Annotated in this window: 54 protein-coding genes, 1 tRNA gene and 1 pseudogene (1 of these 56 cut by a window edge); 22 read left to right on the top strand and 34 right to left on the bottom strand. The window is 70.9% G+C overall.

The genetic code is table 11. From position 1 onward, the window contains the following. Positions 1–191 precede the first annotated feature (191 nt). On the top strand, positions 192–803 hold the full coding sequence (gene ccmA, locus ACO2RJ_RS14655) for a heme ABC exporter ATP-binding protein CcmA (protein WP_423268734.1): 612 nt from the start codon (positions 192–194) through the stop codon (positions 801–803). Here ccmA and ACO2RJ_RS14650 read toward each other — a convergent pair whose 3' ends face one another. After that, entirely contained in the window at positions 804–1,316 is a 513-nt protein-coding gene (locus ACO2RJ_RS14650; RefSeq protein ID WP_423268733.1) for a PepSY domain-containing protein, read from the bottom strand. Between the two features lie 119 nt (positions 1,317–1,435). On the opposite strand from ACO2RJ_RS14650, the gene ccmB reads away from it, so the two are divergent. The 4 genes from ccmB to ACO2RJ_RS14630 all read left to right on the top strand — a co-directional run bounded on the left by ccmB (position 1,436) and on the right by ACO2RJ_RS14630 (position 3,791). Next, positions 1,436–2,089 carry a heme exporter protein CcmB gene (ccmB, locus tag ACO2RJ_RS14645; RefSeq protein ID WP_423268732.1) on the top strand — a complete coding sequence of 218 codons (654 nt, stop codon included), beginning with the start codon at positions 1,436–1,438 and terminating at the stop codon, positions 2,087–2,089. 174 nt (positions 2,090–2,263) lie between these two features. Next, entirely contained in the window at positions 2,264–3,031 is a 768-nt protein-coding gene (locus ACO2RJ_RS14640; protein WP_423268731.1) for a heme ABC transporter permease, read from the top strand. Continuing rightward, the gene (gene ccmD, locus ACO2RJ_RS14635) at positions 3,028–3,189 is read left to right on the top strand and encodes a heme exporter protein CcmD (RefSeq protein ID WP_423268730.1); all 162 of its coding nucleotides are present in this window, start codon (positions 3,028–3,030) and stop codon (positions 3,187–3,189) included. Before ACO2RJ_RS14640 ends, ccmD begins: the two co-directional genes overlap by 4 nt. Then, positions 3,186–3,791 carry a DsbE family thiol:disulfide interchange protein gene (locus tag ACO2RJ_RS14630; RefSeq protein ID WP_423268729.1) on the top strand — a complete coding sequence of 202 codons (606 nt, stop codon included), beginning with the start codon at positions 3,186–3,188 and terminating at the stop codon, positions 3,789–3,791. Before ccmD ends, ACO2RJ_RS14630 begins: the two co-directional genes overlap by 4 nt. An 11-nt stretch (positions 3,792–3,802) precedes the next feature. Here the strand turns inward: ACO2RJ_RS14630 and ribB are convergent, their stop codons facing one another. The 4 genes from ribB to ACO2RJ_RS14610 form a co-directional block, all read right to left on the bottom strand. Continuing rightward, entirely contained in the window at positions 3,803–4,918 is a 1,116-nt protein-coding gene (gene ribB / locus ACO2RJ_RS14625; protein ID WP_423268728.1) for a 3,4-dihydroxy-2-butanone-4-phosphate synthase, read from the bottom strand. Positions 4,919–4,991: 73 nt separating this feature from the next. Beyond that, positions 4,992–7,454 (bottom strand): response regulator, encoded by a 2,463-nt coding sequence (locus tag ACO2RJ_RS14620; RefSeq protein WP_423268727.1) that lies wholly within the window; start codon positions 7,452–7,454, stop codon positions 4,992–4,994. Positions 7,455–7,577: 123 nt separating this feature from the next. Continuing rightward, positions 7,578–9,983 carry a mechanosensitive ion channel domain-containing protein gene (locus ACO2RJ_RS14615; protein ID WP_423268726.1) on the bottom strand — a complete coding sequence of 802 codons (2,406 nt, stop codon included), beginning with the start codon at positions 9,981–9,983 and terminating at the stop codon, positions 7,578–7,580. Between the two features lie 100 nt (positions 9,984–10,083). After that, the gene (locus ACO2RJ_RS14610; protein WP_423268725.1) at positions 10,084–10,299 is read right to left on the bottom strand and encodes a DUF2945 domain-containing protein; all 216 of its coding nucleotides are present in this window, start codon (positions 10,297–10,299) and stop codon (positions 10,084–10,086) included. A gap of 131 nt (positions 10,300–10,430) precedes the next feature. Between ACO2RJ_RS14610 and argE the strand changes: the two genes are divergently transcribed. Together argE and ACO2RJ_RS14600 are read left to right on the top strand one after the other, a co-directional pair. Continuing rightward, complete coding sequence (gene argE, locus ACO2RJ_RS14605) at positions 10,431–11,588, top strand: acetylornithine deacetylase (protein ID WP_423268724.1); 1,158 nt, start codon at positions 10,431–10,433, stop codon at positions 11,586–11,588. Positions 11,589–11,668: 80 nt separating this feature from the next. Then, positions 11,669–12,097 carry a lysozyme inhibitor LprI family protein gene (locus ACO2RJ_RS14600; protein ID WP_423268723.1) on the top strand — a complete coding sequence of 143 codons (429 nt, stop codon included), beginning with the start codon at positions 11,669–11,671 and terminating at the stop codon, positions 12,095–12,097. A 143-nt stretch (positions 12,098–12,240) separates the two neighbouring features. Here ACO2RJ_RS14600 and ACO2RJ_RS14595 read toward each other — a convergent pair whose 3' ends face one another. After that, positions 12,241–13,221, bottom strand: a complete 981-nt coding sequence (locus tag ACO2RJ_RS14595) for a diacylglycerol/lipid kinase family protein (RefSeq protein WP_423268722.1) — start codon at positions 13,219–13,221, stop codon at positions 12,241–12,243. Between the two features lie 51 nt (positions 13,222–13,272). After that, complete coding sequence (locus ACO2RJ_RS14590; protein ID WP_423268721.1) at positions 13,273–14,019, bottom strand: RluA family pseudouridine synthase; 747 nt, start codon at positions 14,017–14,019, stop codon at positions 13,273–13,275. A gap of 46 nt (positions 14,020–14,065) precedes the next feature. On the opposite strand from ACO2RJ_RS14590, the gene ACO2RJ_RS14585 reads away from it, so the two are divergent. From ACO2RJ_RS14585 to ispG, 5 genes are all read left to right on the top strand, one after another. Then, positions 14,066–14,362, top strand: a complete 297-nt coding sequence (locus ACO2RJ_RS14585) for an antibiotic biosynthesis monooxygenase (RefSeq protein ID WP_423268720.1) — start codon at positions 14,066–14,068, stop codon at positions 14,360–14,362. Position 14,363: 1 nt separating this feature from the next. Further along, positions 14,364–15,305, top strand: coding sequence for a glucokinase (gene glk / locus ACO2RJ_RS14580; protein ID WP_423268719.1), 942 nt, complete (start codon positions 14,364–14,366; stop codon positions 15,303–15,305). A gap of 459 nt (positions 15,306–15,764) precedes the next feature. Beyond that, positions 15,765–16,019: a hypothetical protein gene (locus ACO2RJ_RS14575; RefSeq protein WP_423268718.1), complete on the top strand. Its 255-nt coding sequence runs from the start codon at positions 15,765–15,767 to the stop codon at positions 16,017–16,019. Between the two features lie 145 nt (positions 16,020–16,164). Then, positions 16,165–16,686, top strand: coding sequence for a transcriptional repressor (locus tag ACO2RJ_RS14570; protein WP_423268717.1), 522 nt, complete (start codon positions 16,165–16,167; stop codon positions 16,684–16,686). An 8-nt stretch (positions 16,687–16,694) separates the two neighbouring features. Next, positions 16,695–17,966, top strand: a complete 1,272-nt coding sequence (ispG, locus tag ACO2RJ_RS14565; protein WP_423268716.1) for a flavodoxin-dependent (E)-4-hydroxy-3-methylbut-2-enyl-diphosphate synthase — start codon at positions 16,695–16,697, stop codon at positions 17,964–17,966. Between the two features lie 66 nt (positions 17,967–18,032). Here the strand turns inward: ispG and ACO2RJ_RS14560 are convergent, their stop codons facing one another. The 3 genes from ACO2RJ_RS14560 to mtgA all read right to left on the bottom strand — a co-directional run bounded on the left by ACO2RJ_RS14560 (position 18,033) and on the right by mtgA (position 21,394). Continuing rightward, positions 18,033–19,730, bottom strand: a complete 1,698-nt coding sequence (locus ACO2RJ_RS14560) for an EAL domain-containing protein (protein WP_423268715.1) — start codon at positions 19,728–19,730, stop codon at positions 18,033–18,035. 629 nt (positions 19,731–20,359) lie between these two features. Continuing rightward, positions 20,360–20,545, bottom strand: coding sequence for a 50S ribosomal protein L32 (rpmF, locus tag ACO2RJ_RS14555; protein ID WP_423268714.1), 186 nt, complete (start codon positions 20,543–20,545; stop codon positions 20,360–20,362). A gap of 135 nt (positions 20,546–20,680) precedes the next feature. After that, on the bottom strand, positions 20,681–21,394 hold the full coding sequence (mtgA, locus tag ACO2RJ_RS14550; RefSeq protein ID WP_423268713.1) for a monofunctional biosynthetic peptidoglycan transglycosylase: 714 nt from the start codon (positions 21,392–21,394) through the stop codon (positions 20,681–20,683). A 159-nt stretch (positions 21,395–21,553) separates the two neighbouring features. On the opposite strand from mtgA, the gene ACO2RJ_RS14545 reads away from it, so the two are divergent. After that, complete coding sequence (locus tag ACO2RJ_RS14545; protein ID WP_423268712.1) at positions 21,554–22,486, top strand: polyprenyl synthetase family protein; 933 nt, start codon at positions 21,554–21,556, stop codon at positions 22,484–22,486. A gap of 29 nt (positions 22,487–22,515) precedes the next feature. Here the strand turns inward: ACO2RJ_RS14545 and phaR are convergent, their stop codons facing one another. Beyond that, complete coding sequence (phaR, locus tag ACO2RJ_RS14540) at positions 22,516–23,106, bottom strand: polyhydroxyalkanoate synthesis repressor PhaR (RefSeq protein ID WP_423268711.1); 591 nt, start codon at positions 23,104–23,106, stop codon at positions 22,516–22,518. 598 nt (positions 23,107–23,704) lie between these two features. Between phaR and ACO2RJ_RS14535 the strand changes: the two genes are divergently transcribed. From ACO2RJ_RS14535 to ACO2RJ_RS14520, 4 genes and pseudogenes are all read left to right on the top strand, one after another. Then, positions 23,705–24,880, top strand: a complete 1,176-nt coding sequence (locus tag ACO2RJ_RS14535) for an acetyl-CoA C-acetyltransferase (protein WP_423268710.1) — start codon at positions 23,705–23,707, stop codon at positions 24,878–24,880. 99 nt (positions 24,881–24,979) lie between these two features. Further along, entirely contained in the window at positions 24,980–25,702 is a 723-nt protein-coding gene (phbB, locus tag ACO2RJ_RS14530; protein ID WP_423268709.1) for an acetoacetyl-CoA reductase, read from the top strand. 49 nt (positions 25,703–25,751) lie between these two features. Continuing rightward, a pseudogene (locus tag ACO2RJ_RS14525) lies at positions 25,752–26,305 on the top strand (chlorite dismutase family protein). Between the two features lie 34 nt (positions 26,306–26,339). After that, positions 26,340–27,230: a DMT family transporter gene (locus ACO2RJ_RS14520; RefSeq protein ID WP_423268708.1), complete on the top strand. Its 891-nt coding sequence runs from the start codon at positions 26,340–26,342 to the stop codon at positions 27,228–27,230. On the opposite strand, the gene ACO2RJ_RS14515 is transcribed toward ACO2RJ_RS14520, so the two are convergent. Together ACO2RJ_RS14515 and gloB are read right to left on the bottom strand one after the other, a co-directional pair. Continuing rightward, on the bottom strand, positions 27,219–27,677 hold the full coding sequence (locus ACO2RJ_RS14515; protein ID WP_423268707.1) for a cupin domain-containing protein: 459 nt from the start codon (positions 27,675–27,677) through the stop codon (positions 27,219–27,221). The genes ACO2RJ_RS14520 and ACO2RJ_RS14515 overlap by 12 nt on opposite strands. Then, on the bottom strand, positions 27,674–28,441 hold the full coding sequence (gene gloB, locus ACO2RJ_RS14510; RefSeq protein WP_423268706.1) for a hydroxyacylglutathione hydrolase: 768 nt from the start codon (positions 28,439–28,441) through the stop codon (positions 27,674–27,676). The genes ACO2RJ_RS14515 and gloB overlap by 4 nt, the downstream gene beginning before the upstream one ends. A 117-nt stretch (positions 28,442–28,558) precedes the next feature. On the opposite strand from gloB, the gene ACO2RJ_RS14505 reads away from it, so the two are divergent. Further along, entirely contained in the window at positions 28,559–29,323 is a 765-nt protein-coding gene (locus ACO2RJ_RS14505) for a methyltransferase domain-containing protein (RefSeq protein ID WP_423268705.1), read from the top strand. On the opposite strand, the gene metW is transcribed toward ACO2RJ_RS14505, so the two are convergent. Further along, the gene (gene metW / locus ACO2RJ_RS14500; RefSeq protein ID WP_423268704.1) at positions 29,310–29,963 is read right to left on the bottom strand and encodes a methionine biosynthesis protein MetW; all 654 of its coding nucleotides are present in this window, start codon (positions 29,961–29,963) and stop codon (positions 29,310–29,312) included. The two genes, ACO2RJ_RS14505 and metW, sit on opposite strands and share 14 nt — an antisense overlap. A 143-nt stretch (positions 29,964–30,106) precedes the next feature. On the opposite strand from metW, the gene ACO2RJ_RS14495 reads away from it, so the two are divergent. Beyond that, entirely contained in the window at positions 30,107–31,231 is a 1,125-nt protein-coding gene (locus ACO2RJ_RS14495; RefSeq protein ID WP_423268703.1) for a calcium:proton antiporter, read from the top strand. A gap of 4 nt (positions 31,232–31,235) precedes the next feature. Here ACO2RJ_RS14495 and ACO2RJ_RS14490 read toward each other — a convergent pair whose 3' ends face one another. The 6 genes from ACO2RJ_RS14490 to dnaK form a co-directional block, all read right to left on the bottom strand. Further along, complete coding sequence (locus ACO2RJ_RS14490; protein WP_423268702.1) at positions 31,236–31,847, bottom strand: pyridoxamine 5'-phosphate oxidase family protein; 612 nt, start codon at positions 31,845–31,847, stop codon at positions 31,236–31,238. Positions 31,848–31,916: 69 nt separating this feature from the next. Beyond that, the gene (locus ACO2RJ_RS14485; protein WP_423268701.1) at positions 31,917–32,549 is read right to left on the bottom strand and encodes a response regulator transcription factor; all 633 of its coding nucleotides are present in this window, start codon (positions 32,547–32,549) and stop codon (positions 31,917–31,919) included. 277 nt (positions 32,550–32,826) lie between these two features. Beyond that, complete coding sequence (locus ACO2RJ_RS14480) at positions 32,827–33,408, bottom strand: NADPH-dependent FMN reductase (protein ID WP_423268700.1); 582 nt, start codon at positions 33,406–33,408, stop codon at positions 32,827–32,829. 34 nt (positions 33,409–33,442) lie between these two features. Then, the gene (locus ACO2RJ_RS14475) at positions 33,443–34,066 is read right to left on the bottom strand and encodes a class I SAM-dependent methyltransferase (RefSeq protein WP_423268699.1); all 624 of its coding nucleotides are present in this window, start codon (positions 34,064–34,066) and stop codon (positions 33,443–33,445) included. A gap of 103 nt (positions 34,067–34,169) precedes the next feature. Continuing rightward, entirely contained in the window at positions 34,170–35,309 is a 1,140-nt protein-coding gene (gene dnaJ / locus ACO2RJ_RS14470; protein ID WP_423268698.1) for a molecular chaperone DnaJ, read from the bottom strand. Between the two features lie 125 nt (positions 35,310–35,434). Continuing rightward, positions 35,435–37,354, bottom strand: a complete 1,920-nt coding sequence (gene dnaK / locus ACO2RJ_RS14465) for a molecular chaperone DnaK (protein ID WP_423268697.1) — start codon at positions 37,352–37,354, stop codon at positions 35,435–35,437. 325 nt (positions 37,355–37,679) lie between these two features. Here dnaK and ACO2RJ_RS14460 point away from each other — a divergent pair, with 325 nt between their 5' ends. Together ACO2RJ_RS14460 and ACO2RJ_RS14455 are read left to right on the top strand one after the other, a co-directional pair. Beyond that, positions 37,680–38,279, top strand: coding sequence for an alpha-ketoglutarate-dependent dioxygenase AlkB (locus tag ACO2RJ_RS14460; RefSeq protein WP_423268696.1), 600 nt, complete (start codon positions 37,680–37,682; stop codon positions 38,277–38,279). A gap of 133 nt (positions 38,280–38,412) precedes the next feature. Next, positions 38,413–39,732, top strand: a complete 1,320-nt coding sequence (locus tag ACO2RJ_RS14455; protein WP_423268695.1) for a hypothetical protein — start codon at positions 38,413–38,415, stop codon at positions 39,730–39,732. Between the two features lie 69 nt (positions 39,733–39,801). On the opposite strand, the gene ACO2RJ_RS14450 is transcribed toward ACO2RJ_RS14455, so the two are convergent. From ACO2RJ_RS14450 to ACO2RJ_RS14385, 14 genes are all read right to left on the bottom strand, one after another. Continuing rightward, a complete protein-coding gene (locus ACO2RJ_RS14450; protein ID WP_423268694.1) occupies positions 39,802–41,670 on the bottom strand; it encodes a heavy metal translocating P-type ATPase in 1,869 nt (622 codons plus the stop codon). 519 nt (positions 41,671–42,189) lie between these two features. After that, entirely contained in the window at positions 42,190–42,408 is a 219-nt protein-coding gene (locus ACO2RJ_RS14445) for a hypothetical protein (protein ID WP_423268693.1), read from the bottom strand. Between the two features lie 119 nt (positions 42,409–42,527). Further along, positions 42,528–42,677: a hypothetical protein gene (locus ACO2RJ_RS14440; protein WP_423268692.1), complete on the bottom strand. Its 150-nt coding sequence runs from the start codon at positions 42,675–42,677 to the stop codon at positions 42,528–42,530. Positions 42,678–42,778: 101 nt separating this feature from the next. Then, a tRNA-Phe gene (locus ACO2RJ_RS14435) sits at positions 42,779–42,854 on the bottom strand. Between the two features lie 118 nt (positions 42,855–42,972). Further along, positions 42,973–44,196: an SLC13 family permease gene (locus ACO2RJ_RS14430; RefSeq protein ID WP_423268991.1), complete on the bottom strand. Its 1,224-nt coding sequence runs from the start codon at positions 44,194–44,196 to the stop codon at positions 42,973–42,975. A 25-nt stretch (positions 44,197–44,221) separates the two neighbouring features. Further along, the gene (gene yacG / locus ACO2RJ_RS14425; RefSeq protein ID WP_423268691.1) at positions 44,222–44,434 is read right to left on the bottom strand and encodes a DNA gyrase inhibitor YacG; all 213 of its coding nucleotides are present in this window, start codon (positions 44,432–44,434) and stop codon (positions 44,222–44,224) included. 4 nt (positions 44,435–44,438) lie between these two features. After that, entirely contained in the window at positions 44,439–45,065 is a 627-nt protein-coding gene (locus tag ACO2RJ_RS14420; RefSeq protein ID WP_423268690.1) for a Maf family nucleotide pyrophosphatase, read from the bottom strand. 56 nt (positions 45,066–45,121) lie between these two features. Next, positions 45,122–45,340: a translation initiation factor IF-1 gene (gene infA / locus ACO2RJ_RS14415; protein WP_128777136.1), complete on the bottom strand. Its 219-nt coding sequence runs from the start codon at positions 45,338–45,340 to the stop codon at positions 45,122–45,124. Positions 45,341–45,510: 170 nt separating this feature from the next. Further along, on the bottom strand, positions 45,511–45,927 hold the full coding sequence (locus tag ACO2RJ_RS14410; protein ID WP_423268990.1) for a low molecular weight phosphatase family protein: 417 nt from the start codon (positions 45,925–45,927) through the stop codon (positions 45,511–45,513). A gap of 58 nt (positions 45,928–45,985) precedes the next feature. After that, positions 45,986–46,480 (bottom strand): UPF0262 family protein, encoded by a 495-nt coding sequence (locus ACO2RJ_RS14405; RefSeq protein WP_423268689.1) that lies wholly within the window; start codon positions 46,478–46,480, stop codon positions 45,986–45,988. 15 nt (positions 46,481–46,495) lie between these two features. After that, on the bottom strand, positions 46,496–47,794 hold the full coding sequence (hisD, locus tag ACO2RJ_RS14400) for a histidinol dehydrogenase (RefSeq protein ID WP_423268688.1): 1,299 nt from the start codon (positions 47,792–47,794) through the stop codon (positions 46,496–46,498). A 4-nt stretch (positions 47,795–47,798) separates the two neighbouring features. Then, a complete protein-coding gene (locus ACO2RJ_RS14395; RefSeq protein WP_423268687.1) occupies positions 47,799–48,251 on the bottom strand; it encodes a DUF2948 family protein in 453 nt (150 codons plus the stop codon). Between the two features lie 251 nt (positions 48,252–48,502). Beyond that, positions 48,503–49,795 carry a UDP-N-acetylglucosamine 1-carboxyvinyltransferase gene (murA, locus tag ACO2RJ_RS14390; protein ID WP_423268686.1) on the bottom strand — a complete coding sequence of 431 codons (1,293 nt, stop codon included), beginning with the start codon at positions 49,793–49,795 and terminating at the stop codon, positions 48,503–48,505. Between the two features lie 116 nt (positions 49,796–49,911). Continuing rightward, on the bottom strand, positions 49,912–50,088 hold the full coding sequence (locus tag ACO2RJ_RS14385) for a hypothetical protein (RefSeq protein ID WP_423268685.1): 177 nt from the start codon (positions 50,086–50,088) through the stop codon (positions 49,912–49,914). 159 nt (positions 50,089–50,247) lie between these two features. Between ACO2RJ_RS14385 and ACO2RJ_RS14380 the strand changes: the two genes are divergently transcribed. Continuing rightward, positions 50,248–53,988: the 5' portion of an alpha-2-macroglobulin family protein gene (locus ACO2RJ_RS14380; protein WP_423268684.1), read on the top strand. The gene runs 1,476 nt beyond the window's last position; 3,741 of the gene's 5,217 nt are visible here — the first part of the coding sequence; its start codon is at positions 50,248–50,250; the stop codon falls past the right edge of the window.

The raw sequence follows: 53,988 nt of genomic DNA, 5'->3' as shown, positions 1-53,988 counted from the left end.
CGGGATCGTCACGCCGCTGTCGAAGCCTCTCGCGCGTGCGCTGCACAAGATGGACGCAGGCTCCTTATAGGGGAAGAGTTGTCAGCGTTGAAGCCGCTTGAGGGCAGGTCCGGCATGGCGAATTCGGGCGGCCTTCGACCCGTTCCAGAGCGCGGCCGCCCGCCGCGTCCGTCCGACGGGCGCGCCCCGTCGTGAAGCTCGTCGCGGACGCGCTGAGGGTCGCGCGCGGCGGGCGGCCGGTGCTGGACGGCGTCAGCCTGGCCGTCGACGCGGAAGGCGCGCTCGCCGTCACGGGGCCGAACGGAGCGGGCAAGTCGACCTTGCTGCGCACGCTCGCCGGGCTGCTGAAGCCGGAGGCCGGTTCGGTGCGGATCGAGGGCGACGCGGCCGGGCTGCGCGCGCCCGAGCGGATGCATCTCCTCGGCCATCTCGACGCGGTGAAGGCCGGCCTGTCCGTCGCCCGCAACCTGCGCTTCGCACGGGACCTGCTCGGCGGCGAGGGCGATCTGGGGCTCGCCCTAGACCGCGTCGGGCTCGCGGCGATCGCCGATCTGCCCGGGGCCGTGCTGTCCGCCGGCCAGCGGCGGCGGCTCGCTCTCGCGCGCCTGCTGGCGGCGCCGCGGCCGATCTGGCTGCTCGACGAGCCGACCGCGGCGCTCGACGCCGCGGGTCAGCGACTGCTCGCAGACCTCATCGCCGAGCATCGGGCGAAGGGCGGCCTGGTGATCGCCGCGACCCACGCCGAGCTCGGTTTTCCAGGCGGCGCGACGCTTGATCTCGCGCCGCGCCGACCCGGCGTCTGATCAGTCCACGACGGCCTTGCCCATGGCGTCGACGTCGACGTCCTGAACGCCGTTGTCGGTGGCGACGTCAATCTCATAGGCGACGGCGTCGCCCGAGCGCTCGACCTCGGCGCCGATCGCCTTGCCCTTGGCGGCCGTCTCGGCGGCGGCGATGGCGTCCTTCAGCTGAACCTGGGCCTTCTGGAAGTCGGCCGGCTTCAGCATGGTGAAGTATTTTTCGAAGGTCTGCTCCTCCTCGCCCGTCACCTGGCCGGAGTTGGGATCGACGTAATACTCGGTGAGCTTGTCGCCGCCGCCGCTCAGGACCTTGATCTCCCAGCGCCCGCCATTGTCGTCCTCGAACTCGGCGTCCGTGGCCTTGCCCTGCCCCTTCTGCTCGGCGGCGTCGATCGCCTGGACGATCGAAACCTTCGCGTTCTTCGCCATTTCGGTCTCGTCGGCGGCCGAGGCGGGCGCGGAGGCGAAGCCGGCGAAGGCGAGGACGGCGGCCGGAACGATAAAGCGGTTGGTCATGACATGCGTCTCCAAATGCGTGCCGAACCGTCGGGTCCGGGCCTGATCAACTCGCGAGCAGGTGCTATGGTTCAGACCCGCGTCACGCCGGACGCCCCCGGCCGAGACCCTTCCCGCCCATGCCTTCGCCCCTGGTCGCCCTGATCTCGCGCGATCTCGCGCTCGCCCGCGGAGGCGGGGCGGGTCTCGGAGTCGTGTTCTTCCTCCTGGTCGTGACGCTGACGCCGTTCGCGATCGGTCCGGACCTCAAGCTGCTGGGACGCATCGGCCCGGCGATCCTGTGGCTCGGGGCGCTGCTCGCGACCCTGCTCGGCCTCGACCGGCTGCTTCAGGCCGATCACGAAGACGGCAGCCTGGACCTGGCGCAGCTCGCGCCGGCGCCGCTCGAGGCGCTGGTCGCGGGCAAGATCCTGGCGCACTGGCTCACGACCGGACTGCCGCTGGTGATCGCGGCGCCGCTGTTCGGCGTGATGCTGGACGTCGCGCCGGCGACGCTCGCCAGAGTCGCGCTCGCGCTGCTGGTTGGCACGCCGGCGCTCGCCTGCCTCGGCGCCGTCGGCGCGGCGCTCACCGTCGGGCTGAGACGAGGGGGGCTGCTCGTGCCCGTGCTCATTCTGCCGCTCGCCATACCCGTGCTGATCTTCGGCGTCGCGGCGAGCGATCCGACGCAAAGCGGGTTCGGGCCGCTGAGCGCGCTCGCCGGACTGGCGCTCGGCTACGCCGTGCTCGGCCCGGTCGCAGCGGCCGGGGCCCTCAAAGTTCTGCGCGAATGAGAAGGCCGGTCGAAAGGCCGGTTTCGCTCCGCGGCGATACGCTTTAGTGAGTGCGGCCCGACGCGTGGCGTCATCCAGGATCGCCTCGCAATGGGCGCCTTTCTCGGATGACGATCGCGAGATCGCGGCTGCGCCGCCATCCGGGATGACGGCAGGGAAACGAAGCGAACCGCCATGGGCCTGATCTCCGCCGTCTCCTCGCTCGCCAACCCGACGCGCTTTTCCGCCTTCGCGCGCCGCGCGCTGCCCTGGCTCGCAGGCGCGACGGCGCTGACGCTCGGCGCGGGCCTCTATCTCGGCCTGTTCGTCGCGCCGCCGGACTACCAGCAGGGCGAGACCGTGCGGATCATGTTCCTGCACGTGCCCTCCGCCTGGCTCGGCATGTTCGGCTACGTGCTGATGGCGATCGCGAGCCTCGGCGTGCTGATCTGGCGCCACCCGCTCGCGGACGTGGCCGCGAAGGCCGCAGCCCCGCTCGGCGCCGCCTTCACCTTCCTCGCGCTCGCCACCGGCTCGCTCTGGGGCAAGCCGATGTGGGGGACGTGGTGGGTGTGGGACGCGCGGCTGACATCGTTCCTCATCCTGTTCCTGATGTATCTCGGCCTGATGGCGCTGAGGTCGGCGATGGAGGAGCCGTCGCGCGCGGCGAAGGCCTGCGCGATCCTGACCCTCGTCGGCTCGGTCAACATCCCGATCATCAAGTTCTCGGTCGACTGGTGGAACACGCTGCACCAGCCGGCCTCGGTGATCCGCGCCGGCAAGCCGACGATGGATGCCTCCATCCTGATCCCGCTGCTGGTCTGCGCGATCGGCTTCACGCTGCTGTTCGTGACGCTGCATCTCGCGGCGATGCGCACCGAGCTCGTGCGCCGGCGGGTCCGGACGCTGAGGCTGACCGCCGCGTCCTCCGCCGGCGCCTTCGCGGCGGAGCCCGCGGAATGAGCGGTCCGCACGCCGGCTTCATCCTCGCGGCCTACGCGATCGGCTTCGCCGTCGTCGCCGGGGTGATCCTGTGGACGATCCTCGACCACCGCATCCAGTCCAAGGCGCTGGCCGAGCTCGAGGCGCGGCGTCCGCGTCGCCGGGGCGACGCGCGATGAGCGCGCGCGACGAGGCCGGCAAGCCCCGCTTCGGCCTGAGGCGGCGCCTCCTGCTGCTGCCCGTTCTGCTGTTCGTCGCGCTCGCGGCGCTGCTCTACGGCCGGCTGTTCAGCGGCGACCCTGCGGCGCTGCCCTCGGCGCTGATCGGACGTCCCGCCCCCGACGTCGCGCTGCCGCCGCTGGAGCGCCTGACGGGCGACGCCGGCGCGGTGCCCGGCTTCTCCCGCGCCGATCTCGCGGCGGGCGAGGTCACGGTGGTCAACGTGTTCGCGTCGTGGTGCGCGCCCTGCCGGATCGAGCACCCGCTGCTCATGACCCTGAAGGACAAGGGCGTCCGGCTGTTCGGGATCAACTACAAGGACGACCCTGAAAACGCCCGCCGCTTCCTCGGCGGCCTCGGCAACCCGTTCGCAAAGGTCGGCGTCGATCCGAGCGGCCGCGCCGCGATCGACTGGGGCGTCTACGGCGTGCCCGAGACCTTCGTCGTCGACGGCCAGGGCCGCATCGCCTTCAAATTCGTGGGCCCGCTCACGGACGAGGCGATGACCAAGACGCTGCTGCCGGAGATCGAGAAGGCGAAGGGACCGCAGCCCGGCGCCTGAGGCGCTACTTCCTACTCGTCCACGATCTCGGTCTTCTCGATCGCGATGCCGAAGCCGGCGAGGCCGACGAACTGGCGCTCGTGGCCGGCGAGGAGCGAGATCTTGCGGGCGCCGAGGTCGCGCAGGATCTGCGCGCCGACGCCGATCTCGCGCCAGCGCGCGCGGCGCTGGCGGGCGGATCTGTGCTTCTCCGCCGCCGGATCGGCCGCGTCGGCGATCGACTCGGCGGAGTCGCGCATGACCGCAGGGTCGCGGATCAGCACGAACACGCCCCGTCCGGTCTCGTTGAAGCGGGCGAGGGCGTTGTCGAGCCAGCCCTTGGAGGTCGCGGCGCCGCGCAGCAGGTCGGTCAGCAGGTGCTCGCGGTGGATGCGGCAGGGCGCGGCCGTTTCGCCGCCGATGTCGCCGACGGTGATCGCGAGGTGCTGGGTCTGCTCGAACGGCGTCTCGTAGATCGTGATCGCGGCGTCGAGGCCGCCGATGCGGCGCTCGAAGCGGTCGACGCGGCGCACGAAGGTCTCGCGCCGCGAGCGGTGGTCGATCAGGTCCTCGATCGAGACGATCTTAAGGCCGTGCTCGCGGGCGAAGGCGATCAGCTCGGGCAGCCGCTTCACCGTGCCGTCGTCGTTGACGACCTCGGCGAGCACGCCGACGGCCGGAAGGCCCGCAAGCGCCGCGAGATCGGTCGCGGCCTCGGTGTGGCCCGAGCGCGTCAGCACGCCGCCGTCGCGCGCGATCAGCGGGAAGACGTGGCCGGGGCGCAGGAAGTCGCCGGCGATCGCGTTGCTCGAGGCGAGCGCGCGCACGGTGTTGGCGCGCTCCTCGCCGGAGATGCCGGTCGTCAGTCCGATCTTGTAATCGACCGACACGGTGAAGGCGGTGCGCATCGGGTCGCGATTGTTCGCGACCATCGGCGCGAGGTTGAGCGCGTCGGCGCGCTCCGCCGTCATCGGCGCGCAGATGATGCCGCTGGTGTGGCGGACCATGAAGGCGAGCGCCTCGGACGTCGCCTTCGACGCCGCGCAGATCAGGTCGCCTTCGTTCTCGCGGTCGGTGTCGTCGACGACGACCACGAGTTCGCCTGCGGCGATCGCGGCGATCGCCTGCTCGATGCTGTCGAGGTCCATGCGTGTCCGTCGGGGTGGGGCTGGCGCTCGCGCGCATGCGGTGCCGTCGAATGCACCCGCGCGGCGGCCCCGGTCAAGGGCGGGGGGCTGCGACCGGCTTCGAGAACGGAGGGGCGCAGGCTTCCAGCGCGTCGCGCAGGGTTTGTCCGTCATAGGGCTTGGTGACGACGGCCCAGCGTCCGCCGTCCGCCAGCGCCGGCGACGGCTGGAAGTCGTCGCGGCCCGTCGAGAACACGATCGGCACCCCTGGACGCTGGTTCCGGAACCATTGCGCCAGGTCCTCCCCGTCCATATCGGGCAGGCCGAGGTCGGTGAGCACGACGTCGATCGGCTCGGCGCCGTTGAAAGCCGCCTGGGCCGCGGCGGCGTTCCGGGCCTCGACGACGCGATAGCCATGTGCGCTGAGCATGTCGGCCACGCTCATCGCGATCAGCGGCTCGTCCTCGACCAGCAGCACGCGAAGCGGCGCGGAGCGCGGCGTCGCCGCCGGAGTCCGGTCGAGCAGTTCGCGCAGCTTGCGGGCGAGGTCGTCCTTTCCGTAGGGCTTGTCGATCAGATGGACGTCGGCGTCGATCCTGCCTTGATGGACGATGACGTCCTCCGCATAGCCCGACATGAACAGCACCTTGAGTTCGGGATGGGCCGCCCGCGCGTCGTTCGCGAGGTCGGGCGGCGTCGGCTGGCCGGGCATCACGACGTCCGAGAGCATGAGATCGAACGGTTCGCCGCGCTCGAGCGCGAGGGCGGCCTCCCGCGTCGTGCCGGCGGCGGTGACGTCATAGCCGAGCGAGACGAGCAGATCGGCCGCGGCGCGGCGCACGGCGTCGTCGTCCTCGACGACCAGGATCCGCTCGCCGCGACCGCGGGCGTCGGCCGGTTCGGCCGCGGGTTCGGCGGCCGCGGCCGCGGCGCTGCGCGGCAGGCTGAGCCGGACGGTGGTGCCCTTCTCCGGCGCGCTCTCGATCTCGATATGGCCGTTCGACTGCTCGATGAAGCCCTGAACCTGCGGCAGTCCGAGCCCGGTGCCGCGGCCCTCGGGCTTGGTCGAGAAGAACGGCTCGAAGACGCGCGCGAGCACCGCAGGGACCATGCCCGAGCCCGAATCGGCGACGGTGATCTCGACCGTGTCGCCCGTGTCCTGCCCGTCGCCCTCGACGTTGCGGACCGCGATGGCGACGCGTCCGCCGCCGGGCATCGCGTCGCGCGCGTTGATGGCGAGGTTGAGCACCGCGTTCTCGAGCTGGGCTGCGTCCACGAGCGCCGTCCAGCCTTCCGGATCGCGCTCGATCGCGATCTCGATCGTCTCGCCGAGCGCGCGCTGCAACAGCTCCTGCATCGACGCGATCAACGCGCCGACATCCGTCGGCTTCGGCGTCAACGGCTGACGGCGCGAAAAGGCCAGCAATTGCCGCGTGAGCTTGGCGCCGCGCTCGGCGCCGGCCATCGCGTCCCGGAGCCGGCGCTCGATCGCCGGATTGAGGACGTCCGCCAGCTCATGCGCCAGCAGCTCCAGATTGCCCCGCACGACCTGCAGCAGATTGTTGAAGTCGTGGGCGACGCCACCGGTGAGCTGGCCCACCGCCTCCATCTTCTGCGCCTGGCGCAGCTGCTGCTCGGCCTCGCGCCGCTCGGTCAGGTCGCGCGCGGAACCCACGACATGCGCCGACCGTCCGTCTTCGGTCGCCACCGGCGCGAGCGCGACCTCGATCACGCGATCGACCTGGTCGAGCTCCACGGTCTCCTCGTAGCGCAGGGGCTGGCCGGAGGCGACGCAGGTCTCGATCTGCCGCACCAGCCGTTCGGCCATCGCCGGAGGCAGGAAATGGCCGAGCTCGCGCCCCTGGATCGCCTCGCGCCGGACGCCGAGCGCGCGCTCCATCACGCGATTGACGGTTTCGGCGACGATCGGCGCGTTGGGCTCGACGGCGACGACGAACACGCCGTCGGCGGTGTTGTCGATATAGGCGGCGTAGAGCGCGTCGAGGTCGCGGCGCGCGCTCTCCTCCTCGCGGCGGACCGCGTCCTGGGCTTCGACGCGCTCCTTCGCCTTGGCGAGATCGGCGTTGCGGGATTCGATCAGGCGCTCGAGCTCATGGCCGCGCCGCGCCGCGCCCTCTCGAACGCGGACGACGTCCTCGATATCGACCCCGAGCCCGAACCAGCGGACGATCGCGCCGGCCTCGCGCATCGGCCAGGCTTCGCCGTGGAACCAGCGCCAGCCGCCTTCGACGCGGTCGCGGATACGGAACTCCGCGGCGAAAGGATCGCCGGTCGCGAGGCTCTTTCGCCAGCGCGCGACGGTCGCCTCGCGGTCGTCCGGATGCATGACCTCGAGCCACAGCCGACCGCCGTCGGAGCCCTTCGGCATGCCCGTGAGATCGCGCCAATAGGCGTTGAAATAGTCGGGCTCACCGCCGGCGGGGGCCGACCAGACGATCTGCGGGGCGGTCTCCGCGAGCGCGAAGAACCAGTCCGCGCCGGGCTGGGCGTCATCGACGGGAGGCGTGGCGAAGGTCAGCGAACCTGCAGCCATCATGAAGCACCGCGCGCGGCGGTCCGTACGCCGCCGCTCGAAGACGACGCTAGCACGAAAGTCTTCGCGCTTGGCGAGCCCGCGCCGGGCGCCGCAGGCGGCCGCCGCCGGCGCCGCCCACGCCTCTCAGCTCCCGGACGTCTCCTCTCCCGGGCCGTCGTACCGGCCGGAGTCCTTGGATTCCGAAGGCGCGGTGGTCGGCCGCCTGGCGGGCGCAGCGATCGCCTGCGGCGCGTCCGGATGGACCGGCGCCATTCCGATGTCGCCCTTCACATGAAGCGGAGGGGCTTTGCCCTCCTTGTCTTCGCCCATGTACAGCGTGACATGCGGGAACGGCATCTCGATGCCGCGCTCGTCGAAGATCTCCTTCACGATCTCGTTGTAGGCGCGGCCGACCGCCCACTGCTTGCCGGGCTCGGTCTTGATGCGGGCCCGGACCGTGATCGCGCTGTCTCCGAACTCGGTGAGCCCCTGCAGATCGAACGGGCCGATGATGCTCGGCCCGTGCGCCTCATGCTGCTTCAGCCGGTCGAAGGCCTCCTGCATCGCCTGCTTCACCTCCGGGATGCTCTCGCGGTAGGCGACGCCCATCTTGATCAGGTGGTAGCTGAAGATCTTCGTCGTGTTCGACACGCTGTCGACCGCCGAGAACGGGATGAGGTGATAGGTCCCGTCGAGGGAGCGGATGCCGACCGAGCGGATCGTCAGGCGCTCGACCGTTCCCTGGACGCCCGCGACCTTGACGTTGTCGCCGGTGTTCATCGCGTTCTCGAACTGGATGAAGGCGCCGGTGATGATGTCCTTCACCAGAGTCTGCGCCCCGAAGCCGATGGCGAGGCCGATCACGCCGGCGCCGGCGAGCAGCGGCGCGATGTCGACGCCGATCTCCGAGAGCGCGAGCATCGCGACCAGCACGATGAGCACGATGGTGAAGGCGTTGCGGAACAGCGCGAGCAGCGTCTTCTCGCGCGCCGTCGGCACATGGCCGAACTCCGGGTTCAGCCGGTAGTCGATCCAGGACGACGCGCCGAGATAGATCCCGACCCCGACCAGCACGATGAACCCGGCGGTGATCGTGGAGGCGGCGAACTCCGCGCCGGCCGTGGTGGAAAGCCAGCCGAGGAAGTCGACGAGCGCCCAGCTCTGCGCGATGGCGAGCAGCACGACGAACAGCACGACGAGCCGCACGACCTTCAGTATGGCGGGCACGAAGGCGTTCAGGCGCGCTTCGAGCGCGGGCAGCCGCGCCTTGACCTCGCTTGGCACATGCATGCCGCCCGCGATCAGCTTCGAGATCAGCGTTGACACGAGCGCGCCGGCGGCGACCGCGACCAGCGTCTGGGCGGTCGCCCGCGCCATGAAGGGCAGCGCCTCGCCGGGGTTGACGAGCCAGACGACGAACAGCGCAAGCAGCCAAGCGAGAGCGACCACGTGCCAGAACCGCGCGAGGAAGCCGTAGAAGGCGGTGAGAAGGTCGCCGTCCATCGCTTCCGACTTGCCGGCGAGCCGCGCGCGGACCCGGTCGCGGTTCTGCAGCACGATCGCGACCGCCATCATCAGGGTGGCGAAAGCGACCACCACGCGGATCGCCTGCGCGGCGCCCGGGGAAACGGCGGCGGCGATGATCGGCGCGACGAACAGGAACGTGTAGCCGAGCGCCGAGACGATCCGGCTCAGCCAGAAATACCAGTAGGCCGCCGCCTCGTCCCCGATCGGCAACGCGCGGAGCGGCGGCTGGGCGGGCGAGAGCAGCGCGCGCAACGCGACCTTGGTCAGCTCGACCGCGAAAAAGGCGTTGAGATAGAGCGTCTGCTGGATGTTCATGACGCCGGACGAGCCGAACTGCAGCGCGAAGGCGTAGCCGCTCCCCCAGGCGATCACGATCATCAGCGCGTCGACCAGGACGCTCGCAAGCAGCAGAACGCCGCGGCCTGCGAAGCCGGCGGCGGCGGCGCGCCTCCCGATCCAGCGGTAATAGGGAATGCCGATCGCCCGCAGACCTATGAAGACGCCGAAGGTGACGGCGATCGTCAGGGCGACCGCGACCAGCCGTCCCCAGTCGAAACCCTGGCCTCCGGTCCCGCCGGTAAAAATGCTCGTGAGGTCGCCGATCAGGACCTTGCTCGCCGCGGCGAGGCCTGCGGCGCGCTCGGCGACGGCGCGGGTGTATTCCGCAGCGCGGCGCGCGAAGCTCGGCTCGGCCGTTCCCTCCGCAGTTTTGGCGGCGTCGTTCGCCGACGCTTCGGTCGGCTCGGCCGGCGGGCCGTCGCCTGCGGTTTTCGCGGCCTCGGGCGACTTGACCGGGTCGGCCGGCGCCGGCGCACGCGGCGCGCTTTCCCGCAGACGGTCGATCAGCGCGTTGCGCGCGCGCTCGTCCTGCAGAATGCGGATCAGGGCGTCGACATCGCCGGAGGCCGCGTTCGCCGACTCCGCCGCGGGCGGGGGCGCGCCCTCCTGGGACCGCGCGGGGCCCACGCCGAGAAGCGCGGCGACCGCGAGCGCGAGAAGGACGAACAGGCGGGAGGGCGTCATGGCATCCGATCGGCGTTGGCCGCGCAGGGCCGGTCGCCCGGCCGAAGAGCGGCCAATTAGGACCCGGCGGGCCGCCGGAAACCCGCCGCCGGGCGGAGCGTCATCCCGTCTCCAGCTCGGAATGCGACTTGAGCGCCCTGCCGCCGTCACTCTGCTCGACGAGATAAGCGGGATTGGCCTCGCTCGCCCGGCGGACGATCCTGGCGCCCTTGATCGTGCGCTGGACGCGGGACGTGAAGACCTGGGCGACCTCGCCATGGGCCGTTCCCTGCCCCCAGGACCACGAGACCTTCGATCCGACCGCATAAGCCTTCATGTCCGTCCTCCCGCCGCCCTTCGGATCTGAGAGGCAACGCGCGCCACGGAGTCGCGTTCCGGCGCCGGGGCTTCTGCCGGGCCGCCGACGGCCTTAGGATCGAGGCGACTTCCCCCTTAGGCTGGAGCGACATGGTCTCGGACCGGACGATCGATTGGCTGCGGCGCCTCATCGGCTTCGACACCACGAGCCGCAATTCGAACCTGCCGCTGATCGCCGAGGTCGAGGCCTATCTCGACGCGATCGGCGTCGCGCATGAGCGGGTCGCGGACGCCTCCGGAGAGAAGTCGAACCTGTTCGCGACCATCGGCCCCGCGGATCGGCCGGGAATCGTGCTCTCCGGCCACACCGACGTCGTGCCGGTCGACGGCCAGGACTGGACGACCGACCCCTTCACGCTCGACCGGAGGGACGGCCGGCTCTACGGCCGCGGCGCCTGCGACATGAAGGGCTTCATCGCGGTCTGCCTTGCGCTCGCGCCGGAGATGAAGGCCGCCGACCTGAAGATCCCGATCCACTTCGCCTTCTCCTATGACGAGGAGGTCGGATGCCTCGGCGTCCGCGACCTGCTCGGCGTGCTGGCCGCCCGTCCCGTGAAGCCGCTCGGCTGCGTCGTGGGCGAGCCCACCAGCATGCAGGTGGTGATCGGCCACAAGGCGAAGCGCTCGTTCAGCGTGCGGCTGCGCGGCGTCGGCGGGCACTCCGCCCGCGCGCCGGAATGCGTCAACGCGGTCGAATACGGCGCGCGGCTGGTGACGACGGCGTCCGCGATCGGCGCCCGGCTCGCGGCCTCCGGCCCGCGCGACGCGCTCTACGACATCCCGCATTCGACCGCCCATGTCGGCTGCTTCCACGGCGGCTTCGCGCTCAACATCGTGCCCGACGAGGCGGTGATGGAGTTCGAGTTCCGCGCGCTGCCGGAGGACGACGCCGACGCGCTGGTGGCTGAGATGGAGCAGGCGGCCCGCGACGTCGAAGGCGAGATGCGCGGCCGCGACGCCCGGTCGTCGGTCGAGATGGCGCTGAAGTCGGAAATTCCCGGCCTGTCGATCGACGCCGAGGCCGCCATGGTGACGCTCGCCAAGAAGCTCGCCGGCCGCAACGACCACGCCAAGGTCGCCTATGGCACGGAGGCCGGGCTGTTCGTCGCGATGGCGGGCATCCCCGCGATCGTCTGCGGCCCCGGCTCGATCGCGGAGGCCCACAAGCCGGACGAATATGTCGAGGAGGCGCAGCTCGCGCTCTGCGAGACCTTCATGCGCCGCCTGATCGCGCACTGCTCGGCCTGAGCGCCGCCGGCGCTCTGGGGCGGCCGCGGAGTTCTTCTGAGAGGCGCTCGAGACCGGCGCCGAGCAGGGAGGTGAGATCTATGCGGAATCTGAACGGCTACGGCGTCCTCGCCCTCGTCGTCGTCGTGGCGACGGGGCCCGGACCTGCGCTGGCCCAGAGCGGCCAGAGTCCCGACCCCTGCGACGCGCTCGGCGGCTACCAGCTCGAAACCTGCCTGACGAAGGAGCTCGCCGCGGCCGACGCGGCGCTCAACGCCGCCTACGGACAGGCGGAGGCCGCGATCGCAGGCGCGCCCGGCATGACGGCCGAGCAGAAGACGGGCTGGAAGGCCGATCTCCTCGCCGCCCAGCGCGCCTGGCTCGCCTTCCGCGACGCGAACTGCACATTCGACCTCATCGGCGCAGAATGGAGCTTCGGCAGCGGCGCGACGTCGGCGCAGCAGCACTGCGTGCTGACGCTGACCCGCACACGCGCCCAGGAGCTGCTGGACCGCTATCCGCCGTCCTAAGGCGGAAAGAGATCCTCGACCGTCATCCCGGGCGTGTCCCGGGATCCAGCCCCGCCGCCGGCGGCATATCCTTGGACACCCGGAGGAAATGGGTTCCGGGACAAGCCCGGAACGACGGCTGCGGCCGAACGATCCGGGGAACCTTATCCGCCTGCAGACTCCTCGCGCCCCGCTGCGCGCTCGTCGTCGACGGGGGCTCGCGAGACCATGCCGGCCGGCTCGATCGGCGTCAGCATCGTGGCCGCGCCGGGAAGCGTCTCGTAGGTGATCGGGAAGGTTTCGCGGGTCAGTTCGCCGTCGGTCGCGACCCAGACGCGGCGGCGGCGGATCTTCTCCACGACCGCCTTTTTCGCGCGGAACGACTCGATCAGCGGGTTTTCGCGCCAGCCGCCGAGCACGACGTCCACGCCGAGCTTGAGGCGTTGCCGCAGCGTTCCGGCATGGGCGACGATCACCTCGATCTCGCCGAGGTCGAGGCGGGGCCTGCGCCACCCGGCGTCGGCGAACGCGTTGTTGGTGACGAGCACCGCGGTCGCGTCGACCTTGATCGGCGCCCCGTCGATGACGAGCTCGTAGCGCGACCGGCCGGAGCGCAGAAAGGCCCGGAGCGCCGCGAAGGAGAAGCCGGCGTAGCGCCCGAAGCCTTTCAATCCGCGGGCGGCTTCGCGCGCCCGCGCCATCTGGGCGAAGAAGCCCATCCCCGAGATCGAGTGGAACGGCCGGCCGTTGATGGCGGCGAGGTCGATGCGCCGCGGCTCGGAGCGGGCGAGCGCCGAGATCGCCTCGCCCATCTCCTGCGGCACGCCGAGGTCGCGGGCGAGCAGGTTCATCGTGCCGAAGGGCAGGACGCCGAAGGTCCTCTTCGTCGCGAGCAGCTTGCTCAACGACCGCGACAGCGAGCCGTCGCCGCCGCCGACGATGATCTCGTCATGCGAATCCGTCCGTCCGAGATCGTCCAGCACCGAGCCCAAATCGCGCGGCGGCGCCATGCGGACGTCGACCGCCTTGCCGGCGGCGGCGAACGCCTGCTCCACGCGCTTCGCCGGTCCTTGCGGCGCGGCCGCCTCGCTCAGATCCTTCAACGTTCCGGCCCGCGGATTGAGCAGGACGAGACAGCGGGCCATCAGCGACACCTTCGGGACTGAACGCTCATGACCCGAGGGGGGCGCGTCGGATCAGACATAGGGCGGCGCGGCGCGCTCCGCATCCTCGCTCCATCCCATGGCCGCAAAGGTCGCCGACATATGGGCGGGCGCGGGCGCCTGGGCCTCGATCGGCGGCTTGCCCTCCCGCATCGGGATCGAGACGGCGCGCGCGTGCAGATGGAGCGGAGGGCCACCGGCCGGCGCGGCGCCGTAGATCGGATCGCCCAGCAGCGGCAGCCCGATATGCGCCGCATGAACGCGGATCTGGTGCGTGCGGCCGGTGAGCGGCGTGAACTCGAGCCACGAAAGCCCCGCGCCGCGCTTCAGCACCCGCCATTCCGTGGCCGACGGCTGTCCGGCGGGATCGACCGCCATCCACCAGCCGCGGGTCGGGCTGCGTTTGGCGAGGGGCGCGTCGATGCGGCCCTCGTCCGCCTCCGGGTTCCCGCGGACCACCGCCCAATAGGTCTTCGACACGCGGCCGTTCGAAAACAGCTTGCCGAGCCGGGCGAGCGCCTTGCGGTGGCGGCCGAGCACCAAGCAGCCGCTGGTGTCCTTGTCGAGCCGGTGCGCGAGCGCGGGGTCGCGCGGCAGCCCGAAGCGTAAGGCCCCGAACAGCGCCTCCAGATTGGCGCCGCCCTTGGGGCCGGCGTGCACCGGAAGTCCCGCGGGCTTGTCCACGATCAGCGTCAGCCCGTCGCGGTGCAGCACGCGGGCGGCGAGATCGTCGGCGGTGAAGTCGCCTGGGAGCCTTCGGAAGGCAACGTCGTGCGGCATAAGGGGGGCTGTCGGCTGGTCGATCGGCTATGGGCGGGACGGCGGCTTGCACTATGTCGCGAACATGAAGCTCGTCTCCACCGTCTTTGAAGTCGCGCCCGAAGACGCCGCAGCTTTTCGGGCCGCGGTGTTCGCGAGCGCGAACGCGATCGAGCGCGGCGATCCCGACTGCCGGGGCGTCGCGATCGCCGAGGATCCGTCGGCGCCCGGCTTCTTCCTGACCTCCGCGCTCTATGCCGACGACGCCGCCGCAGGCGACGGCAGCGAGTCGCTGCGCGCCTTTGAGGAGACCGTGCGGCCGCTGGTCAAGCACAAGCGCGTCCGGCTGGTCGATCTCGCCTGACATGACGCTGATCGTCGGAGACATCGGCGGCACCAACAGCCGTTTCGGACTGGTCGACGGCGCGTCGCCGCGCCCGCGCGGCGTCGGCGCGCAGCCGAACGCCCGCCACGAGAGCTTCGACGACGCGCTCGCCGCCTATCTCGCCGGCGCGCCGGAGCGGCCGAAGCGGGCGGCCTTCGCGGTCGCGGGTCCGATCGACGGACGGACCGCCCGGCTGACCAACCGGGCTGGCTGGGCGATCGACGCGGACGCGCTGGCGAGGCGCTTCGGCTTCGACGCCGTGACGCTCATGAATGATTTCGCCGCCCAGGCGGCGGCCTTGCCGCATCTCGGACCCGACGAGGTCGCCGCGATCGGCGATGTCGGTCCTTCGGGCGACGCGAACAAGGCGGCGGTCGGGCCCGGCACCGGGCTCGGCGTGGCCGCGCTGCTGCGCGTCGACGGACAGTGGCTGCCGCTCGCCACCGAAGGCGGCCATGTCGAACTCGCCGCGACCGACGCGATCGAGTGGGAGGCCTTCGCCGCGCTTCGCCGGACGCTCGGGCGGGTGTCGGCCGAGGACGTGCTGGCCGGGCCCGGGCTCGCCCGCCTGCACGGGGCGCTCGCGCTCGCCCGCGGGGAGGCGGAGGACAGCGCCGAACCGGCGGAGCTGACGGCTCGGGCGAGCGAGGGCGACGCGCGGGCGCGGGCGACGATCACGCTGTTCCTCACGATGCTCGCGCGCTTCGCAGGCGACGTCGCGTTGAACTACGGGGCCAATGGCGGCGTCTATCTGTGCGGCGGCGTCGCGCCGAAGCTTCTGCCGTTCGTCGACGCCCCCGCCTTTCGCGCGGCCTTCGAGGCGAAACGACCGCATGAGGAGCGCATGCGGAAGATCGCGACGCTTGTGGTGACGGCCGCCGAAGCCGGCCTGATCGGCTGCGCCGCCGCCGTCGCGGGCTAAACGACGCGTATGCAGACCCGACATCCTTTCACGGGTCAAAGTTAAGCTTCATTAACTCCAACATTAAAGCAGTCGTGATTTGCGACGCATTCGATTTGAATCAATTTGATCTCTGAGGCGTCCGCCCGTATATCGAAGTCACGCAAGTCGAAACAACGGCCATCCCAGCAAACACGCCATCGGGCATTACCTCCTGATGGTATTGGGACGGCTTCGGTCTCGCCATTCCCGGCCGAAGCCTGGTTCGGGGCGGCGTCGTTCAATCGACGCTGCCCCGTATCCGTCGCGTCTGTTCCGCGGTGGGACCGGCCGCGCGGCGAATGACGGCGCTCGACACGGGCGAAGCGCGTCCCCTCCGAACGGAACCATCCGGAGCGTCCCTTCGACTTGGGAACGATCGCTTTCCAGCCCGCGTTTCCCATCTGGGAGTTGTGAATTAACAACCACAGGAGACGCCTCATGCGCTTCAAGACGCTCGGTGCTGCCGCTCTCGCCGCGACCTTCCTCGCCGGCGGGGCCGGAATCGCGAACGCCCAGTTCAACGACCTGCCGAAGAACAAGATCGACGATCCCGCCGCGGCCTCCGCCGCCGCGACAAGCGGCGGCTCGGGCATGAGCGAATCCAAGGCCACGTCGAGCAAGAAGACGATGAAGTCCAAGAAGGCGACGAAGAAGACGTCGAAGAAAAAGAAGACCTCCAAGACGTCGAGGTGAACGGAGCTGCGGCTTCACGGCTTGGAACGGCGCGCGGCGAACTCCGCCGGGCGCCTTTTTCATGCGCGACACGCGACGCCGCCTTGCGCGATCGTCGTCCACGGGAGGGGATCGCCGCGGCGCTTCGTGCTATGGGGAGCGCGTGATGAAGCATGATCCCTCCCATGGCGGCGCGCCGGCCTTCGAACGGCCCGGCCACGACCACAGCGCCTGCGCCGACCGGCTGCTGGCGCGCGCCGAGCGACTGTGCGAAGCGCGCGGCGCCAAGCTGACTGATATCCGCCGCCGGGTGCTCGAGGCGCTGGCCGCCGATCATGCGCCGGCGGGCGCCTATGACGTCATCGACCGCCTGGCGCGCGAAGGCGACAAGCCGCCGGCGCCGATCACGGTCTATCGTGCGCTCGATTTCCTTCTGGCGCAGGGGCTCGCCCACCGCATCGAGAGCCGTAACGCCTTTGTCGCGTGCAGCCATGATCATGCCGCCGCGGATGGAGCGCCCGTGGTGTTCCTGATCTGCGAGAACTGCGGAGCGGTCGGAGAGGCCGCGACAATGGACTTCGCAAAGGCGCTCGAGGCGCTCGCGCAGACGTCCGGCTTTCGCCCGCGGGCGCCGGTGATCGAGATTTCCGGCGAATGCGCCCATTGCCGTGCGGCGCGCGCCGCGTGAGGCCCGACATGACGCAGCCGGAAGCCTGGTCCTGCCCGACGACTCTCGGCACCCGCCGCGCCTCGTCCGCGGTGGCGGTGGGCGACGTGATGGTCGGGGGCGGCGCGCCGATCGTCGTCCAGTCCATGACGAACACCGACACCGCCGACGTCGCCGCGACGGTGGCGCAGGTCGCGGCCCTCGCCCGCGCGGGCTCCGAACTCGTGCGGATCACGGTCGATCGACCCGAAGCCGCAGCCGCCGTGCCCCACATCCGGGACGCGCTCGCCGTGCGAGGGATCGACACGCCGCTGATCGGCGACTTCCACTACATCGGCCACACCCTGCTCGCCGATCACCCGGCCTGCGCCGAGGCGCTCGCGAAATACCGGATCAACCCGGGAAATGTCGGCTTCGGCGCCAAGAAGGACAGGCAGTTCGCCCAGATCATCGAGATCGCGGCGCGCAACGGCAAGGCGGTGCGGATCGGCGGCAACTGGGGCTCTCTCGACGGCGAGCTGGTGACCCGGCTGATGGACGAGAACGCCGCGACGCCGTCGCCGAAGGACGCGCGCGAGGTCACCCGCGAGGCGCTGATCCGCTCCGTGCTGCTGTCGGCCGCGCGCGCCGAAGAGCTCGGCCTGCCGCGCGACAGGATCATCCTGTCGGCCAAGGTGTCGGCGGTGCAGGATCTGATCGCGGTCTACGCCGAACTCGCGCGCCGCGCGCCTTACGCGCTGCATCTCGGCCTGACCGAGGCCGGGATGGGCACCAAGGGCGTCGTCGCCTCGTCGGCGGCGCTCGGGGTGCTGCTGCAGCAGGGCGTCGGCGACACGATCCGGGTGTCGCTCACGCCGGAGCCCGGCGGCGACCGCACCGTCGAGGTCAAGGTCGCGCAGGAGATCCTGCAGACCATGGGCTTCCGGACCTTCGTGCCGCTGGTCGCGGCCTGCCCCGGCTGCGGGCGCACCACCTCGACCGTGTTCCAGGAGCTCGCGCGCGACGTTCAGGACCACATCGTGGCGCGCATGCCCGAGTGGAAGGCGCTGTATCCGGGCGCGGAGACCCTCAACGTCGCCGTCATGGGATGCATCGTGAACGGGCCGGGAGAATCCAAACACGCCGACATCGGGATCTCGCTGCCCGGCACGGGCGAGGCGCCGACCGCTCCCGTGTTCGTCGACGGCAAGAAGGTCGCGACGCTGCGCGGACCCAACCTGGTCGCGGACTTCAAGGCGATGGTCGAGGACTACGTCGCTCGCCGTTTCGGCGGCGAACCAGACCGCGTCGCAGCCGAATAGCCGGCTTCCGATCGAAGCTTCGCCCCGCGCCGAACCGCCTTACGCGTCCGGCGTGGGGCTGACCGCTCAGCCGGTCCCGGTGGGCGGCTCCGGAAGCTTCGCCGCAGCGATGTGGTCGCCCTGCAGATAGGTCGCGCCCCAGGCCGTCAGCAGGTCGGCGGCCGCCTGGGACTCCACCTGCTCGGCGACGGTTTCGAAGCCGAGCTCGCGGGCGAGGGCCAGAAGGGCGCGGACGAACGCCCCGGACTCCGGAGCGTCTTCGAGGCCGCGCACGAAGGAGCCGTCGATCTTGACGATGTCGGCGCCGAGCTCGCGCAACGCCTTGAACGAAGTGTGCCCGGCGCCGAAATCGTCGATCGCGGCCCTGACGCCATGGGCGCCGAGTTCGGCGACGAAGCGCGCCGCAGCCGACAGATCGGCGATCGCGGTCGTCTCGGTGATCTCGACGATCAGCCGTTCCGCCACGTCCGGCCGCAGCGCGAGCCAGGCGGAGAGCGTCTCGAACCACTCGACGTCGGAGGTGGTCGCGGCCGAGACGTTGACCGCGACCTTCGCCGACGGATCGGCCGCGAGATGAGCGATCGCGAGGTCGAGCACGCGGCGGTCGAGCATGTGGACGATGCCGACCTCCTCGGCGGCTGCGACCAGCGGTCCGCCGGAGATGATCTCGCCCTCTTCGACGACGATCCGCGCCAGCGCCTCGCTCCAGGCGCGTTCGCCGGTGGCGGCCCGGATCACCGGCTGGAAGGCGAGCGTGACCCGCCGCTCGTTGATCGCGCGCACGAGCTGTTCGGCGAGCCGCATGTTGCAGCGCCGCGCCGCCTCGCGTTCGGGGTCCGGCGCATAGATCTCGAAGGCCCGAGGTCCCGACGATGCGCGCGCCAGGGCGGCGCGGGCGCGGGCGACGAGCTCGTTGACGTCGCGCGCGTGGCGCGGAGCGATGACTCCGCCGATGACCGCCCTCGCCGCGATCGGCCCGTGCGGGGAGGCGATGGGCTCGTCATGCAGGGCGCCGGTGAGACGCCGCATCACCACCTCGAGGTCGGCGCGCTCGCACTCCTGCAGCACGAGGCCGAAGGTCGAGGTCGAGAACCGGCCGAGCGTGTCGCCGCCGCGCATCGCGCCGCGAAGCCGCCGCGACGTCTCGACGACCGCGAAATCGCCGAAGTCGAACCCGTAGGCTTCATTGATCGCGCCGAGATTGGACAGCGCGATCAGCACGAAGCCCGTCGACGACTGCATGCGCGCGCCGGCGGCGAGCGTGGCGGCCGCGATCTCGAGCAGCCTGGGGCGGGCGAGCTGTCCGGTCAGGGGGTCGAAGCGCGCGAGGCTCGCGGCCTGCTCGGCCGTCTCCCGGCGGGCGCCGAGCCGGCGCACGAGGCCCACGACGCGCCGCGGTCGACCGTCGGGTCCGGCGTACCAGCGGCCCCTGTCCTGCAGCCAGAGCCGCCGGCCGCGCGGACCCGTGAACACGGGATATTCGAGCTCGAAGCCGACGCCGTCGCCCTCGTCGGTCTCCGACGAGCCGAACACGGCCTCGTGGCGCGTGGTCAGCGCCTCGGGGTCGAACAGCGCCGCGAAGCCGCTCGCGGTGTCGATCGCCGCCTCCGGCGCCAATCCCAGCACGTCATGCGCCGCGCCGGCCCATTCCAGCCGGTCGGAGGCGACGTCCCAGGCGTAAGCGGCTTCGCCGACGGCGGCGAGCGTCTCCACCAGTCCGAAGCCGTTCGCGAAGCTGCGCTCGCCCGCCAGCGGCTGCGCCATAGCATTAAGCCTTATTCCAGAGAAGCGAATCGCTCGTCTGGACTCTAACCGCAATCGTCCTAGTTTTCCTTACAGACGTGAGGTGGCTGACGAGGCGCCAATACTTGGTTAATCGGGCGTGATCGTCGGACGACGAGGTGGGAGCGGAGGTCGAGAACGCGATGCTGAGTCTCCCGCCGCTCGGGCCGATCGGCCCACGCCCAAGACCTGGACGCAGCCACGCGCACGAAGCCCCCACGGGCCCCGACGCCAAGTCTTTGACGGAAGAGGCGGTCGAGCCTGCCGCCGGCGCGGCGTCCGCGCGCGACGCCGCAGATCGATCGTCCGGAGGAGGGCGCCGCCGCGAGAGCGATCGCGACCCGGCCGAAGAGGCCCCACTGCGCAAGGCGCGCGCCGGCCGGCCTTACGCCCCCTTGGTCGCTCAGGTGATCGCGACGGCGCTCGGCCTCGCCCAGACGCGCGCGCGTCGCCGCGGAACGGTCGCCGAGGCGGAAGCCCTGTACCGGCGGCCCGTCGCGACGCCCAAGCCTCCGCGCGGGTCCGCCTAAGACCCCAAAACGACGAAAGCCGGCCGAAGCGGCCGGCTCAAGCGTCGCAACGGCTCCCCGCGGGATGCGCGGGGGTCGGCGTCAGGCGTCGGATTTCGGCGTCAGGATCTGGCGGCCGCGATACATGCCGGTCTTGAGGTCGACGTGATGCGGGCGGCGCAGCTCGCCGGAATCCTTGTCTTCGACATAGGTCGGCGCGACGAGCGCGTCGGCCGAGCGGCGGAAGCCGCGCTTCATCGGAGAGGTCTTGCGCTTCGGAACGGCCATGGCTCGTCAAACTCCGTCAGGTCTCAACTGCGCGCTAAAGGCTGGGCGCGCGAAAAAGCGGGCGGAGCCCCGCGGGCCGCCTCGTCCAAGCGCGGCCTTATAGCCGCATCGCGCGGCGCGCGCCAGTGCGATCGCTCATTTCAGGCAGCCCGCCAGCCCGCCGGCCGCCCGCGCGCGGCTCGCGACGATCGTGGCGTGGAGCTGGGCGCGCCGGCTCGGCCGCTTCGGATCGCGCAGGATCGGGTTCGGCAGCGCGGCCGCCATCAGCGCCGCCTCGCGCGCGCTTAGCTTCTGCGCGGGCTTTCCGAAGGCGCGCCGCGCGCCGGCCTCGGCGCCGAAGATCCCGTCGGGACCCCATTCGGCGATGTTGAGATAGACCTCCATGACCCGCCGCTTGCTCCAGACGAGATCGAGCCAGTAGGCGAGCGCGATCTCGAAAGGCTTTCGCAGATAGGCGCCGCCCTGCCAGAGGAACAGGTTCTTCGCGACCTGCATCGCAATGGTCGAGGCGCCGCGGCCCGGACCGCCGTCGCCGCCCTCGTCGAACACGGTTCGGATCGCGCCCCAGTCCACTCCGTCATGCTGGCAGAAGCGGGCGTCCTCCGACACCAGCACCGAGCGCACAAGGACGGGCGACATCCGCTCGAGCGGCGTCCAGGTCCGATCCACCGGCCGTCCGGTCAGCCAGCGCGCGAGCATCGGGGTCGAGACCGGGTCGACCACGGCGTAGACGGGCACGAGCGCGACGGGCAGCGCCATGACCGCCAGAAGGGCCAGCAGCGCGACCCGCCAGACGGACGACTTCGGCCGCAGGAGGCGCGCCGTCGACGTCCGCGCAAAAAATGCCATCGATCCGTCTGTCCCCGCGATCCGCCCGCCCGAAGCAATCTAGCGAGCGCGCGCCGCAGGCGCCATCGCGGTCGCGAAGGCTTGACGGGACGGGCGCCTTCGGGCACGGCGCGCGCTCTTGGCGGCAGCTCCGGGCTCCGCGGCGGAGTGCGATGTGAGATGGCGGCGACGCGCTCGTTCGAGGCCCATGCGGCGGACATCGCCCCGCGGATCGAGGCCGCGCTCGAGGCGGCGCTCACGGAGGCCGCAGCCCCCGGCGAGATCGCGCGTCCGGCGCGGCTCGTCGCCGCCATGAGGCACGTCATGCTCGGCGGCGGCAAGCGGCTGCGGCCTGCGCTGCTGACGGCGGCCGCGCGCCTGTTCGGCGCCGAGGGGGAGGGGGTCGTCCGGGCGGCCCTCGCGGTCGAGTGCGTGCATGGCTACAGCCTCGCCCATGACGATCTTCCCGCGATGGACGACGACGACCTGCGCCGCGGTCGGCCGACCGCCCACCGCGCCTTCGACGAGGCGACGGCGATCCTCGCCGGCGACGCGCTGCAGACGCTGGCCTTCGCCCTGCTCGCCGATCCCGCGACGCATCCCGACGCCGGCGTGCGCGTCGCGCTCGTCGCTACGCTCGCCGCCGCGGCGGGCGTCGGCGGCATGGCGGGCGGCCAGATGATCGATCTTGCGGCCGAGGGCCGGTTCGACGGCGGCGTCCCCCGTCGGCTCGCCGAAAGCGAGATTCTTCGCCTGCAGGCCATGAAGACCGGCGCGCTGATCGAGGCGTCGGCCGCGATGGGGGCGCTGATCAGCGGCGCGACGGATCAGGAGATCGCGGCGGTACGGATCTACGGCCGGGCGGTCGGCGCGGCCTTCCAGGTCGCGGACGACCTGCTCGACGCGGAGGGCGACGCCGCCGACGTCGGCAAGGCGACCGGCAAGGACGAGGCGGCCGGAAAGGCGACGCTGGTCGGGGTTCTCGGGGCGTCGGCCGCCCGCGCGCGGCTCGATGCGCTCACCCAGGACGCGCTCGCAGCCCTCGACGGCTTCGGCGCGGCGGCCGAGCCGCTGCGGGGCGCCGCGCGCTTCGTCGCCTCCCGCAGGAGCTGACGAGCGCTCCCGGGCGCGACCGTCTGGCTTCAGCTTTTGGAGGGCGCCATGCGGTCGATGCGGTCGCGCATCTCCGCCATCTCGCGCCGCAGCGTTTCGAGGTCGTCCGACGCCTTGGTCTCGCGCGCGGGCTGCGGCGGCGCGGCCTCGGCCGCCCCCTCCTGGCCCGGGAAGACCGAGAACATGCGGAAGGCGCGCTCCATCATCGCCATGTTGGTGCGCATCTGCTCCTCGACGGCGGACTGGAAGGGCGCCGCGGCGCCGAACGGCGTCGCCATCGCGGCGCGCATCTTGTCCTGGTCGCGGGTGAGCGCGCCCATCGACAGCTCCAGATATTTCGGCACGAAGCTCTGCACCGAGTCGCCGTAGAAGCGGATCAGCTGCCGGAGGAAATTGATGGGCAGGAGATTCTGCCCCTTGTTCTCCTGCTCGAAGATGATCTGCGTCAGCACTTGATGGGTGATGTCGTCGCCGGATTTGGCGTCGACGACATGAAAGTCCTCGCCCTTTTTGACCATGGCGGCCAGGTCTTCAAGCGTGACGTAGGTGCTGGTGCCCGTGTTGTAGAGCCGGCGATTGGCGTATTTCTTGATCGTGATCGGGTTCGGAGTGCTCGGCATGTCGCGTTGATCTCGCCCGCTCAAGGAGGGTTGCTGAGATCGTGCGTGCCGGCGGTTCGAGCGCCGCCGGGGGACACGAAACAGCGGAACCTTAAGGCGGAATTTGTGCGACAGCCAGATTTTTGTGCACTGCGGAGTAAAACCTTCGATCAATAGGCGCGCCGCAATGGCTGCAGCGCGGGAGACCGCACGGAGGGACGGGTAAAACCTCCGACCTTTCGCCCCTTGTCAGGGCCAGGTCATGCCGCGTTTTTGGCCAGTCCTCGCGCATAGGGGTAGTTACACAGTCCGCAAGCGGCGGCCCGCCGCCGCTCACGCCCGGCGCCTCGCGGGCTGGCCGCCGCCCCGCCGGCGCGGTCCTCGTCGACGGCCCCCTCGCCGAGCCGCCGCGCTCCTGGCCGGCAGGCCGGCCGTGCGCACGTCCGCCGGAAGCCGCGAAGGGCCTGAGGCCGCGTCTTGCGCATGGCCGCCGGGACCCCGACGTAGGTCGTCTTGACGCTTTGCGAGGCGGCGCTCTTTAACCGTCCTCACACCCTTCAACGCGCTCCCCCGAGCCGATACGCTCGCGCCGGGCGCCTGTCCGACAGGAGAGCATGACATGGCTGACACCGACGTCGTCATCGTGGGCGCCGCGCGCACCCCGGTCGGCGCCTTCAGCGGCGGCCTCTCGTCGCTGCCGGCGCACGAGCTCGGCAAGGTCGCGATCGCCGCCGCGCTGCAGCGCGCGGGCCTGGAGCCCGGCCAGGTGTCCGAGGTGATCCTCGGCCAGGTGCTGACCGCGGCCCAGGGGCAGAACCCGGCCCGCCAGGCGTCGATCGCCGCCGGAATTCCGATCGCCGCCCCCGCCTGGGGCATCAACATGGTGTGCGGCTCGGGCCTGCGCGCCGTCGCGCTCGCAGCCCAGGCGATCAAGAACGGCGACAGCGAGATCGTCGTGGCCGGCGGCCAGGAGAGCATGAGCCAGTCGGCGCACGCCGCGCATATGCGCTCCGGCACCAAGATGGGCGACGTCAAGTTCATCGACACGATGATCAAGGACGGCCTCTGGGACGCCTTCAACGGCTACCACATGGGAACGACGGCCGAGAACGTCGCGACCCAGTTCCAGATCACGCGCGAGGCGCAGGACCAGTTCGCCGTGGCCTCCCAGAACAAGGCCGAGGCCGCCCAGAAGGCCGGCAGGTTCAAGGACGAGATCGTGCCCGTGACGGTGCCGGGCCGGAAGGGCGACGTGATCGTCGACGCCGACGAGTACATCCGTCACGGCGCCACCATGGACGCCATGACGAAGCTCAGGCCCGCCTTCTCGAAGGACGGCACGGTGACCGCGGGCAACGCCTCCGGCATCAATGACGGCGCCGCCGCGCTCGTGGTCACCTCCGCCGCGCGCGCGAACGGCATGAAGCCGCTCGCCCGCATCGTCAGCTGGGCCCAGGCCGGCGTCGATCCCTCGGTGATGGGCACCGGCCCGATCCCGGCCTCGCGCAAGGCGCTGGAGAAGGCCGGCTGGTCGGCCGCCGACCTCGACCTGATCGAGGCCAACGAGGCCTTCGCGGCGCAGGCCTGCGCCGTCAACAAGGACCTCGGCTGGGACCTGAACAAGGTCAACGTCAATGGCGGGGCGATCGCGATCGGCCATCCGATCGGCGCCTCCGGCGCGCGGGTGCTGGTGACGCTGCTGCACGAGATGATCCGGCGCGACGCCAAGAAAGGCCTCGCCACGCTGTGCATCGGCGGCGGCATGGGCATCGCGATGTGCGTCGCCCGCGACTGACGCGGACCCCGGACTGACGCGCGGGGAATGTCTCCCCGCGCGGTCCCGCAACGGGCGCTCAAAAGCCCGGCGCTGACTTCGACTTCATGGGAGGACTGCATGGCGCGCACGGCGCTCGTTACGGGCGGAACCCGGGGCATTGGCGAGGCGATCTCGATCGCGCTCAAGAACGCCGGCTACGCGGTCGCCGCGACCTATGCCGGCAATGACGAGAAGGCCGCCGCCTTCAAGGCCGCGCACGGCGTCGCCGTGTTCAAATGGGACGTCGGCGACCTCGAGGCCTGCGCGGCCGGCGTCGCCAAGGTGGAGGCCGAGCTCGGGCCGATCGACGTGCTGGTGAACAACGCCGGCATCACGCGCGACGCCATGTTCCACAAGGCGACCTTCGAGATGTGGCGCGAGGTGATGCGCACCAACCTCGATTCCATGTTCACCATGACCCGGCCTGTGATCGACGGCATGCGCGAGCGCGGCTTCGGCCGCATCATCAACATCACCTCGATCAACGGCCAGAAGGGCCAGATGGGCCAGGCGAACTACTCCGCCGCCAAGGCGGGGGTGATCGGCTTCACCAAGGCCCTGGCGCAGGAGAACGCGCGCAAGGGGATCACCGTGAACGCGATCGCTCCGGGCTACATCGCGACCGAGATGGTCATGGCCGTGCCGGAAAAGGCGCGCGAGAGCATCATCGCCACCATCCCTGTCGGCCGGCTGGGCGAGGCGAGCGAGATCGCCGACGCGGTGGTCTATCTCGCGGGCGAGAACGCCGGCTTCGTCACCGGCTCGACGCTGACCATCAATGGCGGCCAGTACATCACCTGAGACGTCCTGACCAATTGCGCGAGGGCGCGGCAGGTCCCGTAATCGGGGCATGCCGCGCCCTCTCCATGTCAGCTTCGCGTTCGGCGCTTCGGGCGAATGGCGCGTCGACGACATCCGGAAGGTCGCGGGCGAAAGCCTCCCGGGCGCCGAGCGCCTCGCGGTGACGGAAGGCTTCGACGGCCCGACGACGAGCGCGGCCTTCGCGCTGCGCGGCGTCGTCAGCAGCGCCCGCTACGCCAGCCGCTCCGAACTCGACGCGCTCGGCGCGCGCCAGGAGGGGCTGGGGCGTCCGTCGGCGACCCGCGCGGCGTTGATCCCGATCCGCAAGTCGGACGCCTGGTGGGCGCTCGCGCAGGACGAGCGGCGCGCCATCATGGAGGAGCGCTCGCGCCACATCGCGATCGGGCTCGAATACCTGCCCGGCGTGGCGCGTCGGCTGCATCACTGCCGCGACCTCGGCGAGCCGTTCGATTCCTGACATGGTTCGAATATGCGCCGGAGCACGCCGACGCCTTCGAGGCGCTGACGGCGCGTCTGCGCGAAACCGAGGAATGGGCCGATGTCGATCGCGAGGTCGACGTCAGGCTGAGCCGGGACGGCTGACGCGGACCGCCCCGCCGACTATAAAGGCCGCGCCATGCCGTCCTCCCGCGCTACCATCATCGGCCTGATCGCCGTCCTGCTCTGGTCGACGCTCGCGCTGCTGACCGCGTCCACCGGCGCGACGCCGCCCTTCCTGCTCACCGCGCTGACCTTCGGCGTCGGCGGCGTCCTCGGCCTCGGCTTCGCGGCGCGGCGGCCCGGCGGGCTCGCGGCCCTGCGCCAGCCCTGGCCGGTCTGGGCCCACGGCGTCGGCGGGCTGTTCGGCTATCATTTGCTCTATTTCACGGCGCTGAAGCTCGCGCCGCCCGCCGAAGCCGCCTCGATCTGCTACCTCTGGCCGTTGCTGATCGTGCTGTTCGCAGCCGCCCTGCCGGGCGGCGGCCTGTCGGCCCGCCACCTGCTCGGCGCATTGCTCGGCTTTGCGGGCACGGCGCTGCTGATCGCCGGTCGGTTCGACGGAGTGGCCTTCGATCCGGCCTATGTCGCCGGCTACGGCGCGGCGCTCGCGGCGGCGGGCGTCTGGGCCGCCTATTCGGTCGGCGCGCGCTGGTTCCGCGACGTCCCGACCGAGGCGGTGGCCGGCTTCTGCCTCGCGACCTCCGTTCTGGCCGCGCTCTGCCATCTGGCGTTCGAGCCGGCGTCCTGGCCGAACGGAGCGGGCGAGTGGGCCGCGATCGTCGCGCTTGGCGTCGGGCCCGTCGGCGCGGCGTTCTTCGTCTGGGACGTCGGCATGAAGCATGGCGACGTCCGCCTGCTCGGCGTCGCGTCCTACGCCTGCCCGATGCTGTCGGTGCTGCTGCTGGTCGCAGCCGGTGTGACGGCGCTGACCGCTCCGCTGATCGCCGGATGCGGCCTCATCGTGACCGGCGCGCTGGTCGCGACGCTCACGCGTGGGCCGAAGGCCGGCGCGGTGTCACGCGCCTGAAGGCCGCGGCGTCGGCCGCCAGTCCGGCGGGGCGAGTTCGAAGCCCGCGAAATCGAAGCCCGGCGCGACCGTGCAGCCGACCAGCGTCCACCGCCCCAGCGTCTCCGCCGCCTGCCACCAGCCCGCGGGGACGACCACCTGGGGCGTCTCGCCCGCGACGAGGTTCGGCCCGAGGCGAAAGCCCTGCGCGTCATGCCCGTTCGGCGACAACGTCAGCGCGAGCGGTCCGCCGGCGTAGAAATGCCAGACCTCGACGGCGTCCACCCGGTGCCAGTGCGAGACCTCACCCGCCGCGAGCAGGAAATGGATCGCGGTCGAGCGGCTGCGCCCGGCGGCGTCCGTCGCGGGGTCGCGAAACGTCTCGCGGAAGTGGCCCCCTTCGGGATGGGGAGTCAGCTGGAGGCGGCGGACGATCTCCTCCGCCGGAAGGTGGTCGAGCGCGCTCATCCCCGGTTCTTCCGCTCGCGCAATTCGGCGAACACCGCCGCCGGATCGTCGGCCGACAGGCCGACCGCCGCCGCCACCTTGTCCTCGGCCGCCCGCAGGAACACGTTCGTCGCCTTCTCCGCGCCGATGGTGGTCGGCACGGTCGGCTTGCCCGCGGCGCGCGTGGCCTCGACCTTCTTCAGCCGTTCGCCGATCGCGGGATCTTCGGGCAGGATGGCGGCGCAGAATTTGGCGTTGGAGACGGTGTATTCGTGTCCGCACCAGACCTGGGTCTCGTTCGGAAGGGCGGCGAGCTTGCTCAGCGACGCCCACATCGCCGCCGGCGTGTCCTCGAACAGCCGCCCGCAGCCCATCACGAACAGCGTGTCGCCCGAAAACAGCCAGCCTTCGGCCGGCTCGTGGAACGCGACATGGCCCTTGGTGTGGCCGGGCGTCGCGATCGTCTCGAACCGCCAGGGGCCGATCTCGGCGACGTCGCCCTCGCTGAGCGTCGCGTCGAGGCCGGGGATGGACGCCGCCTCCGCCTTCGGCCCATAGGCCTTCGCGCCGTAGCGCTGCTTGAGCGCGGCCAGCCCGTCGATATGGTCGGCGTGCTTGTGGGTGATCAGGATGTCGGTGAGGCGCCAGCTCCGCGCCTCGAGGGCGGCCGCGATCGGCGTCGCCTCCGGCGCGTCGACGAGGACGACCGTCTCCGTGGCCGGATCGCGCAGCAGCACGGCGTAATTGTCGGACAGGCAGGGGATGAGGACGATGTCGGCGGGCATGGGCGCTCCGGGAAACAGGCGCGAGAGGCTAGCGGCGGGGCACGGCGGGTCAAGGCGCCTCGCTTGATCGCGCTCTCGTTGGTCGAACGTTAGGCCGGGTGCGGGTACAAGCGGTCCATGGCCCTCGACGTCATCGACATCCGCGCCTTCTACGACCGCCCGCTGGGGGAGCTGGCGCGGCGCATCCTGCGCGGCAAGCTTCGGGCGCGCTGGCCGGACGTGCGCGGCCAGCGCGTTCTGGGGATCGGCTTCGCCACCCCCTTCATCGGCGCCTTCCGCGACGACGCCGAGCGCATTTTGTCGTTCGCGCCGGCCCAGCAGGGGGTCGTCGGCTGGCCCGCCGACCGGCGGAACGCGGCGGCGCTCGTCGACGACGGCATGTGGCCCCTGCCGGACGGCGCCGTCGACCGCGTGGTCGCCGTCCACGCGCTCGAATCGAGCGGCGACGCGGCGGAGCTGCTGCGCGAAGCCTGGCGGTGCCTGAGCCCGGCCGGCCGGCTGCTCGCGATCGTGCCCAACCGGCGCGGCGCCTGGGCGCGGATGGACACGACCCCGTTCGGCAACGGCCGGCCCTACAGCCGGTCGCAGCTGACCGACCTGCTGCGCGACGCGCAGTTCTCGGCCGAGGCCTGGGACGAGGCCCTCTTCATGCCGCCGGCGGACAAGAGGCTCATCCTGCGCTCGGCCTTCGCCTTCGAACGGCTTGGCGCGCGCCTATGGCCGCCCTTCGCCGGCGTCCACATCGTCGAGGCCAAGAAGCAGGAGGCGCGTTCGATCCCGGCGCGCCCGGCGCGGCGGGTGGCGACCGCCCCCGCGTTGCGGCCGGCCGCCGTCGGCGTGCCCGCGCCGGCGCCTCGTGAGGCGCCCCTCAGTCCCGGCTGAGCAGGAAGACGCCCTGGGCGCCGAACAGGTTCCAGAACCACCAGGGCGCGTTCACGCGCACCGGCCGGCCCGTGGCGTCGAGCGCGACGGCGCGCTCCATGCGGGCGCCCAGCAGAGCGACCAGATCCACGAAGTCCCCGATCGTGCACAGATGGATGTTCGGCGTCTCGTACCAGGCCTCCGGCAGATTGGCGTTTTGCGGCATGCGGCCCTCGGTCAGAAACTGCACGCGCGTGCGCCAGTGCCCGAAATTGGGGAACGACACCACGGCCCGCCGGCCGATCCTGAGCAGGTCCTCGACGACGGCCTTCGGTCGCCGCGTCGCCTGCAGCGTCTGGGACAGCACGACGTAGTCGAAGGCGTCGTCGGGATAGTGCTGGAGGTCGGTGTCGGCGTCGCCCTGCACCACCGACAGCCCGTGCGCGACGCAGGCGTTGACGCCCGACTGCGAGAGTTCGATGCCGCGCCCGTCGACGCCGCGCCGCGAGATCAGCAGCCGCAGCAGCGCGCCGTCGCCGCAGCCGACGTCGAGCACCCGCGATCCCGGCTGCACCATCTGGGCGACGAGAAGATGGTCCGGCCGCGGGGCGGCCGCGAGCGTCTCGGCGGGGAGAGGGGAGGCGGCGTCGACGACGGTCATGGCTTCATCACAGGAAATGACATGCGGCGGTCGGCTGGACGCTCGGCGGCCACCGTCCTAAACCCCGTCCGATACGGCATCTCGCCTTATCCCGCAAAGCGTCGACGAGTAGGGTCCGCCCGCCCGCGCGACGAGGAGACTTCATGCCCGCCGCGCACGCCTCCGCCGAGCCGAAGCCGCCCGTCGCCAGCTGGGCTTTCCCGGTCGCGGGCGTCGCCTTCTTCGGCGTCGTCACGGCGCTCGGCCTCGGCAAGGCCTTTTCGGGATCCGCGGTCGACCTCGCCGTCGCCGCGGCGCTCATGCCGATCCTGTTCGGGGCAGTGTTCGCCGCAGTCTATCACGCCGAGGTCATCGCCCATCGCACCGGAGAGCCTTACGGCACTCTGGTCCTGACCATGGCCGTGACCGTGATGGAGGTCGCGCTGATCGCCTCCGCGCTGGTGGGAGAGGGCTCCAATCCGGCGCTCGCCCGCGACACGATCTTCGCAGTGGTGATGATCGTCGTGAACGGGCTGGTGGGCGTCTGCATCCTGTTCGGGGGTCTGAGGCACAAGGAGCAGAACTTCCGGGTGACAGGCGCGAACGCCTATCTCGCGGTGCTGATCCCGCTCGCCACCCTCTCGCTGGTGCTGCCGAATTACACGCTGGCCGCTCCCGGCGGCGCCTATTCGCCGAGCCAGCTCGCCTATGTGGCCGTCGCGACGCTCGCGATCTATGCCGCGTTCCTCTACACGCAGACCGTCCGCAACCGCGAATATTTCGCGCTGGTCATCCGCGACGACGAAACCGCCGACAAGGCGCATGTGCCGGGCAACCGCGCGACGTTCGTCTCGCTCGCCCTGCTGATCGTGGCGCTCGCCGCCGTCATTCTGCTGTCGAAGACCTTCACGGCGGCCGTCGAGTTCGGGCTCAGCCGCGCCGGCGCGCCAAACGCGGTCGCTGGCGTCGTCGTGGCGCTGCTGATCCTGCTGCCGGAGTTCACGGCGGCGATCCGCGCCGCGCGCGCCGACAAGATCCAGAAGTCGATCAACCTCGCGCTCGGCTCCGCCGCGGCGACGATCGGCCTGACCATCCCGGCGGTCGCGGCGATCTCGCTCGTCACGGGCGCCAGGCTCGAGCTCGGGCTCGACGCCAAGAACACCGTGATGCTGCTCGTCACCGTCGTCGTCGCCCTGCTGACCTTCGGCACGGGACGGACCAACATCCTCTATGGCCTGATCCATCTCGTGCTGTTCGCGACCTACGGATTCCTGCTGTTCGCGCCGTGACGGCTCACCACAGCGTCTTCGCCGCGCGCTCGGGCCAGGCGCGGTCGTAGGCCTCGTCGTCGAGGCGGGCGCCGCTCAGCGCCGCGAGGATGCGGCCGGGGCTCGGCAGGCTTTCGGGCGCGACATGCCGCGCGGCGTCCCACAGATGCGAGCGCAGGACGGCGCGGGCGCACTGGAAGTAGACCGCCTCGACCGTGATCACGATCGCGCTGCGCGGGGCCTTGCCCTGGACCGCGAAGGAGGCGAGCAGCTCAGCGTCGACCGAGATGGCGGCACGGCCGTTCACCCTCAGCGTCGTGCCGACGCCCGGGACGAGGAACAGCAGCGCGACCCGGGGATCGCGCACGATGTTGCGCAGCGAATCGATGCGCTCGTTGCCCTTCCGGTCGGGCATGACGAGCGTCCTGCCGTCGACCGCGCGCACGAAACCCGGCTCGTCGCCCCGCGGCGAGCAGTCGAGCCCCTCGGGTCCGGCGGTCGCGAGCGTCGCGAAGGGCGAGGCCGCGATGATCGCGCGGTACTCCGGCGTGAGCTCGGCGACCTCCTTGAGGATCGAGGCTTCGCCCGGCGCCCCGTAGAGCGCCTCGAGCTGCGCGAGCGTGGTGACGAAGGACATCGGCGGGCCTCCCGAACGCGGGGAGGCTGTCCTAGGGCGCCTGGACCCGGAGCGCCATGGTCTCGCGCGTCACTCTTCGTCGTAGGACAGGACGATCCGCACGAGGTCGGCTGCGTTCTTGGCGCCGAGCTTTTCCATGATGCGCGCCCGGTGCACCTCGATGGTGCGCGGGCTGATGCCCAGCTGGCGCCCGGCCTCCTTGTTCGATTGTCCCCCCGCGATCAGCGTGAGGACTTCCTTCTCGCGACAGGTCAGCGTGTCGGCGCCGACGATCGTCACGTCCTGCGCCGCATGCCGCGCTCTGGCTTCCGTGCGCGCGTCGGCCGCCGAGAGGGCCTCGCGGACGCGGCGCACGATCGTTTCGGGGTCGAAGGGTTTCTCGATGAAGTCGAGCGCGCCGTGCTTGATGGCGTCGACCGCCATCGGAATGTCGGCCGAGCCGGAGATCATGATGACGGGCGACGAGGCGCCGCGAGCGTTGAGCTCCTTCAGCACCTCCAGGCCCGACTTGCCCGGCATCAGCACGTCGAGCAGGACGCAAGCGGGCGGCGTCGACGGAGGTTGCGCCAAGAAGGCGCCGCCGTCCTCGTAGCTTTCGACAAGAAAACCGTCTGCGTCGAACACGGCCGACAGCAGTTCACGGATCGTCTCGTCGTCATCGACGACGCAGACCATGCCACCCCGGCCATGCGACTCGGGCATCCGCGTCCCCTACGCGTTTGACGCCAACGACATGAAGAAAGCCCGTTGCGAGCAAGCTTGTGCGCGATACTAAAAGCCTGCGCAAGCGTTTAATTACTCAAGCGTTAATTTACGCTCAGTGCATAATGCAAATGCACTAAGGTGGCAGAGTCGAGCGCCGGGCGACGACTAAAGTTCATTTGAGCGTTTATCTCGGCGCCAACCCGACAGTCGTGACGACGCCGTGCGGTCCCGAACCGGGCCAGTCGATCGCGGTGCGGTCGATCGCGGCCGCCCGTCACGCGAGGCGTTCGGCGTGGTCCGCCAGGCGGGCCACGACCGCCTCTAGAAAGCCCGCCGCCCGCGGATTGACGAGCGCGCCGTCGGCGCTGAACGCCTCCGGCGCGTTTCCGACCGCGACCATCTCGGGCAGCACGAGGGCGCCGAGGCCGAGCTCCATCATGGCGCGCAGCTGGGTCAGCCCGCGCAGGCCGCCGAGCGCGCCGTTCGACGCCGCGCCCAGGGCGAAGACCTTGGTCTTGAAGGCGGGCAGGGGAGGAAGCCCCGCGACGTTGACGCGGGACATCCAGTCGAAGGCGTTTTTAAGCAACGGGGAGAAGCTCGCATTGTATTCGGGGCTCGCCACGAAGGCTCCGCGATGCTCGAGGAACAGGTCGACCAATGCGCGCGCCGGCGCGGGAATCCCCTCGCGCGCCTGCAGATCGGCGTCATAGAGGGGGAGCGGGTAATCCCGGAGCGAGATGTGGCTGACGTCGGCTCCCGCGTCGGAGAGCGCCCGCGCGGCGGCGGCGGCGAGCTTTTCGTTGATGGAGCCGACCCGGATCGACCCCGCGAGCACCACGATCTTCGGCGAGGGCATGGCGTATCCGTGGGGGAGCGGGGCTGCGCTTGGGTCAGGCCTGCCGGCGGTAGATCCAGACCCGCGCCGGCGGCAGGTTGAGCCAGACGCGGGGGCTGCCGGCCACGGTCACCGGCGCGATCGCCTCGCGCGGGATCGGCGGCACGAGCCCGTAGGTGAACTGGATGAACGGCGCGCCGGGTCGGGACATCTCGAAGCAGTCATTGAGGAGGCGCGCGCGCTGGCGCACGGGCTTGGTCAGCAGCGGCAGACTCGAGACCGTCGCCGTCAGCGGCTGGTCGAGGCGGCCGGCCAGCGTGTCGCGGACGGCGTAGGCGTCGCCGCGCACCACCGTGACGCCGGGAAACCGGCGTTGAAGCAGCGGCACGAATTCCGGATTGAACTCGATCAACACGAGCCGCTCCGGCGCGACGCCGCGCTCGATCAGCGCTTCCGTGACCGGTCCCGTGCCCGGGCCGATCTCAAGCACGAGCCCCGGCACGTCGGGATCGACATAGCGCGCCATCATGCGCGCGAGCGCCTTGCCGGACGGGCTGACGGCGCCGGTCACCAGCGGCTTGTCGAACCAGGATTTGAGGAATCGCGCCTCGTCGGCGAAATCCAGCCCCTTCCCGCGCGCATCGTTGCGGCGCGGTGACCGTCTGGCGGGCTCGAGCATGCGTGTCAACGCTCCGAAGGCGACGCGGTCACGGAAATGAGATAGGGCGCCGTTCGGACGATAGCATGACCGGTCGTGACGAAAAACGACAGTCGCCCCGAAGTCACGCTCCGCCGAAGAACTCACGCACGCGGCTGAAGAATCCGGTCGATTCCGGGTGATTGGCGTCGGACGCCTCCGCGGCGAACTCCTCCAGCAGCTCGCGCTGGCGAGGCGTCAGGCGCTGCGGAATCTCGACGGTGGCTTGGATGTACATGTCGCCGAACTCCTTCGAACGGAGCACCGGCATGCCCTTCCCCTTCAGGCGGAACTGCATGCCCGACTGGGTGCCTTCGGGGATCTTCACCCGGGTGCGGCCGCCGTCGATGGTCGGCGCTTCGAAGGAGCCGCCGAGGGCCGCCGTCGTCATCGCGATCGGCACGCGGCAGTAGAGATCGGCGCCGTCGCGCTGGAACAGATCGTGGCCCGAGATCGACAGGAAGATGTAAAGATCGCCCGACGGACCGCCGCGCAGGCCGGCTTCGCCCTCGCCGGACAGCCGGATGCGGGTGCCGTCCTCGACGCCGGCGGGGATCGCGACCTCGAGCGTGCGTTCGCGGTCGACGCGGCCGGCGCCCGAACAGGCGGAGCAGGGATCGTCGACGACCTCGCCGCGCCCGTGGCAGGTCGGGCAGGTCCGCTCCATCAGGAAGAAGCCCTGGCTCGACCGCACCTTGCCGGCGCCGCCGCAGGTGCCGCATTGGCGCGGACGCGATCCGGGCTTCGCGCCGGTGCCGGAGCACGCGTCGCAGGAGATGCTCGTCGGGATCCGGACCTGCGCGGTCTTGCCGGCGTAGGCGTCCTCGAGCGTGATCTCCATGTTGTAGCGGAGATCGGCGCCGCGTTCGCGCCCGCCGGCGCTTCGGCCCCTGCCGCGGCCAGCCCCCATCATCTCGCCGAAGATGTCTTCGAAGATGTCGGAGAAGCCGCCCGCCGCGAAGCCCCCGGGGCCGCCGCGCTGACCGCCCACGCCGCCGTTCTCGAACGCGGCGTGGCCGAAGCGGTCGTAGGCGGCGCGTCTCTGCGGGTCCTTCAGGACGTCATAGGCCGCGTTGAGCTCCTTGAACTGCGCCTCGGCCTCGTGATCGCCCGGATTGCGGTCGGGGTGCCAGCGCATCGCGGCCTTGCGATAGGCGGCCTTGAGCTCTCCGTCGCTCGCAGTGCGCTCGACCTCGAGCGTCTCGTAGAAGCAGCGTTTTGACATCGGTCTCGTGTCGCTTGTGGCGCGGCTGGGCCGCCGACGCGGGGCTGATCGAACGGCCCCCGACCACCTTCAGCGCGCCGGAGGCGCGGAAGGGGCGAGGGCCGCTCGCGCGTGACGTCGGAGCGTCAGGCGGACTTCTTCTTCTCGTCCACTTCTTCGAAGTCGGCGTCGACCACGTCGTCCTTCGGCTCGCCGCCGGCCGAGGAGCCGCTCGGACCCGCGTCGCCGTCGCCGCCGGCGCCGCCCTGCTGGTACATGGCCTCGCCGAGCTTCATCGAGACCTGGACGAGCGCGTTGGTTTTCTCCTTGATGACCTCGACGTCGTCGCCCTCGAGCGCGGTCTTCAGTTCAGCGATCCCGCTCTCGATCGCGGCCTTGTCGCCGGCCGGGGCCTTGTCGCCGAGCTCCGCCAGCGTCTTCTCGCTGGAGTGGATCAGCGCCTCGGCCGAGTTGCGGGCGTCGACGAGCGCGCGGCGCTTCTTGTCCTCCGCGGCGTTCGCCTCGGCGTCCTTCACCATCTTCTCGATGTCGGCGTCGCTGAGGCCGCCCGAAGCCTGGATGCGGATCTGCTGCTCCTTGCCGGTCGCCTTGTCCTTGGCCTGGACGTTGACGATGCCGTTGGCGTCGATGTCGAAGGTCACCTCGATCTGCGGCACGCCGCGGGGCGCGGCGGGAATGCCGACGAGGTCGAACTGGCCGAGCATCTTGTTGTCGGCCGCCATCTCGCGCTCGCCCTGGAACACGCGGATCGTCACGGCGGACTGCGAGTCTTCGGCGGTCGAGAAGGTCTGGCTCTTCTTCGTCGGGATCGTGGTGTTGCGGTCGATCAGGCGCGTGAACACGCCGCCCAGCGTCTCGATGCCGAGCGACAGCGGGGTCACGTCGAGCAGCAGCACGTCCTTGACGTCGCCCTGCAGCACGCCGGCCTGGATCGCGGCGCCGATGGCGACGACCTCGTCCGGGTTGACGCCCTTGTGGGGCTCCTTGCCGAAGAACTGCTTCACGGTCTCATGGACCTTCGGCATGCGCGTCATGCCGCCGACGAGCACGACCTCGTCGATCTGACCGGCGGTGACGCCGGCGTCCTTGAGCGCCGCCTTGAGCGGTCCGACCGTGCGCTGGACGAGGTCGTCGACCAGGCTCTCGAACTTCGCGCGGGTGAGCTTGAGCGCGAGATGCTTCGGACCGGAGGCGTCGGCCGTGATGTAGGGCAGGTTGATGTCGGTCTGGGTGGCCGAGGACAGCTCGATCTTGGCCTTCTCCGCCGCCTCCTTGAGGCGCTGAAGAGCGAGCTTGTCGTTCCGGAGGTCGATGCCCTGCTCGCGCTTGAACTCGTCGGCGAGATAGCCGACCAGGCGCATGTCGAAGTCTTCGCCGCCGAGGAAGGTGTCGCCATTGGTCGACTTCACCTCGAACACGCCGTCGCCGATCTCGAGGATCGAGATGTCGAAGGTGCCGCCGCCGAGGTCGTAGACCGCGATCGTGCCGGCGGTCTTCTTGTCGAGGCCGTAGGCGAGGGCGGCCGCGGTCGGCTCGTTGATGATGCGCAGCACCTCAAGGCCGGCGATCCGGCCGGCGTCCTTGGTCGCCTGGCGCTGCGAGTCGTTGAAGTACGCCGGCACCGTGATGACCGCCTGGTCGACCTTCTGGCCGAGATGGGCCTCGGCGGTCTCCTTCATCTTCTGCAGCGTGAAGGCCGAAATCTGCGACGGCGAATAGGCCTTGCCGTCGGCTTCGACCCAGGCGTCGCCATTGTCGCCCTTTACGATCTTGTAGGGGACGAGCTTCTTGTCCTTCTCGACCGTCGGGTCGTCGAAGCGGCGGCCGATCAGGCGCTTCACGGCGAAGAAGGTCTTGTCGGGGTTGGTCACCGCCTGGCGCTTGGCCGGCTGGCCGACAAGCCGCTCGCCGCCGTCCGCGAAGGCGACGATCGACGGCGTCGTGCGCGCGCCTTCCGCGTTCTCGATCACCCTGGCGGTCGAGCCGTCCATGACGGCGACGCAGGAATTGGTGGTTCCGAGATCGATCCCGATGACCTTGCCCATGACTCTCACTTCCTCATCTCTTTAAGCAGACCGGGTCGGCCCCGAAGCGGCCTTGCGCCCGCTCCCGACGGGAGCGACGCAACCCTTCGGTCCCTTGAAATCTCCGCGGTTTCCGCGGGTCGGCGGGTATATAAGGATGGCGATTTGAGGTCGCAAGGCGAACGATGACGCGGCCGTGAGGCGCGTGGGGGTCCGCGAGCGCGCGGCGGTCGCCCCGGCCTCGCAGCTCGAGCCGCGCCGGTTCTCGGTCGACAACGGCGCTCCTGGTCTGCGACGGTGCGGGAATACGCTCCCATGCGCCCCACCGCGCCCGCCTCAGCCGCCGATGAAGCTCGCTCCCGGATACCTCTCGCCCGAAGATCAGGCGGCGCTCGTCGACGCCCTCCGGGCGGCGCTCGCCGACGCGCCGCTCTTCACGCCGACCATGCCGCGCACGGGCAAGCCCTTCTCGGTCCGCATGAGCAATCTCGGGCCGCTTGGCTGGGTGTCGGACGCCGCAGGCGGCTACCGCTATCAGCCGACCCATCCCGTCACCGGCCGGCCCTGGCCGCCCTTGCCGGAGATCCTGCTGAAGGCGTGGAACGAGGTCGGAGGCTATGCGCTCCCGCCGGAGGCCTGCCTCGTCAACTGGTACGGCGCGGGCGCGCGGATGGGGCTGCATCAGGACCGCGACGAGGCCGATCTCGGCGCGCCGGTGGTCTCGCTCTCGCTGGGCGACACAGCGCTGTTCCGGATCGGGGGCGCCCGGCGCTCCGATCCGACGCGCTCGTTCCGTCTGGCCTCGGGCGACGCCATGGCGCTTCTCGGCGACAGCCGGCTCGCCTTCCACGGGGTCGACCGCGTGATGGCGGGAACCTCGACCCTGCTTCCGGGCGGCGGCCGCATCAACCTCACCCTGCGCCGCGTCTCGCCGCCGGTGGGCTGATCGGCGTCTCATAAATTCGTCGATCCTCACCCGAAGGGGTGACGTCGCGAGTGGCGAGCGGTCGTAAACAGGCGGAGGATGCAGTCCGGCCGCCCGACGCGGGCCGCCGAACGCCGATCGTGGGGACGCACAGATGATTCATCTCTTCCGTCACGCCGGCGACGGCGTCGTTCTGTCCCGGACCGGCCGCGCCGCGGCGTCGGCCGGGCTCGCCGCGCTTGCGCTCGCGGGCCTCGCCGCGCCCGCCGGCGCGGTCACCCGGACGACGACGACGATCAACGGCTTCGTCGTCGACCGCGTGGTCTGGACCGACTCCGCCGGCCTCAAGCGATCGGTCTCCCTGAAAAAGCAGGGCTCGGGCAACGCCGGCAATGGCGGCTACGCGATCCAGATGACCTATCAGATCAAGACCAAGGCGGGGCCGATCAAGCCGGTGCGCCTGAACGCGCAGAACGGCGAGGGCTTCGGCTATTTCGTCAGCCACGAGCGTGAGCGCGCCTTCACCAACCTGCCGAAGCCCAATCTGCCGCCGACCATCGCCTGGCAGATCTTCAACACCGACGATTCGCCGCTCGGCCGCGGCTTCCCCGTGACGACGACCTACGTCCCGGGGCCCGGCAAGCTCTCCGTCAATTTCACGCTCAACTACCGGCGCGCCGGCACGATCGCCGCCACGACGGTCGACCCTAACACCGGGCTCGACAGTCCGAAGCTCGACCCGAATCCGGCGCTCTACAAGCTCTATGACGTGCCGGTCACCATCACCTGGCGCTTCCAGGACGGCCGGGATTTCCCGCGCATCATCAACGAAATGAACCTCGTCAACATCCCCGGCCCCGACCGCATCAGCGTCGATCTGCGGGCGCCTTACGGCAAGCTCGACTTCGACAGCGGCGACAATCCGATCAACCGCGTGCAGTGGGCCGACCGCTACGAGTTCCGCACGCTGAGCGCGCCGGCGGGCATCACCCGCAACACGCCTTGGGTCTGGAGCATCCGAAACACCAAGTCGCGTTACGTCGCGCTGACGGCGGGCAAGTACGAGATGGGGCTGATCGAGCCCTTCACCTTCCGGACGACGCGCACGACCGACGGCTATTCCGAAGGCCGCAGCAAGACGTCCGCGACCTACAATGGCGGCAATGGCTGCCCCTTCCAGAACCAGAAGCTGCCCTGCGACTACGAATGGGCCTACCAGTCCGCCCAGTACGAGTTGCCCTACGACAATCCGAACGGCGTGACGACGTCGGAAAAGCTCGCTTGGGGCTCGACGCCGTTCTACGGCACCAGCCTGCCCTCGTCCTATGACGGCACCACCGCCGCGCCGCTGAAGGGCTTCCCGGCCGACAAGAAGATCCGCTACGCCGTGTGCGTGGCCGTGGGCCTGGCGACCAGCGGAGGCTTCGTACGCGGCAAGGCCGTCGGCGGCGGCGACTATAACTGCGCCGACTGAAGACGACGTCAGGGGCCGCCATTGCGGCGGTCCCCTGGACCGGCGAATCCGGCGATCGACCCTCGGAGTCTATTCCTTGAGCGCCCGCAGGGCGTTCAGAATGACGGCGACGTCGATCGCCTCCTGCAGGAGCGCGCCCTGCACGGGCGGCAGGAAGCCGAACGCGGCGGCGAGCATGCCGAGCGCCGAGAGCCCTATGCCCGCATAGACGCTCTGGAGCGCGATGCGGCGCGAGCGCCGGGCGATGTCCAGACCGTCCGCGAGCCCGTTCAGACTGTCGCGCAGCAAAATGATGTCCGACGCCTGCGCCGACGCCGCGGCGCCTTTCGCGCCCATGGCGACGCCGACATCGGCCTCGACCAGCGCCGGCGCGTCATTGACGCCGTCTCCCACCATCATGACCGCGGCGCGCGCCTTTTCGCGGCGGACCAGCGCGATCTTGTCCTGCGGCGTGAGATCCGCGGCGATGGCGTCCAGACCGAGGTCGCGCGTGACGGACAAAGCGACGTCGCGTCTGTCGCCGGTCGCCAGGACGATGCGGCTCACGCCCGATCGGCGAAGCCGGTCGAGCGTCGCCTGCACGTCGTCGCGCAGGGCGTCGCGCATGAGAATGAGGCCGGCGAGCCGGCCGTCGACCGCGACGGCGACCGCGAGCGCGCCGGGCGGCACGGCCGCGGCGAGCGCCGACCTGTCGGTCTCGCGCAGCGCCTTCGCGACGAACGCCTGGCCGCCGACCCGAACCCTTCGCGCTCCGACCAGGCCTTCGACCCCCTCGCCGGCCGTTTCCGTGACCTCGTCAGGAAGCTCCAGGACGACGCCACGCTCGCAGGCCCCGCGGACGACCGCGCGCGCGACGACGTGTTGCGAGGCCTGATCGACCGAGGCTGCGAGGCGGAGGACCTCGGTCTCAGACCAGCCGTGCGCGGGCGCCACCGTGGAGAGCGCCGCTTCGCCATGGGTCAACGTCCCGGTCTTGTCGACCACGAGGGTCCGGATCCGGCCGAGCGCTTCGAGGGCCGCCCCGCCCTTTACCAGAACGCCGACCTTGGCGGCCCGCGACATGCCGGCGACGATCGCGACGGGAACCGCGAGGATGAGCGGGCACGGCGTCGCGACCACGAGAACGGCCACGGCGCGGACGGGGTCGCCGGAGATCCACCACGCGACCCCCGCCAGCCCGAGCGTCGCCGCCATGAAGCCGAGGGCGTAGCGGTCGGCCAGTCGCGTCATCGGCGCCTGGGACGTCATCGCCTCTTCGACCAGGCGGATGATGGCGGCGTAAGCGCTTCGCGCCGCGGTCTCGCGGGCGACGAGGTCGAACGCCTGGCCGACATTGGTCGAGCCGCTCATCACGGCGTCGCCGTCCCGCTTCGTGACCGGGAGCGACTCGCCGGTCAGCGCGGCCTCGTCGAGGACGGCGGCGGACCCCGTGACGACCCCGTCGACCGGAATCACGTCGCCGAGCCGCACCATCAGCCGATCGCCGACGGCGACCTCCGCGACCGGTACGGTCGAGAGCGTCGCGCCGTGATAGCGGGCCGCGGTTTTCGGGGCGCGGTCGAGGAGCGCGCTCATCTCGCGGCTCGCGCGACCCTCGGCGAAGGCCTCCAGCGCCTGACCGCCCGCATACATCAGCGCGACGATCGCCGCCGCCAGGACCTCGCCGATCGACAGCGCCGCCGCCATGGCGAGCGCTGCGATAAGGTCCAGTCCGACGTCGCCGCGACGGAGGCTCGAGACGATCTTCCAGCACAGAACCGCGAGAACGGGGGCGGCGCCGAGCGCCCACGCGATTTTCGCCAGATCCGGCCGATCGAGGAGAGCGGCCGCGCCGCCGCAGGCAAGGCCCGCGATCGCGCTCGCGATCGGAACCGTGGCCGACGCTCGCCAGAAGCCGCGAAGAGGAAGCTTCGCCTGGTTTGGCTGCGCTGCGGGCACGATGCGGGCTCCTGACCCTTGGTCGACGCTTTCGTTCAGCGTTCGGATCGACGCCGCGCAGCCACGCGGCGACGGTCGTGACCCGGCTGGCCGACGGACCTCAAGGCGCCGATCTCGGAGAACGGCAGGGGCCCCGGACCGGCGCCCGGAGGCGACGACGCCGGCAGCATAGCCGAGGACGCAGCAGGCCGCGCGAAGGTTGGACAGGCCGGTGCGGAACGGCCGCTCGATGCCCAACGCGCGCCGAGGCCCGGGGGCGCGCTCAAGCCGCCCCGTCGCGCTGCTCAGCGGATGCGCAACGGGGCGGCCGGGGGAACAGCCGCGCCGCCCCTCTCGCTCGCGCGGAGCGCCCAAGCGGCTGCCATTCCCAAAAGCGCAAACGTGGCTGGAGCCCGAACGTTCGGTCGCGACCGGGCGGCCGAATGGGCGACGGACGGTTCGCTCCGTGTCGCCGGACGGTCGCGCAACCATGCAGCGGAAACCGGGGCCGGCTTTGCGCTGGCCGTCGGGGCCTACGACCTAGTCGTCGGGGCGACTCGCTTCGCCGGGCTCGGAATGCTCGTGCTCCTGCTTTTCCATGAGCGAAAGGGCGGCCAAAGCACTGACGAGCGGTGCGACGGCGCCGCCGAATTCGTACGGATCGAACGTGCCGATGCTGTGATGCTGATATTCCTGGCGCATCAGATCGACGATGGAGCGTCGCGCCTTTTCGATCTCGGCGTGATCGGGGTTCGTCATGTTGAGCTCCTGCTCCGTGCGCGCTTGCGCGGGCGAGGATCGACCTCGAAGCGCGAGCTAGCACATCGTTTCAGGGCTCGTTGGCGTTCCGCGTCCTTCTCGTCGCGGGGGCGAGCGGTTCAGCTCTTGTCTTTCGGCTGCGCCGCCGCGTCGCGCTTCAGCCGGGCGTCTCTTAGCCGAGCGGTCTTGGCGTCTTCCTTGACCTTGTCGCGGTCGACGATCTCGCGGAAGGCCGCCTGCGTACGCTCCGCTCGGTCGCGGGGCGTCAACTTCGGCTCTTTGATCGGATCGTCTTCTGACATCGCGGCGCCCATGCCCGGCGGGCCACATCGGCCCTAACACGCTGAAAAGAAAGGCTTTCAAATGAAGATGGTGCCCGGGGGCGGATTCGAACCACCGACACGCGGATTTTCAGTCCGCTGCTCTACCAACTGAGCTACCCGGGCCCGCGGACGCCGTCTCGCGGCCCCCGAGGTCTGCGCTCGCCAAGCTGTATGCCTGCGACGAGCGCGCCGCCTTATAGGGGCGCCCAAAGGCGGTGTCCAGCGGCGACGGGCGCCGTGGTCAGACGAGCAGCAGCCCGAGCGCGAGCGTGGCGACGGTCAGCGGCGCGCCGACCTTCAGGTAAGGCCAGAAGCCGACCTCGACGCCGAGCGCCCGCGCGCGTTCGGCCACGATCAGATTGGCGACCGAGCCGACCAAAGTGAGGTTGCCCGCGAGCGTCGAGGCCATCGCGACGATCAGCCAGGCGCGCGTCGGGTCGGCGAGGCGCGCGACGATCGGTTCGAGCGCGAGCACCGCCGGCACGTTGCTAACGAGATTGGACAACGCCGCCGTCACGAGCGTGAGCGGCAGGGGCCCATCGAGAGGAAGGAGCGCGATCCGGTCGAGCGCGTCGGGGGTGAGGGCGAGCTTCTTGAGCGCCGCCGTCACCACGAACAGCCCGGCGAACATCACGAGCAGCGGCCAGTCGATCTCCCGCCAGACCCGCGCGGGCTTGATGCGCCGCGTCAGCAGCAGAGCCGCGCCGGCGGCGATCGCGGCCGTCGCGATCTGGAAGCCGAGGAAGAAGGCGGCGATCATCGCGAGCGTGACGGCGAGCGACTTGGCGACCAGAGCCGCATGCAGGGCGGGCGCGGAAGGGTCGGCGGCGAACCCGTCGAACCGTGCGCCGTCGAAGAACTCGCGGCGGAAGGCGAGCGCGACGGCGACGATCACCAGCACGAGCCCTCCGGCGGCTGCCGGCGCCAGCGCCGCCGCGAAGCTGGCGTAGGGGATGCCGGAGAGCGAGCCGATGATCATGTTCTGGGGGTTGCCGGTGATGGTCGCGACGCTGCCGACATTGGACGCTGTCGCGACGGCGATGGCGTAAGGAACCGGGTCGCGCCTCAGCCGCAGCGTCAGACCGACGACGAAGGGCGTCAGCACCAGGCAGATCGTGTCGTTGACGAGGACGGCCGACAGAACCCCGCTGGCGACGACGACGGCCGCGAGCAGCGTCAGCGGCCGCCGGACATGGGCCGCGATCAGCGCGCCGATCAGCTCGAAGACGCCGGCGAGCCGCAAATTGGCCGCGACGATCATCATGCCCGTGAGCAGCACGATCGTGTCGACGTCGACGGCGGCGAGCGCCTCCTCGCGCGTCAGCACGCCGAGGGCGACCATGAAGGCCGCGCCCGCCAGCGCCGCGCCGGCGCGGTCGACGCGCAGCAGCGGCGCCCGGCCGAAGGCCATCACCCAATAGACCGCGACGAAGATCGCAAGAGCTGCGAGGCTTGTGAAGGACATCGCCACGCAGCGCTCCGGGGACGGCTCAGTCGTCCGCGTCGTCGCGCCGCGGCGGGGAGGGAGCTTCGTCGTCCGGCCCTTCGGGCGTGGGGACGGCGTAGACGCCGCCGAACCAGCGCGACAGGTCGACGTCGGCGCAGCGCTTCGAGCAGAAGGGCTGGAAGGCCGGAACCGACATCTTGCTGCAGATCGGGCAGGGCCGCGGCGGCCGGACGGGGCGGACGGCGTCCTCGCTCATCCCGTCAGACCTTCGAATGCCAGTCGCGGTGCACGGGGTAGCCTTCGCCGGTCAGCAGGTTCGCGGTCTCGTAGAGCGGCAGGCCGACCACGGCCCCGTAGGAGCCCGAAAGCTTCGCGACGAAACAGCCGGCGAGGCCCTGGATCGCATAGGCGCCGGCCTTGCCGCGCCATTCGCCGGCGGCGAGATAGCCGTCGATCTCCGACTCCGACAGACGCTTGAACCGCACCCGGGTCTCGACCAGCCGGCTCCGCAGCGAGCCTTTGCGCGTGATCAGCCCGATCGCGGTCGAGACGCGGTGGGCGCGGCCGGAGAGCAGGCGCAGGCAGTCGGCGGCCTCGTCGGCGGTCTCGGCCTTCGGCAGGATGCGCCGGCCGACGGAGACGACGGTGTCGGCCGCGAGGATCAGCGCCCCCTCAAGCGCCGGGTCCTGATCCGCGAGGCGCTTGCCGGCCGCGGCCTTCGACTCGGCGAGCCGCAGCGCGAGCGTGCGCGGCCGCTCGTTGCGTTCGGGCGTTTCGTCGAGCGAGGCCGGCAGCAGCGCGTCGGGCGCGACGCCGATCTGCTCCAGCAGCGCCAGCCGTCGCGGGCTCGCCGAGGCCAGAACGAGCTTTGGGCGGTCCTTCGTCATGCTTCAGCGTCGCCGGGCGGAGATCGGGCGCGCCGCGCTCGGCGAGGCGGCGCAGCTCACTTGAAGCGGTAGGTGATGCGGCCCTTGGTCAGGTCGTAGGGCGTCATCTCGACCAGGATCTTGTCGCCGGCGAGCACGCGGATGCGGTTCTTCCGCATGCGGCCCGCGGTGTGGGCGATGATCTCATGGTCGTTTTCGAGCTTCACCCGGAAGGTGGCGTTCGGCAGAAGCTCGATCACGGTGCCCGGAAATTCGAGCAGTTCTTCTTTCGACATGGGGTCTCGATGGTGCGCGACGGCGACATGGCCCGCAAAAGTCAGGCGCGCCGTCGTCAGTCTTGATCAAGGAACGGGCGTGATACCGGAAAGCCAAGCGTCGCACAACTCGCAGGCTGCGACGGCGGGCTCGCGCGGGGACGATCTGCGGCTGCGGCGGGACCGCGCCATCACACGCGCGCCTTTCCGGCGTAGCGAAACCGGTCGCGGATGCGGGTGTCGAGGGTGTCGCGCATGGCGCGGTAGGCTTCGAGCGTCTGCTCGCGGGATCCGCCGGCCGCGAGGGTGGGGTCCATGGTCGGCCAGTATTCGACGTCCACGGGGTATCGGTCGGTCAGGTCGAGGGCCGCGTGGTGGGCCTCCGGCGCCAGCGTGACGATCAGATCGAAATTGAGGTCCTCGAGGTCCTCCAGCGTGTGCGGACGATGCTTGCCGACGCCGAGCCCGATCTCGTCGAGCACGGCGGCGACGAAGGGGTCGTTCTCGCCCGGCCTGACGCCGGCGGAGGCGACGTAGAGCGATCGGCCGAAATAGTGCCGCGCGAGCTGCTCGGCGACCACCGAACGAATGACGTTCTGTCCGCACATGAACAGCACGGACTGCGGCCGTTTCTCAACCGGACCTTCGCCGTCCGCCACGGAGACGTCAGCCCTTCCAGCTCAAGGCCGCGATCAACGTGAACAGCCGGCGCGCGGTGTCGTGGTCGACGACGATCTTGCCCTTCAGCCGCTCCGCCAGCACCTGCGCGCCCTCGTCGTGGAGGCCGCGCCGGCCCATGTCGATCGCCTCGATCTGCGACGGGCTCGAGGTCTTGATCGCGGCGAAGTAGCTCTCGCAGACCATGAAGTAGTCCTTCAGGATCTTCAGGAACGGGCTGAGCGACAGCATGTGCGTCACCACCTCGTCGCCGTCCTCACCGCTCACCTTGAGCACGAGCTTGCGGTCGATCAGCGAGATGTGCAGCGCGAAGGGGCCGCCGGCCCCGGCTTCGGGCGCGAAGGAGTTCTCCTCGACAAGGTCGTAGATCGCGACCTGGCGCTCATGTTCGACCTCAGGAGACGCCCGCCCGATCGACGTCTCGTCGATCGTGACCGCGAAGAGCCGCCGGCCGTCTCGTCCCGCATCCGGTCCGTCGGCCATGGCGCGCTCTCCCCGTCAGCCGCGGGCGTTCATGCGGATCGCGACCGAGCGGGCGTGGGCGTGCAGCCCCTCCGCCTCGCCGAGGGCGATCGCCGCGGGACCGATCGCCCGCAGCTGGTCCGGCCCGCAGCGCAGGATCGAGGTGCGCTTGACGAAGTCGAGCACGCCGAGGCCGGACGCGAAGCGCGCGGTGCGCGCCGTCGGCAGCACGTGATTCGAACCGCCGACATAGTCGCCGATGGCCTCGGGCGTATGCGCCCCGAGGAAGATCGCGCCGGCGTGGCGGATCGCCGTCGACAGCGCGTCGCCGTCCTCGGCGACGATCTCCAGATGCTCCGGCGCCAGCCGGTCCGCGAGCGGCACGGCGTCGCGCAGGATCGGCACCACGATGATCGCGCCGAAGTCGCGCCAGCTCGCGCCCGCGATCTCCTTGCGCGGCAGGGTCGAAAGCTGCCACTCGACGGCGGCCGCCACGGCGTCCGCGAGCTCCTCGTCGTCGGTGATCAGGATCGACTGGGCGGAGGCGTCGTGCTCGGCCTGCGCCAGCAGGTCGGCGGCGATCCAGTCCGGATTGCCGGTCGCGTCCGCGATCACCAGCACTTCGGAGGGACCGGCTATCATGTCGATGCCGACGGTTCCGAACACCCGCCGTTTGGCCGCCGCGACATAGGCGTTGCCGGGACCGACAATCTTCGCCACGGGCCGGATCGTCTTCGTGCCGTAGGCGAGCGCCGCGACCGCCTGGGCGCCGCCGACGCGGAACACCTCGTCGACGCCGGCAAGCTCGGCCGCGGCGAGCACCAGCGGGGACAGCGCCCCGTCCGGCGACGGCACGACCATCGCGAGCCGCGCGACTCCGGCGACCTTGGCCGGGACGGCGTTCATCAGCACCGAGGAGGGATAGGCGGCCGTGCCGCCGGGAACATAGAGCCCGACCGAGTCGATCGGCGTCCAGCGATGGCCGAGCTCGACGCCGATCTCGTCGACATAGAGCTCATCCTGCGGCGTCTGGCGGCGGTGATGGCTCTCGATCCGGTCGCGCGCCAGCGTCAGCGCCGCCAGCGTCTCGGGATCGCAGGCCGCCCGCGCCGCCGCGATCTCCTCCGGCGTCACCTGTATGCCGAGCGCGTCGAGGTCGACGCGATCGAAGCGTCGGGAATAGTCGACGACGGCGGCGTCGCCGCGCGCGCGGACGTCGTCGATGATGGCGGCGACCGTCTGGTCGACGTCCTCGGAGATCTCGCGCTTGGTGAGCAGCAGCGCGTCGAACTGGTCCGCGAAGTCGGGCTCGATCGCGTTCAGGCGCAAAACCACGGCGTCAGGCTCCTTCGGCGTCGTGCGACGGCGTCGCCTTGGCGGACCAGACGGGCCCGAGATCGGCGACCCGGGCTTCGACGCATTCGACCTCCAGGCGGAGGCTGGCGCCGCCCGAAAACCGCAGCTCGACCGCGCCGGAGGGATCCTCTTCGCCGGCCGGCGTGAACACGATCGCGAGCAGATTGAGGATCGCGTCGGGCGTCGAGCGGTCGACGCCGCGCGCGGCGACGCGCGTCACCCGCTCGAAATGGCCGGCCGTGCGCCGCCGCCGGAGCTCGCCGTCGATCCGCCGGTCGGCCCGGTTGCCCACGAAGGCGAAGCGCTTCTCGCCCGGCAGAAACACGAGGTCGCCGATGCGGACGACGAAGTCCTGGAGATGCGCCGACAGCACCTCGAGGTCCTCGGCGTCGAGGGCGATCAGCTTGAGCGGCGCGTCGGGCGAGGGGTCGGACATCGGGGATCGTTTCGGTGAGGGCGTCGGCTGAGAGGTAGCGGTCGGCGCGGGCCGCCGCAATCCGCCGTCTCGCCCGGCGTGATCATGGAGGCGTGGAGAGGCTGGATCCGCCTTCCCCTCGTCATGGTCCGGCCTGACCGGACCACCCACGTCGAAGGTCGGGCGCGACGCCCGGGATGGGTCCTCCGGTCGAGCCGGAGGATGACGACGCGGTTCGTGAGCGCGCGCCGGCCGCGCCGTCGCTCGCCGCGTCAGCCCGTCAGCCGCTCGATCGTCGCGCCGCACTGCGACAGCTTGGCCTCGAGCCGCTCGAAGCCGCGGTCGAGGTGATAGACGCGGTTGACGATGGTCTCGCCTTCCGCAGCCAGTCCCGCGATCACGAGCGAGACGGACGCGCGCAGGTCGGTCGCCATGACCGGCGCGCCGGTCAGCTTGTCCACGCCTTCGATCGTCGCGACGTCGCCCTCGAGATGGATCTTCGCGCCGAGGCGGACCAGCTCCTGCACGTGCATGAAGCGGTTCTCGAAGATGGTTTCGGTGATCGAGGACGAGCCGCCGGCCCGCGCAGCGAGCGCCATGAGCTGCGCCTGCAAATCGGTCGGGAAGCCGGGATAGGGGGCGGTGACGACGTTCATGGGCGCGAGGCCGTGGCCGTTGCGCGCGACGCGCACGCCCTCATTGGTCGTCTCCACCTCGACGCCGGCCTCGACCAGCACGTCGAAGGCCGCGTCGAGCAGGTCGCGCCGGGCGCCCTCCAGCAGCACCTCGCCGCCCGTCATGGCGACGGCGATGGCGTAGGTGCCGGTCTCGATCCGGTCCGGCAGCACGCTGTGCCGCGCGCCGTGCAGGCGCGCCACGCCCTGGACCCGGATCGTCGAGGTTCCCGCGCCTTCGATCTTCGCGCCCATCTTGGTGAGGCAGTCGGCGAGGTCGACGATCTCGGGCTCGCGGGCGGCGTTCTCGATGACGGTCTCGCCCTCGGCGAGGGTCGCCGCCATCAGGATCACATGGGTCGCGCCGACGGACGCCTTCGGGAAGGAGACGCGCGCGCCCTTCAGGCCGCCGGCCGGCGCCTGGGCGATGACGTAGCCGGCCTCGATTTCGATCGTGGCGCCGAGCGCCTTCAGGCCGTCGAGGAAGAAGTCGACCGGCCTTGTGCCGATCGCGCAGCCGCCGGGCAGAGACACCTTGGCTTCGCCCATGCGCGCGAGCAGCGGCCCGATCACCCAGAAGCTTGCTCGCATGCGCGAGACGAGATCGTAGGGCGCGAGCGTGTCGACGATCTCGCCGGCCGTGAGCTTGACCGTCTCGCCGGCGAAGGCGTCCTGCTCGGCCCGCTTGCCGGCGACCGCGACGTCGACGCCGTGATTGCCGAGGATGCGCTTCAGGAGCGTGACGTCGGCGAGCCGCGGCACGTTGTCGAGCGTCAGCGTCTCGGCGGTCAGCAGGCTCGCGATCATCAGCGGGAGGGCGGCGTTCTTCGCGCCGGAGATCGGGATGCGGCCATTGAGCCTGGCCCCGCCGACGATGCGGATGCGGTCCATGGGACCTCCTCGATATGCCCGTCCGTGACGACCGGGAAGGGACGCGCGGAGCGGCCGGCGCGAAGCGCGCGGTCTAGCGCAAGCGCAGTCGGCGCACAATCGTCGACCGCTCCAGGCTACCCCGCCTCGCCGTCGGGCGCCTCCGGCCGGGCCGGCCTGCCCGGCGCCTTGCGCTTGCGCAGATTGGCGCGGAGCGCCGCCGCGAGGCGCTCGCGCCGCTCCGCCTCGCGCGCGGCGGCGTCCGCGCCGCGGCCGGGTGCTTTGGGGGTAGGCGGCGAATCGCCGATCGACATGGCGTGATCCTAGACCGGCGGGGCGTCGCCCGAAACGCCGGCGGCGGGAAGAGTCCGAACTCCTTGCGCGATCGCCATTCCGCTCCGACCCGCGGGGGTCTATCGTCCTTCCGGCCACGCGTCTCGAAAGACGTGGCGAATGGGGTCGGGGGATTCGCCATGACTGCGATGTGGTTCGGGGCCGGGCGCGCGAGGCTCGCCGCAGCGGCGGCGATGATCGGCCTGCTCGCCGCGACGTCGCCTGCGGCGGCGGATGCGGGCAAGCCCTTCCAGAACCAGGCTGCGGTCGAAAGCGCCCTCAAGCTCGACGCCCGCGTCCGGCGCGAGGCCGGGTCCGACAAGCGGACGGTCGCCGAGCTCATCAAGCAGGGCGTGGCGCAGATCCGCGCGGGGAGCTGGCGCGACGCCGCCGTCACCATGGCGCTCGCCGCCGGCAAGGACCCGAAGAACGAGCAGGCCTGGCGCAACCTTTCGGTCGCGCTCACCAAGATCGAGACCGACGATTATTCCGAGCGCGAGAGCCTGCGCGACCAGGCGACGGGGGCCGCCTGGAAGGCTTACGAGGTCTCGCCCGACGCCAAGACCAAGGGCCGGGCGCTCGCCGTGCTCGCCAACGCCTTCGCCGTCCGCGAGGAGTGGCGGCCGGCGCTCGATGCGCTCAAGGCCGGGCTCGCGCTCGCCGACAATCCGGACGCCCGCGCGACCTACGAGACGATGCGCGCCGAGCACGGCTTCCGCGCGCTCGACTACTCGGTCGACAGCGACGCCGCGGCGCCCCGCGCCTGCGTGCAGTTCTCCGAAGACCTCGCCAAGGGCCGCGTCGACTTCTCGCCTTACGTCGTCCTGAAGGGCGTCGACGCGCCGGCCGTCACGGCGGACGCCCAGCAGGTCTGCGTCGACGGGCTGAAGCATGGCGAGACCTATGAGCTGACCGTCCGCCAGGGCTTGCCCTCCGATGTCGACGAGACCCTTCCGCAGTCCAAGGACTTCCGCATCTACGTCCGCGACCGCTCGCCTTCGGTGCGCTTCACCGGCCGCAATTACGTGCTGCCGTCGACCGGCCAGCAGGGCGTGCCGGTGCTCACCACCAATGTCGACGCCGCCGTCGTCGAGGTGTTCCGGGTCGGCGACCGCAGCCTCGCGCAGGCCGTCGTCTCCGGCGACTTCCAGAAGCAGCTCGACGGGGAGGCGCTCGAGACGCTGAGGAGCGACACCGCCGCGACCGTCTACAGCGGCGAGCTGGTGGTCGAACGCAAGCAGAACGTCGACGTGGTCACCGCCTTCCCGGTCTCCGACGCGATCCCGAACCTCGCGCCGGGCGTCTACGTCATGGCCGCGCGGCCCAAGAACGCCGTCGACCCCGAGCCCTGGACCTCGCAGGCGACGCAGTGGTTCGTCGTCTCCGACCTCGGCCTCACCGCCGTCTCCGGCGTGGACGGCGTGAAGATCTTCGCCCGCTCCCTCGCCTCCGCAGGCTCCCTCGCCGGCGTCGAGGTCAAGCTGATCGCGCGGGACAATGAGGTGCTTGCGACCAAAACCACCGACGCGGAAGGCTTCGCGAGTTTCGAGCCGGGCCTCACCCGCGGGACGGGAGGCCAGGCGCCGGCCGTGCTCGTGGCGCAGGCGAAGGGCGACTACGGCTTCCTTGACCTCACCAAGCCGGGCTTCGACCTGTCCGACCGCGGCGTCGGCGGCCGCGCGGCGCCCGGGCCGCTCGACGCGCAGGTCTTCGCCGAGCGCGGCGTCTACCGCCCGAAGGAGACCGTCCACGTCACCGCGCTCCTGCGCGACGACAAGGGCGCGGCCGTCGAGGGCCTGCCGCTGACCTTCGTCGTCACGCGGCCGGACGGCGTCGAGGACCGCCGCGTGGTCTCGACCGACGGCGGCGCCGGCGGCCGCACGCTCGACCTGCCGCTGATCGACCAGGCGATGCAGGGCACGTGGCGCGTCGAGGCGCTGGCCGACCTCAAGGGCGGACGGGTCGGCTCGACCAGCTTCCTCGTCGCGGACTACGTGCCGGAACGGCTCGATCTGACCGTCGCCACGACGGCGGCCACGCTGGACTCCGCCGGCGCCGCGGCGACCGTCGACGGCCGCTGGCTCTACGGCGCGCCCGCAGCCGACCTCGCGCTCGAGGGCGACGTCACGCTCAAGGTCCGCGAGGGCGGCCTGCCGGGCTTCGACGGCTACCGCTTCGGGCTGTCGGACGAGGTCGTCGCGCCCCTCCGCACGCCGCTCGCCGGGCTCGGCAGGACCGACGCCAAGGGACATGCGAATGTCCGTATTCCCCAACCGCCGCTGCCCGAGACCACGCGTCCGCTCGAGGCCGAGGTCGCGCTCAGGTTGGCCGAGCCCTCCGGCCGCACCATCGAACGCAAGCTCACGCTGCCGGTTGCGGCGACGGGCGCGCGCATCGGCGTCAAGCCGCTGTTCGCCGACCGGGTCGGCGACGGCGAGACCGCGCGCTTCGAGGTCCGCGCCGTCGGCGCCGACGGCAAGCCCGTGGCGGCCGCAGGCCTGAGCTGGCAGCTGATGCGGATCGAGACGAGCTACCAGTGGTACGCGACCGACGGGCGCTGGAACTTCGAGACCGTCAACCGCACCCGGCGCGTCGCCGACGGCAAGGTCGACGTCGGGACCGACGCCGCGGCGCCGATCTCGGCCAAGGTCGCCTATGGCCGCTACCGGCTGGAGGTCGCGAGCGCCGATCCGCAGGGGCCCGCCACAAGCGTCGCCTTCGACGCCGGCTACTTCGCGGCCGCCTCCGCCGACACGCCGGACACGCTCGACGTCGCGCTCGACAGGTCGACCTTCAAGCCGGGCGAGACCGTCACCGCCACGATCGGCTCGCGCTTCGCCGGCCGCGCCACCGTGCTGGTGGTCGGCGCCGGCGTGATCGACCAGGCGACGCTCGACGTGTCGGAGAAGGGCGCGACGACGAGTTTCAAGGTCACGGACGCCTGGCGTCCCGGCGCCTATGTCGTCGCCTTCGCGCACCGCGCGCTCGACGCCAAGGCGAGCCGCATGCCGGGCCGCGCCATCGGCGTCGCCTATGCCGGAATCGACGCCGGCGACCGCACCATCGGCGTGTCGCTGGACGTCCCCGCCGCCGTCGAACCGCGCCGCACGCTGGACGTGCCTGTGAAGCTCGCCAACCTCGCCGCCGGCGAGAAGGCCTATGTCACGCTCGCCGCCGTCGACGTCGGCATCCTCAACCTGACCGGCTACAAGCCGCCGGCGCCGGACAAGGACGTCTACGGCCAGCGCCGGCTCGCGGCCGAATTGCGCGACCTCTACGGCCAGCTCATCGACGGCATGGGCGCCACGCGCGGCAAGCTCCGCTCCGGCGGCGACGAATCCGGCGCCGGCGGCCTTCAGGACGCGCCGACCCAGGCGCCGCTTGCGCTGTTCTCCGGCCTGGTCCCGATCGGAGCGGGCGGCGAGGTCGTCATTCCCCTGGAGCTGCCGGCCTTCAACGGCACGGTGAAGCTGATGGCGGTCGCCTGGAGCGGCGGCAAGCTCGGCCATGCCGCGAAGGACGTCGTCGTCGCCGATCCGGTGGTGGTGACGGCGGCCCTGCCGCGCTTCCTCGCCGACGGCGACCGCTCGCGGCTCAGGCTCGACCTCGACAATGTCTCGGGAGCGGCCGGCGACTACCGCCTCGACGTCGCGGTCTCCGGACCCGTCGCGGCGCCGGCCGGCGCGAAGACCGTCAAGCTCGCCACAAAGGCCAGGGCGGCGGTCGAGATCCCTCTGGCCGCGAACGGCGTGGGCGCCGCCCGCATCGACGTCACGCTCAAAGGCCCCGACGGGCGATCCTACGCGCAGGCGCTCAGCCTCGAGGTGAAGCCCGCGACCTCTCCGGTCCTCCGACGCAACGTGATCGCGCTCGCCACGGGC

The organism is Hansschlegelia sp. KR7-227 (assembly GCF_049446035.1).
In the GTDB taxonomy this organism is placed as follows: Bacteria; Pseudomonadota; Alphaproteobacteria; order Rhizobiales; family Methylopilaceae; genus Methylopila.
Note: the sequence above shows the minus strand (reverse complement) of the source record. Positions and strands in the feature narration are given on the sequence as shown.

What these genes read in the sequence shown, in the direction of transcription:
- ACO2RJ_RS14650 (WP_423268733.1), bottom strand. Translation starts at nt 1,316, where the DNA reads ATGACCAACCGCTTTATCGTTCCGGCCGCCGTCCTCGCCTTCGCCGGC.
- ccmB (WP_423268732.1), top strand. Translation starts at nt 1,436, where the DNA reads ATGCCTTCGCCCCTGGTCGCCCTGATCTCGCGCGATCTCGCGCTCGCC.
- ACO2RJ_RS14640 (WP_423268731.1), top strand. Translation starts at nt 2,264, where the DNA reads ATGGGCCTGATCTCCGCCGTCTCCTCGCTCGCCAACCCGACGCGCTTT.
- ccmD (WP_423268730.1), top strand. Translation starts at nt 3,028, where the DNA reads ATGAGCGGTCCGCACGCCGGCTTCATCCTCGCGGCCTACGCGATCGGC.
- ACO2RJ_RS14630 (WP_423268729.1), top strand. Translation starts at nt 3,186, where the DNA reads ATGAGCGCGCGCGACGAGGCCGGCAAGCCCCGCTTCGGCCTGAGGCGG.
- ribB (WP_423268728.1), bottom strand. Translation starts at nt 4,918, where the DNA reads ATGGACCTCGACAGCATCGAGCAGGCGATCGCCGCGATCGCCGCAGGC.
- ACO2RJ_RS14620 (WP_423268727.1), bottom strand. Translation starts at nt 7,454, where the DNA reads ATGATGGCTGCAGGTTCGCTGACCTTCGCCACGCCTCCCGTCGATGAC.
- ACO2RJ_RS14615 (WP_423268726.1), bottom strand. Translation starts at nt 9,983, where the DNA reads ATGACGCCCTCCCGCCTGTTCGTCCTTCTCGCGCTCGCGGTCGCCGCG.
- ACO2RJ_RS14610 (WP_423268725.1), bottom strand. Translation starts at nt 10,299, where the DNA reads ATGAAGGCTTATGCGGTCGGATCGAAGGTCTCGTGGTCCTGGGGGCAG.
- argE (WP_423268724.1), top strand. Translation starts at nt 10,431, where the DNA reads ATGGTCTCGGACCGGACGATCGATTGGCTGCGGCGCCTCATCGGCTTC.
- ACO2RJ_RS14600 (WP_423268723.1), top strand. Translation starts at nt 11,669, where the DNA reads ATGCGGAATCTGAACGGCTACGGCGTCCTCGCCCTCGTCGTCGTCGTG.
- ACO2RJ_RS14595 (WP_423268722.1), bottom strand. Translation starts at nt 13,221, where the DNA reads ATGGCCCGCTGTCTCGTCCTGCTCAATCCGCGGGCCGGAACGTTGAAG.
- ACO2RJ_RS14590 (WP_423268721.1), bottom strand. Translation starts at nt 14,019, where the DNA reads ATGCCGCACGACGTTGCCTTCCGAAGGCTCCCAGGCGACTTCACCGCC.
- glk (WP_423268719.1), top strand. Translation starts at nt 14,364, where the DNA reads ATGACGCTGATCGTCGGAGACATCGGCGGCACCAACAGCCGTTTCGGA.
- ACO2RJ_RS14575 (WP_423268718.1), top strand. Translation starts at nt 15,765, where the DNA reads ATGCGCTTCAAGACGCTCGGTGCTGCCGCTCTCGCCGCGACCTTCCTC.
- ACO2RJ_RS14570 (WP_423268717.1), top strand. Translation starts at nt 16,165, where the DNA reads ATGAAGCATGATCCCTCCCATGGCGGCGCGCCGGCCTTCGAACGGCCC.
- ispG (WP_423268716.1), top strand. Translation starts at nt 16,695, where the DNA reads ATGACGCAGCCGGAAGCCTGGTCCTGCCCGACGACTCTCGGCACCCGC.
- ACO2RJ_RS14560 (WP_423268715.1), bottom strand. Translation starts at nt 19,730, where the DNA reads ATGGCGCAGCCGCTGGCGGGCGAGCGCAGCTTCGCGAACGGCTTCGGA.
- rpmF (WP_423268714.1), bottom strand. Translation starts at nt 20,545, where the DNA reads ATGGCCGTTCCGAAGCGCAAGACCTCTCCGATGAAGCGCGGCTTCCGC.
- mtgA (WP_423268713.1), bottom strand. Translation starts at nt 21,394, where the DNA reads ATGGCATTTTTTGCGCGGACGTCGACGGCGCGCCTCCTGCGGCCGAAG.
- ACO2RJ_RS14545 (WP_423268712.1), top strand. Translation starts at nt 21,554, where the DNA reads ATGGCGGCGACGCGCTCGTTCGAGGCCCATGCGGCGGACATCGCCCCG.
- phaR (WP_423268711.1), bottom strand. Translation starts at nt 23,106, where the DNA reads ATGCCGAGCACTCCGAACCCGATCACGATCAAGAAATACGCCAATCGC.
- ACO2RJ_RS14535 (WP_423268710.1), top strand. Translation starts at nt 23,705, where the DNA reads ATGGCTGACACCGACGTCGTCATCGTGGGCGCCGCGCGCACCCCGGTC.
- phbB (WP_423268709.1), top strand. Translation starts at nt 24,980, where the DNA reads ATGGCGCGCACGGCGCTCGTTACGGGCGGAACCCGGGGCATTGGCGAG.
- ACO2RJ_RS14520 (WP_423268708.1), top strand. Translation starts at nt 26,340, where the DNA reads ATGCCGTCCTCCCGCGCTACCATCATCGGCCTGATCGCCGTCCTGCTC.
- ACO2RJ_RS14515 (WP_423268707.1), bottom strand. Translation starts at nt 27,677, where the DNA reads ATGAGCGCGCTCGACCACCTTCCGGCGGAGGAGATCGTCCGCCGCCTC.
- gloB (WP_423268706.1), bottom strand. Translation starts at nt 28,441, where the DNA reads ATGCCCGCCGACATCGTCCTCATCCCCTGCCTGTCCGACAATTACGCC.
- ACO2RJ_RS14505 (WP_423268705.1), top strand. Translation starts at nt 28,559, where the DNA reads ATGGCCCTCGACGTCATCGACATCCGCGCCTTCTACGACCGCCCGCTG.
- metW (WP_423268704.1), bottom strand. Translation starts at nt 29,963, where the DNA reads ATGACCGTCGTCGACGCCGCCTCCCCTCTCCCCGCCGAGACGCTCGCG.
- ACO2RJ_RS14495 (WP_423268703.1), top strand. Translation starts at nt 30,107, where the DNA reads ATGCCCGCCGCGCACGCCTCCGCCGAGCCGAAGCCGCCCGTCGCCAGC.
- ACO2RJ_RS14490 (WP_423268702.1), bottom strand. Translation starts at nt 31,847, where the DNA reads ATGTCCTTCGTCACCACGCTCGCGCAGCTCGAGGCGCTCTACGGGGCG.
- ACO2RJ_RS14485 (WP_423268701.1), bottom strand. Translation starts at nt 32,549, where the DNA reads ATGCCCGAGTCGCATGGCCGGGGTGGCATGGTCTGCGTCGTCGATGAC.
- ACO2RJ_RS14480 (WP_423268700.1), bottom strand. Translation starts at nt 33,408, where the DNA reads ATGCCCTCGCCGAAGATCGTGGTGCTCGCGGGGTCGATCCGGGTCGGC.
- ACO2RJ_RS14475 (WP_423268699.1), bottom strand. Translation starts at nt 34,066, where the DNA reads ATGCTCGAGCCCGCCAGACGGTCACCGCGCCGCAACGATGCGCGCGGG.
- dnaJ (WP_423268698.1), bottom strand. Translation starts at nt 35,309, where the DNA reads ATGTCAAAACGCTGCTTCTACGAGACGCTCGAGGTCGAGCGCACTGCG.
- dnaK (WP_423268697.1), bottom strand. Translation starts at nt 37,354, where the DNA reads ATGGGCAAGGTCATCGGGATCGATCTCGGAACCACCAATTCCTGCGTC.
- ACO2RJ_RS14460 (WP_423268696.1), top strand. Translation starts at nt 37,680, where the DNA reads ATGAAGCTCGCTCCCGGATACCTCTCGCCCGAAGATCAGGCGGCGCTC.
- ACO2RJ_RS14455 (WP_423268695.1), top strand. Translation starts at nt 38,413, where the DNA reads ATGATTCATCTCTTCCGTCACGCCGGCGACGGCGTCGTTCTGTCCCGG.
- ACO2RJ_RS14445 (WP_423268693.1), bottom strand. Translation starts at nt 42,408, where the DNA reads ATGACGAACCCCGATCACGCCGAGATCGAAAAGGCGCGACGCTCCATC.
- ACO2RJ_RS14430 (WP_423268991.1), bottom strand. Translation starts at nt 44,196, where the DNA reads ATGTCCTTCACAAGCCTCGCAGCTCTTGCGATCTTCGTCGCGGTCTAT.
- yacG (WP_423268691.1), bottom strand. Translation starts at nt 44,434, where the DNA reads ATGAGCGAGGACGCCGTCCGCCCCGTCCGGCCGCCGCGGCCCTGCCCG.
- ACO2RJ_RS14420 (WP_423268690.1), bottom strand. Translation starts at nt 45,065, where the DNA reads ATGACGAAGGACCGCCCAAAGCTCGTTCTGGCCTCGGCGAGCCCGCGA.
- infA (WP_128777136.1), bottom strand. Translation starts at nt 45,340, where the DNA reads ATGTCGAAAGAAGAACTGCTCGAATTTCCGGGCACCGTGATCGAGCTT.
- ACO2RJ_RS14410 (WP_423268990.1), bottom strand. Translation starts at nt 45,927, where the DNA reads ATGTGCGGACAGAACGTCATTCGTTCGGTGGTCGCCGAGCAGCTCGCG.
- ACO2RJ_RS14405 (WP_423268689.1), bottom strand. Translation starts at nt 46,480, where the DNA reads ATGGCCGACGGACCGGATGCGGGACGAGACGGCCGGCGGCTCTTCGCG.
- ACO2RJ_RS14395 (WP_423268687.1), bottom strand. Translation starts at nt 48,251, where the DNA reads ATGTCCGACCCCTCGCCCGACGCGCCGCTCAAGCTGATCGCCCTCGAC.
- murA (WP_423268686.1), bottom strand. Translation starts at nt 49,795, where the DNA reads ATGGACCGCATCCGCATCGTCGGCGGGGCCAGGCTCAATGGCCGCATC.
- ACO2RJ_RS14385 (WP_423268685.1), bottom strand. Translation starts at nt 50,088, where the DNA reads ATGTCGATCGGCGATTCGCCGCCTACCCCCAAAGCACCCGGCCGCGGC.